Source organism: Paraburkholderia unamae (assembly GCF_003268775.1).
Classification (GTDB): Bacteria; Pseudomonadota; Gammaproteobacteria; order Burkholderiales; family Burkholderiaceae; genus Paraburkholderia; species Paraburkholderia unamae.
The window spans coordinates 1-54,974 of the sequence record NZ_QLSU01000022.1; the positions used below are offsets into that span (position 1 = coordinate 1).

60 protein-coding genes, 3 pseudogenes and 9 riboswitches (1 of these 72 running past the window's edge) are annotated in these 54,974 nt (G+C 62.0%); of the genes and pseudogenes, 49 read left to right on the plus strand and 14 right to left on the minus strand.

Features of this window, described 5'->3' with window-relative positions:
* The first annotated feature begins 2 nt into the window (after positions 1-2).
* The 4 genes and pseudogenes from C7401_RS29465 to C7401_RS29480 form a co-directional block, all read left to right on the plus strand.
* Entirely contained in the window at positions 3-551 is a 549-nt protein-coding gene (locus tag C7401_RS29465; RefSeq protein WP_112174929.1) for a DUF4142 domain-containing protein, read from the plus strand.
* The gene (locus tag C7401_RS29470; RefSeq protein WP_112174930.1) at positions 548-877 is read left to right on the plus strand and encodes a cupredoxin domain-containing protein; all 330 of its coding nucleotides are present in this window, start codon (positions 548-550) and stop codon (positions 875-877) included. The genes C7401_RS29465 and C7401_RS29470 overlap by 4 nt, the downstream gene beginning before the upstream one ends.
* Before the next feature lie 22 nt (positions 878-899).
* Positions 900-1,685, plus strand: a complete 786-nt coding sequence (locus C7401_RS29475) for an RNA polymerase sigma factor (RefSeq protein WP_112175061.1) — start codon at positions 900-902, stop codon at positions 1,683-1,685.
* Positions 1,628-1,927 (plus strand): annotated as a pseudogene (locus C7401_RS29480) (Tn3 family transposase); the annotation flags it as partial. The gene C7401_RS29475 and the pseudogene C7401_RS29480, both read left to right, overlap by 58 nt.
* 403 nt (positions 1,928-2,330) lie before the next feature.
* On the opposite strand, the gene C7401_RS29485 reads toward C7401_RS29480, so the two are convergent.
* Complete coding sequence (locus C7401_RS29485; protein ID WP_112174931.1) at positions 2,331-2,771, minus strand: SET domain-containing protein; 441 nt, start codon at positions 2,769-2,771, stop codon at positions 2,331-2,333.
* A gap of 138 nt (positions 2,772-2,909) precedes the next feature.
* Between C7401_RS29485 and C7401_RS45115 the strand changes: the two genes are divergently transcribed.
* Positions 2,910-3,068: a hypothetical protein gene (locus C7401_RS45115; RefSeq protein WP_208948906.1), complete on the plus strand. Its 159-nt coding sequence runs from the start codon at positions 2,910-2,912 to the stop codon at positions 3,066-3,068.
* Here C7401_RS45115 and C7401_RS46155 read toward each other — a convergent pair.
* The 3 genes from C7401_RS46155 to C7401_RS29500 all read right to left on the minus strand — a co-directional run bounded on the left by C7401_RS46155 (position 3,058) and on the right by C7401_RS29500 (position 4,087).
* Positions 3,058-3,171, minus strand: coding sequence for a hypothetical protein (locus C7401_RS46155; RefSeq protein WP_373864467.1), 114 nt, complete (start codon positions 3,169-3,171; stop codon positions 3,058-3,060). The two genes, C7401_RS45115 and C7401_RS46155, sit on opposite strands and share 11 nt — an antisense overlap.
* A complete protein-coding gene (locus C7401_RS45700; RefSeq protein WP_258397278.1) occupies positions 3,155-3,283 on the minus strand; it encodes a hypothetical protein in 129 nt (42 codons plus the stop codon). Before C7401_RS45700 ends, C7401_RS46155 begins: the two co-directional genes overlap by 17 nt.
* Before the next feature lie 492 nt (positions 3,284-3,775).
* Positions 3,776-4,087, minus strand: a complete 312-nt coding sequence (locus C7401_RS29500; RefSeq protein WP_112174934.1) for a DUF4148 domain-containing protein — start codon at positions 4,085-4,087, stop codon at positions 3,776-3,778.
* A gap of 553 nt (positions 4,088-4,640) precedes the next feature.
* On the opposite strand from C7401_RS29500, the gene C7401_RS29505 reads away from it, so the two are divergent.
* From C7401_RS29505 to C7401_RS46160, 6 genes are all read left to right on the plus strand, one after another.
* The gene (locus tag C7401_RS29505) at positions 4,641-4,934 is read left to right on the plus strand and encodes a DUF2471 family protein (protein WP_224043855.1); all 294 of its coding nucleotides are present in this window, start codon (positions 4,641-4,643) and stop codon (positions 4,932-4,934) included.
* 14 nt (positions 4,935-4,948) lie between these two features.
* Positions 4,949-5,227 (plus strand): hypothetical protein, encoded by a 279-nt coding sequence (locus tag C7401_RS29510; protein WP_112174935.1) that lies wholly within the window; start codon positions 4,949-4,951, stop codon positions 5,225-5,227.
* Positions 5,228-5,326: 99 nt separating this feature from the next.
* On the plus strand, positions 5,327-5,641 hold the full coding sequence (locus C7401_RS29515; RefSeq protein WP_112175063.1) for an H-NS histone family protein: 315 nt from the start codon (positions 5,327-5,329) through the stop codon (positions 5,639-5,641).
* A complete protein-coding gene (locus C7401_RS29520; RefSeq protein WP_112174936.1) occupies positions 5,638-5,982 on the plus strand; it encodes a hypothetical protein in 345 nt (114 codons plus the stop codon). The genes C7401_RS29515 and C7401_RS29520 overlap by 4 nt, the downstream gene beginning before the upstream one ends.
* Positions 5,983-6,422: 440 nt before the next feature.
* Positions 6,423-6,710, plus strand: coding sequence for a hypothetical protein (locus tag C7401_RS29525; RefSeq protein WP_133254425.1), 288 nt, complete (start codon positions 6,423-6,425; stop codon positions 6,708-6,710).
* Positions 6,707-6,928 (plus strand): ClpX C4-type zinc finger protein, encoded by a 222-nt coding sequence (locus C7401_RS46160; RefSeq protein ID WP_112174938.1) that lies wholly within the window; start codon positions 6,707-6,709, stop codon positions 6,926-6,928. The genes C7401_RS29525 and C7401_RS46160 overlap by 4 nt, the downstream gene beginning before the upstream one ends.
* Before the next feature lie 480 nt (positions 6,929-7,408).
* Here C7401_RS46160 and C7401_RS29535 read toward each other — a convergent pair whose 3' ends face one another.
* Positions 7,409-8,326, minus strand: a complete 918-nt coding sequence (locus tag C7401_RS29535; RefSeq protein WP_112174939.1) for a haloalkane dehalogenase — start codon at positions 8,324-8,326, stop codon at positions 7,409-7,411.
* Between the two features lie 346 nt (positions 8,327-8,672).
* On the opposite strand from C7401_RS29535, the gene C7401_RS29540 reads away from it, so the two are divergent.
* From C7401_RS29540 to C7401_RS29600, 13 genes are all read left to right on the plus strand, one after another.
* Positions 8,673-10,106 (plus strand): aldehyde dehydrogenase family protein, encoded by a 1,434-nt coding sequence (locus C7401_RS29540; protein ID WP_112175064.1) that lies wholly within the window; start codon positions 8,673-8,675, stop codon positions 10,104-10,106.
* Positions 10,099-10,827: a GntR family transcriptional regulator gene (locus tag C7401_RS29545; protein WP_112174940.1), complete on the plus strand. Its 729-nt coding sequence runs from the start codon at positions 10,099-10,101 to the stop codon at positions 10,825-10,827. The genes C7401_RS29540 and C7401_RS29545 overlap by 8 nt, the downstream gene beginning before the upstream one ends.
* A gap of 28 nt (positions 10,828-10,855) precedes the next feature.
* A complete protein-coding gene (locus C7401_RS29550; protein WP_112174941.1) occupies positions 10,856-12,088 on the plus strand; it encodes a CaiB/BaiF CoA transferase family protein in 1,233 nt (410 codons plus the stop codon).
* Positions 12,085-13,644, plus strand: a complete 1,560-nt coding sequence (locus C7401_RS29555) for an acyl-CoA carboxylase subunit beta (RefSeq protein ID WP_112174942.1) — start codon at positions 12,085-12,087, stop codon at positions 13,642-13,644. Before C7401_RS29550 ends, C7401_RS29555 begins: the two co-directional genes overlap by 4 nt.
* Complete coding sequence (locus C7401_RS29560) at positions 13,641-14,432, plus strand: ABC transporter permease (protein WP_181565721.1); 792 nt, start codon at positions 13,641-13,643, stop codon at positions 14,430-14,432. Before C7401_RS29555 ends, C7401_RS29560 begins: the two co-directional genes overlap by 4 nt.
* A gap of 2 nt (positions 14,433-14,434) precedes the next feature.
* On the plus strand, positions 14,435-15,289 hold the full coding sequence (locus C7401_RS29565) for an ABC transporter ATP-binding protein (RefSeq protein WP_112174943.1): 855 nt from the start codon (positions 14,435-14,437) through the stop codon (positions 15,287-15,289).
* Between the two features lie 70 nt (positions 15,290-15,359).
* Positions 15,360-16,319, plus strand: a complete 960-nt coding sequence (locus C7401_RS29570; RefSeq protein ID WP_112174944.1) for an aliphatic sulfonate ABC transporter substrate-binding protein — start codon at positions 15,360-15,362, stop codon at positions 16,317-16,319.
* Positions 16,320-16,321: 2 nt separating this feature from the next.
* On the plus strand, positions 16,322-17,089 hold the full coding sequence (locus C7401_RS29575; RefSeq protein WP_112174945.1) for an SDR family NAD(P)-dependent oxidoreductase: 768 nt from the start codon (positions 16,322-16,324) through the stop codon (positions 17,087-17,089).
* Positions 17,067-17,912: an LLM class flavin-dependent oxidoreductase gene (locus C7401_RS29580; RefSeq protein ID WP_112174946.1), complete on the plus strand. Its 846-nt coding sequence runs from the start codon at positions 17,067-17,069 to the stop codon at positions 17,910-17,912. Before C7401_RS29575 ends, C7401_RS29580 begins: the two co-directional genes overlap by 23 nt.
* Positions 17,909-19,162 (plus strand): LLM class flavin-dependent oxidoreductase, encoded by a 1,254-nt coding sequence (locus C7401_RS29585; RefSeq protein ID WP_208948904.1) that lies wholly within the window; start codon positions 17,909-17,911, stop codon positions 19,160-19,162. Before C7401_RS29580 ends, C7401_RS29585 begins: the two co-directional genes overlap by 4 nt.
* A gap of 6 nt (positions 19,163-19,168) precedes the next feature.
* Entirely contained in the window at positions 19,169-19,915 is a 747-nt protein-coding gene (locus C7401_RS29590; RefSeq protein ID WP_112174947.1) for an SDR family oxidoreductase, read from the plus strand.
* 870 nt (positions 19,916-20,785) lie between these two features.
* Positions 20,786-20,853: riboswitch (Fluoride riboswitch) on the plus strand.
* 159 nt (positions 20,854-21,012) lie between these two features.
* Positions 21,013-22,548: a MutS-related protein gene (locus tag C7401_RS29595; RefSeq protein WP_112174948.1), complete on the plus strand. Its 1,536-nt coding sequence runs from the start codon at positions 21,013-21,015 to the stop codon at positions 22,546-22,548.
* Complete coding sequence (locus C7401_RS29600; protein ID WP_112174949.1) at positions 22,545-24,101, plus strand: MutS-related protein; 1,557 nt, start codon at positions 22,545-22,547, stop codon at positions 24,099-24,101. Before C7401_RS29595 ends, C7401_RS29600 begins: the two co-directional genes overlap by 4 nt.
* An 87-nt stretch (positions 24,102-24,188) precedes the next feature.
* Here the strand turns inward: C7401_RS29600 and C7401_RS29605 are convergent, their stop codons facing one another.
* Both C7401_RS29605 and C7401_RS29610 read right to left on the minus strand, forming a co-directional pair.
* Positions 24,189-26,294 carry a dynamin family protein gene (locus C7401_RS29605; RefSeq protein WP_112174950.1) on the minus strand — a complete coding sequence of 702 codons (2,106 nt, stop codon included), beginning with the start codon at positions 26,292-26,294 and terminating at the stop codon, positions 24,189-24,191.
* A 14-nt stretch (positions 26,295-26,308) separates the two neighbouring features.
* Complete coding sequence (locus C7401_RS29610) at positions 26,309-27,034, minus strand: hypothetical protein (RefSeq protein WP_244314765.1); 726 nt, start codon at positions 27,032-27,034, stop codon at positions 26,309-26,311.
* A 76-nt stretch (positions 27,035-27,110) separates the two neighbouring features.
* Positions 27,111-27,179, minus strand: a riboswitch (Fluoride riboswitch).
* 94 nt (positions 27,180-27,273) lie between these two features.
* Between C7401_RS29610 and C7401_RS29615 the strand changes: the two genes are divergently transcribed.
* The gene (locus tag C7401_RS29615) at positions 27,274-27,699 is read left to right on the plus strand and encodes a hypothetical protein (protein WP_133254424.1); all 426 of its coding nucleotides are present in this window, start codon (positions 27,274-27,276) and stop codon (positions 27,697-27,699) included.
* A gap of 48 nt (positions 27,700-27,747) precedes the next feature.
* Here the strand turns inward: C7401_RS29615 and C7401_RS29620 are convergent, their stop codons facing one another.
* Positions 27,748-28,218, minus strand: coding sequence for an HAD family hydrolase (locus C7401_RS29620; protein WP_112174953.1), 471 nt, complete (start codon positions 28,216-28,218; stop codon positions 27,748-27,750).
* A gap of 123 nt (positions 28,219-28,341) precedes the next feature.
* Positions 28,342-28,408: riboswitch (Fluoride riboswitch) on the minus strand.
* 147 nt (positions 28,409-28,555) lie between these two features.
* A riboswitch (Fluoride riboswitch) is annotated at positions 28,556-28,623 on the plus strand.
* Positions 28,624-28,795: 172 nt separating this feature from the next.
* Between C7401_RS29620 and C7401_RS29625 the strand changes: the two genes are divergently transcribed.
* From C7401_RS29625 to C7401_RS46170, 14 genes and pseudogenes are all read left to right on the plus strand, one after another.
* Positions 28,796-29,125: a DUF190 domain-containing protein gene (locus tag C7401_RS29625; protein WP_112174954.1), complete on the plus strand. Its 330-nt coding sequence runs from the start codon at positions 28,796-28,798 to the stop codon at positions 29,123-29,125.
* Positions 29,125-29,661: an inorganic diphosphatase gene (ppa, locus tag C7401_RS29630; RefSeq protein ID WP_112174955.1), complete on the plus strand. Its 537-nt coding sequence runs from the start codon at positions 29,125-29,127 to the stop codon at positions 29,659-29,661. The genes C7401_RS29625 and ppa overlap by 1 nt, the downstream gene beginning before the upstream one ends.
* 79 nt (positions 29,662-29,740) lie before the next feature.
* Complete coding sequence (eno, locus tag C7401_RS29635) at positions 29,741-31,039, plus strand: phosphopyruvate hydratase (protein ID WP_112174956.1); 1,299 nt, start codon at positions 29,741-29,743, stop codon at positions 31,037-31,039.
* Positions 31,040-31,078: 39 nt separating this feature from the next.
* Positions 31,079-32,371, plus strand: coding sequence for a phosphopyruvate hydratase (eno, locus tag C7401_RS29640; protein WP_112174957.1), 1,293 nt, complete (start codon positions 31,079-31,081; stop codon positions 32,369-32,371).
* A gap of 35 nt (positions 32,372-32,406) precedes the next feature.
* Positions 32,407-32,760, plus strand: a complete 354-nt coding sequence (locus C7401_RS29645; RefSeq protein WP_112174958.1) for a hypothetical protein — start codon at positions 32,407-32,409, stop codon at positions 32,758-32,760.
* A 152-nt stretch (positions 32,761-32,912) separates the two neighbouring features.
* Positions 32,913-33,281, plus strand: coding sequence for a DUF190 domain-containing protein (locus C7401_RS29650; RefSeq protein WP_112174959.1), 369 nt, complete (start codon positions 32,913-32,915; stop codon positions 33,279-33,281).
* Between the two features lie 50 nt (positions 33,282-33,331).
* Positions 33,332-33,403, plus strand: a riboswitch (Fluoride riboswitch).
* Between the two features lie 166 nt (positions 33,404-33,569).
* Positions 33,570-34,517, plus strand: coding sequence for a respiratory chain complex I subunit 1 family protein (locus C7401_RS29655; RefSeq protein ID WP_112174960.1), 948 nt, complete (start codon positions 33,570-33,572; stop codon positions 34,515-34,517).
* Positions 34,518-34,521: 4 nt separating this feature from the next.
* The gene (locus C7401_RS29660) at positions 34,522-35,202 is read left to right on the plus strand and encodes a hydrogenase (protein WP_112174961.1); all 681 of its coding nucleotides are present in this window, start codon (positions 34,522-34,524) and stop codon (positions 35,200-35,202) included.
* A 2-nt stretch (positions 35,203-35,204) separates the two neighbouring features.
* A complete protein-coding gene (locus C7401_RS29665; RefSeq protein WP_208948903.1) occupies positions 35,205-36,683 on the plus strand; it encodes a proton-conducting transporter transmembrane domain-containing protein in 1,479 nt (492 codons plus the stop codon).
* Entirely contained in the window at positions 36,680-38,164 is a 1,485-nt protein-coding gene (locus tag C7401_RS29670; RefSeq protein WP_112174962.1) for a hydrogenase large subunit, read from the plus strand. Before C7401_RS29665 ends, C7401_RS29670 begins: the two co-directional genes overlap by 4 nt.
* A 30-nt stretch (positions 38,165-38,194) precedes the next feature.
* A complete protein-coding gene (locus C7401_RS29675) occupies positions 38,195-39,001 on the plus strand; it encodes an NADH-quinone oxidoreductase subunit B family protein (RefSeq protein ID WP_112174963.1) in 807 nt (268 codons plus the stop codon).
* Positions 38,991-40,985: a proton-conducting transporter transmembrane domain-containing protein gene (locus C7401_RS29680; protein ID WP_224043848.1), complete on the plus strand. Its 1,995-nt coding sequence runs from the start codon at positions 38,991-38,993 to the stop codon at positions 40,983-40,985. Before C7401_RS29675 ends, C7401_RS29680 begins: the two co-directional genes overlap by 11 nt.
* Positions 40,986-41,121: 136 nt before the next feature.
* A riboswitch (Fluoride riboswitch) is annotated at positions 41,122-41,187 on the plus strand.
* 77 nt (positions 41,188-41,264) lie between these two features.
* A pseudogene (locus tag C7401_RS29685) lies at positions 41,265-41,594 on the plus strand (voltage-gated chloride channel protein); the annotation flags it as partial.
* A gap of 255 nt (positions 41,595-41,849) precedes the next feature.
* The gene (locus tag C7401_RS46170) at positions 41,850-42,248 is read left to right on the plus strand and encodes an MFS transporter (protein WP_112174964.1); all 399 of its coding nucleotides are present in this window, start codon (positions 41,850-41,852) and stop codon (positions 42,246-42,248) included.
* Here the strand turns inward: C7401_RS46170 and C7401_RS44560 are convergent.
* A complete protein-coding gene (locus C7401_RS44560) occupies positions 42,228-43,382 on the minus strand; it encodes a hypothetical protein (RefSeq protein WP_146758015.1) in 1,155 nt (384 codons plus the stop codon). The two genes, C7401_RS46170 and C7401_RS44560, sit on opposite strands and share 21 nt — an antisense overlap.
* A 247-nt stretch (positions 43,383-43,629) precedes the next feature.
* A riboswitch (Fluoride riboswitch) is annotated at positions 43,630-43,701 on the minus strand.
* Positions 43,702-43,811: 110 nt separating this feature from the next.
* Positions 43,812-43,874, plus strand: a riboswitch (Fluoride riboswitch).
* A gap of 188 nt (positions 43,875-44,062) precedes the next feature.
* Here C7401_RS44560 and C7401_RS29700 point away from each other — a divergent pair.
* Both C7401_RS29700 and C7401_RS29705 read left to right on the plus strand, forming a co-directional pair.
* Positions 44,063-44,485: an ACT domain-containing protein gene (locus tag C7401_RS29700; protein ID WP_112174965.1), complete on the plus strand. Its 423-nt coding sequence runs from the start codon at positions 44,063-44,065 to the stop codon at positions 44,483-44,485.
* Positions 44,486-44,527: 42 nt separating this feature from the next.
* Positions 44,528-46,198, plus strand: a complete 1,671-nt coding sequence (locus C7401_RS29705) for a dynamin family protein (protein WP_181565722.1) — start codon at positions 44,528-44,530, stop codon at positions 46,196-46,198.
* Positions 46,199-46,270: 72 nt separating this feature from the next.
* On the opposite strand, the gene crcB is transcribed toward C7401_RS29705, so the two are convergent.
* Positions 46,271-46,663: a fluoride efflux transporter CrcB gene (crcB, locus tag C7401_RS29710; RefSeq protein WP_112174967.1), complete on the minus strand. Its 393-nt coding sequence runs from the start codon at positions 46,661-46,663 to the stop codon at positions 46,271-46,273.
* A gap of 59 nt (positions 46,664-46,722) precedes the next feature.
* Positions 46,723-46,786, minus strand: a riboswitch (Fluoride riboswitch).
* Positions 46,787-47,298: 512 nt separating this feature from the next.
* On the opposite strand from crcB, the gene C7401_RS29715 reads away from it, so the two are divergent.
* The 5 genes from C7401_RS29715 (at position 47,299) to C7401_RS29735 (ending at position 50,004) form a co-directional block, all read left to right on the plus strand.
* Positions 47,299-47,976 (plus strand): MgtC/SapB family protein, encoded by a 678-nt coding sequence (locus tag C7401_RS29715; RefSeq protein ID WP_112175070.1) that lies wholly within the window; start codon positions 47,299-47,301, stop codon positions 47,974-47,976.
* Positions 47,977-47,991: 15 nt separating this feature from the next.
* Positions 47,992-48,264: a hypothetical protein gene (locus C7401_RS29720; RefSeq protein WP_112174968.1), complete on the plus strand. Its 273-nt coding sequence runs from the start codon at positions 47,992-47,994 to the stop codon at positions 48,262-48,264.
* 259 nt (positions 48,265-48,523) lie between these two features.
* Complete coding sequence (locus C7401_RS29725) at positions 48,524-49,078, plus strand: hypothetical protein (RefSeq protein WP_133254422.1); 555 nt, start codon at positions 48,524-48,526, stop codon at positions 49,076-49,078.
* Between the two features lie 97 nt (positions 49,079-49,175).
* The gene (locus tag C7401_RS29730; protein WP_112174970.1) at positions 49,176-49,373 is read left to right on the plus strand and encodes a hypothetical protein; all 198 of its coding nucleotides are present in this window, start codon (positions 49,176-49,178) and stop codon (positions 49,371-49,373) included.
* 364 nt (positions 49,374-49,737) lie between these two features.
* Complete coding sequence (locus C7401_RS29735; RefSeq protein WP_112174971.1) at positions 49,738-50,004, plus strand: hypothetical protein; 267 nt, start codon at positions 49,738-49,740, stop codon at positions 50,002-50,004.
* A 320-nt stretch (positions 50,005-50,324) separates the two neighbouring features.
* Here the strand turns inward: C7401_RS29735 and C7401_RS29745 are convergent, their stop codons facing one another.
* A complete protein-coding gene (locus tag C7401_RS29745; RefSeq protein ID WP_112174973.1) occupies positions 50,325-50,672 on the minus strand; it encodes a hypothetical protein in 348 nt (115 codons plus the stop codon).
* A 143-nt stretch (positions 50,673-50,815) separates the two neighbouring features.
* Here C7401_RS29745 and C7401_RS29750 point away from each other — a divergent pair, with 143 nt between their 5' ends.
* The gene (locus tag C7401_RS29750; RefSeq protein ID WP_112175071.1) at positions 50,816-51,205 is read left to right on the plus strand and encodes an NUDIX hydrolase; all 390 of its coding nucleotides are present in this window, start codon (positions 50,816-50,818) and stop codon (positions 51,203-51,205) included.
* Between the two features lie 103 nt (positions 51,206-51,308).
* Here the strand turns inward: C7401_RS29750 and C7401_RS45120 are convergent, their stop codons facing one another.
* Positions 51,309-51,944, minus strand: coding sequence for a hypothetical protein (locus C7401_RS45120; RefSeq protein ID WP_181565723.1), 636 nt, complete (start codon positions 51,942-51,944; stop codon positions 51,309-51,311).
* Between the two features lie 340 nt (positions 51,945-52,284).
* Positions 52,285-52,773 carry a hypothetical protein gene (locus C7401_RS29760; RefSeq protein ID WP_112174974.1) on the minus strand — a complete coding sequence of 163 codons (489 nt, stop codon included), beginning with the start codon at positions 52,771-52,773 and terminating at the stop codon, positions 52,285-52,287.
* A 167-nt stretch (positions 52,774-52,940) separates the two neighbouring features.
* On the opposite strand from C7401_RS29760, the gene C7401_RS29765 reads away from it, so the two are divergent.
* The gene (locus C7401_RS29765) at positions 52,941-53,633 is read left to right on the plus strand and encodes a winged helix-turn-helix domain-containing protein (RefSeq protein WP_112175072.1); all 693 of its coding nucleotides are present in this window, start codon (positions 52,941-52,943) and stop codon (positions 53,631-53,633) included.
* A 212-nt stretch (positions 53,634-53,845) separates the two neighbouring features.
* Here C7401_RS29765 and C7401_RS45990 read toward each other — a convergent pair whose 3' ends face one another.
* Positions 53,846-54,073: a hypothetical protein gene (locus C7401_RS45990; protein WP_308012609.1), complete on the minus strand. Its 228-nt coding sequence runs from the start codon at positions 54,071-54,073 to the stop codon at positions 53,846-53,848.
* 264 nt (positions 54,074-54,337) lie between these two features.
* Between C7401_RS45990 and phoU the strand changes: the two are divergent.
* Positions 54,338-54,974: pseudogene (phoU, locus tag C7401_RS29775) on the plus strand (phosphate signaling complex protein PhoU) (it continues 71 nt past the right edge of the window).

Here is a 54,974-nt window from a genome sequence, read left to right on the forward strand (position 1 = left end):
AGATGAAACTCACCTATGTGCCACGGACGTCAAGGCTCGCCGTGTTCGTCCTGCTTGCATGCGCGGGTGGCGCCGCTCCCGCGCAGGACACGTTACCCAGCGACTCCCAGATTGCCGCTATCGTCGTTAGTGCGAATCAGGCGGATATTGATGCGGGCAGACTTGCCGAATCGAAAGCGCAGAAGAAAGACGTCAGGACCTTCGCCCAGCGCATGGTGTCGGACCATACGAGCGTCAATGCGGCCGCCGTTGCGCTCGTCCATAAGCTCGGTGTTGTACCGCAGGACAATCCGGTCAGCGAAAGCCTGAAGCAGGGCGGAGAGACGAACGTCGATCATCTCAAGACCTTGCAGGGAGCGCAGTTCGATCGCGCCTATATCGACCATGAGGTGGTGTACCACGAACAGGTTATCGACGCCCTCGACAAGACATTGATCCCGGGTGCGAAAAACGCCGAGCTTAAGGCATTGCTGGTGAAAGTGCGGCCAGCTTTCGTGGCGCATCTTGATCACGCAAAGAGCGTGCAGGCTGCGCTGGGTGCTGCGCAATGAATCGGTTAGCCCTGGCTGCGCGGGGTGCGGCCGCGACAGCGTGTATTGCCGTTGCCGGACTTGCCGTTGCCGATCCCGCTGTCATCACGATTGAGCAGATGCAGTTCGCGCCGCCGAGCGTGACGATCCATGTCGGTGATACCGTGATGTGGGTGAACCGGGATCTGGTCACCCACAACGTGAGCGAGAAAGCGAAAGGATTCGATTCTGGCAGCATTGCGCCGGCTGGCTCATGGCGATACACGGCCACAAGACCGGGTCACTACTATTACACGTGCAGGTTTCATCCCGCGATGCGGGGGATAGTGATCGTGGAACCGAAATGAATGGGCGATGCGGAGAATGGAAATGTCTGATGTGAAGAACAGCACGACGCGTGATATCGACCTGCAAATTGTGCGACGCGTCGTAGCGGGAGATCTTCGCGCTTTCGAAGAGCTGATGCGACACCACAACCGTCGACTCTACCGGTTGGCGCGCGCCACACTGCGCAACGATGCGGATGCGGAGGACGCGTTGCAGGAGGCCTATTTGCAGGCCTTCAGAACGTTGGGCCAGTTTCGCGGCGATGCCGCGCTCGGCACGTGGCTCGCACGCCTCGTACTCAATGAGTGTCTTGGCAGGTTGCGCCGCGATGCGCGACGGCAAGGCAGGATGCCGATACTATCAGTTTGCCTGGATGAAGATCTGATGTTTGCAGATATGGACGCGACCTGTTTTCACTCGTGCTGCGCACCCGATCAGGAGGCCAGCCGTGCTGAGTTCCGCAGATTGCTCGAACGCAAGCTGGACAGTCTTCCCATAGCCTTCCGAACGGTGTTTGTGCTCAGAACTGTGGAAGAAATGAGCATTGAGGAAACTGCGCAGATGCTCGGCATTGCAGAAGCAACCGTGCGCAGCCGCCATTTTCGGGCGAGAGTCCTGTTGCGGGCGTCACTGGCGGAAGACCTGGAGCAGTCGGGCGCCGGACTATTTGAATTTGGCGGAAAAGGCTGTGATCGCATCGTAGCCGCGGTGCTAGCGCGGTTGGATATTAGCAACAGCGGGATGGATCGGTCGCGTGGTGGCGATCAGGCCTACCTGTCGAACTGGTACGCCGTCACGAATCACTCTCAGCGGTTTCGTCCGCACTGACACTACTCTCAAATATCCTGATGGCGTGGAACACCAACCATAGGCAACGCGTTCTTGAAGAAATACAGGCCGCCACAGGCGAGCCACTGGCGCCTGAACAGTTGAGAAGAATCGCGCCGACACGCCTGGAGGGAATCAACCTGCGCGGGACGTTCAATTTTCCGGTGGCTCGGTATGCGCACCGAATCCTTCCGAGTCTCGACAGTGATCTGCACGCTTCGACCGCAAGTCGCCGAGCCTGAGCTGAAGGCCAAAACACTGAGTCGCTGATGCAGCCAGCGTCTGCAGTTTCGGTCTTTCGTCACGGCGTGCGAATCAAACCGCTGGACTGTTACCGCCATCCACGCAATTGGGAAACCGCAGGGGTAGTCGGCAGGGATTTGATTTAAAACGAAATTTATACAGGGCCACAAGCCAGACCCGCGCCGGGCATAGGTGCGCCTAACCGGAGACCTGCACGAAAATCAAGGGCCCCCTCTATGCCAACGATCTGCGACCGCTCCGCGAAAGTGCTTGATGACCGCTTCTGGCTGACTTCGGTCCTGCCTCCCTCGCGCTATTGCCCCGCCCGTAAGAAGTCGATGGGATGGAGGTGGGGCGCTGACCGATGATCGCACTGCGCGCATTGCACAATCGTACGGCCGGTCAGATATGCGGGTTCAACATCGTGCCTCGGCATCGCCTTGCCCCACAGCGGCACAGATACTCGCGAAGGCTCTTAGCGCTCATGCCCGGTGGAACCTCAAGCGCGTAGTCGATAAACAGCTCCTCGCCGGCCTTGATGCTGCGTCGAGCCTGGATGAAGACGCGGCCAGACGCTTCAATTGCCTCGCAGTTTGCGGCACATGCGTGGTTCAGCCAACGTGCGCTGTTACCGCCGCGGGCGCCATCAATCACGCGGCCGTCTGACAGGCCGAAGAGGAATGTGTGGCCTTCGTGCTCGCGTCGGGCGCAATGGCGAGTAGCTTCGCGCCACGTTGTCACCAGCCCCTTGTATTCGAAAATTCGCTCCCCCGCATCGAGCGCGCGCAAGGCGAAGACTCCTTTGCCGTGGATCGGAGACTGGCGGACAGAGACGCGCTTCATTGCGGTGGAAAGACGTGTGTGGGGAGGTAAGTATACCGCGCGAAAATCTCGTGTCGGCAGAGGCGCGGCGTTTAAGCTTCGCGACAAGGAGGGATGAAGATTGGCGATCCGCGGCCGTTAATCTGTTGCATGGACCACATGACTTCAACCGCCACTGCCGTCGTAGAGTCGACCGTTTATACCATCGAGATCCTTCGCGATCTCTTCGGTATCGAGCTAGAGGAAACGGCAATCGACAAGCTGCTCTGTTGTGCGTACTTCGAGCACGTCACGCGCTGTGCCGACCTCAATCCTTGATGAGAATCCGTTGGCTGCGGTCAGTGTCGATGCGGAACTCGTCGATGCGGCCGGCGCGGACATCGAGAAGTAGCCGGTCCAGGTGATCAAGCTTTGTTGCTATCTCGCTGACCGATTTGAATACGACCGCGCCCGCTCTTCTTCCCGGACGCTGCATCCTGGGCGCGCAGCACGGTGCGAATCGCATCCGCACGCGACATGAAAATCGGGTTCATCCAATGCTCCTTCGTATTGCAGGGACCAGGATATCATGGCCATGGGAAGGGCAACGGGTTTGGCTGCGATTGCTTGAGTTGCAGCAACGATCGGTTCGCTTCCGACACCGCGCGAAACGGGCGATCAGCAAGCTTGTGGTAACCCGATGGTGTCAGGCGGTGCGCTTTTGTCGTTCGACGTGAGCATCGCGTGGTGAGCGATCGGGTGGTCTCGTAGCGACAGCTTCGGCACCGGCGAATTCGCTGATGAAGGACGCGGTTGAGCAGGTCGCACGTTCACGCGCTGCATGCCGCTGGAGAAAGCGCCGGGACCTTGGACAGGATCCCGGCGAAGCCGTCGGGCACAAGTGCGCTCACGACCGCGGAGGTACCCGAAGTGGAACGGACCCGCTCGCAACGGTGCGAGCGGGCGCGTTTCCTGAATGTGGGTGGAGCGCGCAGATTCACCGCGCGCCCGATAGCAGCCCCCGGCCACTCGCCGGGTTGGCGGGGTTACTGACCGAAGTAGACGGGCTTCATGCCGTCGTCGGCAGGGCGAAGGGCAACAGCCGCACCCGACGCGGAAGAACCACCGGCAACGCCGCCGACTGCATTGTTCTGGAGCGCAACCTTGACTTCGGCGGCCTGGATTGCGTCAGGATAGTGCGCCTGGTCGCCGTCCCCGACGTGGTAGCCAACCTTCTCGAGTTGAACGAGCTCGGCACGCACCTGCGCGCGAGTGACGGGCTGGTTCGACTGCGCGAACACAGCAACCGGAGCAGCAAGGGCAGCGGCGACAACAACGGCTTGAATAAGGTTCTTCATGATACTTACCTCCAGATTTTGTCTTGTGCTGGTCCGAACACCTTGTTCGTAACCATGAGGACAGTCTAGGTAAGCGAATGCTTAAGATTAAGTGCCCAGCGTGGAGGGGATTGTTGTCAGATTTGGGTAAACCCTGGTGTGATCCGCCCGACGTGTGCATACTGGAGATTGCGGTCAAAGACGGTCCGCCTCAGTAGGCGGGCGGGTCCATCGCGTGCGGGGCAAAGGCGCACAGGGGACACTCGCGAACGAGGCGGCGTGTCGACACGTCGGTGGGCTGGGCGGTCCGGACCCGCTTTGGCCGTCGGTTCGTGCACCCTCCGGCGGCCCGGGTTGCCGAATCGGGCCGGCGTCTCGCGCGCTGAGCGGGCGGCTGCGTCGCGCAGGCGGCGCGTCGCCGGTCGCGGGCCATAGCGGCTACAGATTACGCGTACGTGGCCGATATGCCGATGTGTGCGCAGAGCGCATGGTTGGGATGTGGCGGAGCGCCTTGGTCTGTTTGCCACCCAGCAAGAGGTCCCCGGAGCGAGTCATCACGGAAACGGTCGGAGAAATGATGGATGTGCTGTTTGCCGCGCACGCGGCCGTCAAGGACGTTGTGCCTGTTGTTGTGATGCGCCATCGCGCCGCTGGAATCTTGACGTGGTCGCTTTTGCACAAGATCGAATCGGAAGTTCTCGCTGAGGTGGCCGTATCGGGAAAACACAGCTCGCGTATTCTCGACATGCTTCGTGCCCCCGAGGGGCTGAACTATCCGAAAAACGACCATCCAGTCTCCTTCGAGGGTAGCGAATTCGTGCCGATCATATACGGCGAGATAGCCGACGCCTGGCGTCGCGTGAATTGACGACGGAGAAACTCATGGACACCCTACGCGCGAAGTTCGGAGAAGGGGCCGAACGGTTCATCGATCAGGCGATCTCTGCCGGCCTGCCACGGGATGAAGCTGTCGCTGTGCTCGGTATAGCCGAAAGGGCATCTGTTCAGGCTGGAATGGCGGCAGGCGAGGGCGTCGAGGCGGACTGCGTGGCGCTCGCCAGAAAGCGATTGGAAGCGATGTTCGGGAAGCAAGTCCACGCACTCGTGGCGAGTGCCGCGGCGGCGAACGATAAAAATCGTGCGTCGAAGTCAATGCACTGAAGAAGTACCTGCGCTGGCACCCGATCCGCTACTGCGGTGGCGGTATGGGGCAACGGTGATGGCGCGACCGCGTTGAACGACAAGGAATTGGAGAACAGAGTGGCAAGCTACCGTGAACTGCTGAAGCAACGTGAAGCGCTGCAACAGGAAATCGATGCGGCAAGAGGGCTGGAGGTCGCCGATGCGATTGAGAAGGTCCGTGCAATAGTCAGGGAATACGCGTTGACCCCAGAGCAGGTGTTTGTGCAATCGAAAGACAAGCACAGGCCCAGGTCAGGGGGCAAACGTGCGAAGTATCGCGACCCTGTGTCCGGTGCGACATGGAGCGGTTTGGGACGTGAGCCGACCTGGATTAAAGGGCAAGACCGGGAGCAGTTTCTCATCGAAGGCCGAGCGATGGAAACACGAAAATGAGCACGCACAAAATGGCGGAAACGATCGTTGCGTGGCTGCGTGAACGCCCCAGCGCGACCGTAAACGACATTGTCGCGTCGGGCCTTATGAGTTCGCGATCTGCATCAGACGCGGTGCAGTACGCTGTTCGATGTGGTGCGCTTGCGCGCGATGTCCGCCGCGGCGCCAGTGTAAAGGACCGCGTGCAATATCGGACAACGGGCATCGCGCTGCCCGCCGTGCGCCTGCGCGGCGCGGAGCCGTGCTTTGATGGCTTGCTACAGGCGTGGGGCATCGTTCTCAACCCTCCACAGCTTCGGGCTGGCGAGTCGCGAAGACACCAGATTGCCGACTACGAATAGGAAAAGACGTGCTCATCGCCAGCGCTATCTTGCCGTGGGCCAGTAATCTTGAAAGCAGTATCCTCGGGCGGGTCGAGCTGGTTCGAGGTCATTGAGATTGGGTCTTGCGCCAATTCTGCGCGAAAATCATCCCGTGAACAGTCGATCAGTATGTCGAAGCAGTTATCGCGGCGACCGCCGATCGGAACAGATCCAAAGTCGCGCAGCTGCGAGCTTCCGGAGATCGCAGCGAGGTCACGAAATCAAACGACAATGTCGGTGTCCGATGTAGCGCCATAGCCGCGCCGGCTAGCCAAATTCAATGGACGACGGGGAACGTGACGGACACTGGATGCCCAATTGTGGCGAGAGCGCGCTGCGCCTGCCTGGTGATCGCGATGGTCGCCGCGGTGGCTTGCGCGTTATACGAGATCCAGCGATCGCGCACAGGCGGAGATCAAGTGAAATCCGCTCGCTCTCAGTGCTCCGACGCGTTCCAGAACGCCGCGATGCGTATAAGCAAAAAGTACCGCGTAAGGATCGCAGTAGGTTCGGTGCACGTCGAGCGGCGCATCGAGCGCGGCGATGGAACAGACACTTTGGACTGCTCCGTGAGCGTTAGCGAAGGTGGCAGTTCACAATCGGATAGATGGACGGCAGAGTGGCGTCCCGGCGAGGCGGTCACGCTGCTGTCGGTCACGTTGCTTGGGGCCGAATTGGTCGATGAAGTGGTGAAGGGTACACAATGAAAAGCGCCAACGACGTATTGCTCTGCGACTTTTGCGGCAACAGTCAGCATGTTGCGAACCTGCTCATTCGGGGGATCTCTGATGCGGCGATATGTGACGAATGCGTCGATATGTGTACCGGGATCATCACGGAGCGTCGAGGCGAGGATAGAGAGCACCTGCCGAGGCTTTCCCGTGTTGCCAGAGCTTGGCTCTCCAGGGCCATCAAGAAGCGGTGAGATTAGGTCGCTTGCGCTGTTAAACAAAGCGCCCCCCTCGGTGTCCGAAAAAAACAGTTTCTGCACTTCGTTTCGCTCTCCCAAAATTCCGGTATTCGGATCGTCCTGTGGATAGCCGACTAGAGTCGGCCGTCTTGCTGATTTCAGGGTTTCAGGGCACGTGGGCCAATACGGCGACGACGAAGTAAGCCGATTTGGTTGAAAACGGACATTAGCTGTGTTTGCTGGCCTGTTTTGCCCACGGGCTCACTGGCAGCTAACGGGCAATAGTGCATTTAACAGAACGAAGGGGAGGTCGCCGGTAAATGCGAGCAGTATCGATTGGCAACCTGTCGTTTATCGCATTCGAAGATCGGCAGCCCGCGAGCTGGAGCCCGGACGCGGATGCACTGCGGAAAGTCGAAATGCTTGGAGTAAACCTCCATGGGATCTGACCAAGATCCAGCCTTATCCTCTGCAGGGCATAAGACTGAATCTTGGTTAGAGGCCCTCTACGGCCCAAACCCGGTCGAGCCAATCCCCCACCAGCCGCGCAATCGCTTCAGGCCGTTCTTCCTGTACGAAGTGAATGCCTTCGCCTGCCTCCACGATCTCGAGATTGCGGATCGTCTCGCGGCTCCAGCGCACGAGCGCATCGGTCATCAGGAAGCCGGGGTTGAAGGTGAGCAGTAGCTTCGGCGTCGGGCTGCTGCCGAGCCATTCCATCGCGAGTTCGAGAAACACAACGCTGGTTGCGGGCTCACCGTCGACAGGAAGATTGCGCGGCCCCGCGAGCACCGCCTTGCGTGAATCGGGCGCCGGAAAGGCCGACTGATATTCCTTGAGTGCATCCGCTCCCAGCGGCTTCAGAAAGAACCACGGAAACAGCTCCGTCATGAACCGGTTCTCTTCCAGAACGAAACGTTCGCCAACGCCTACCTGACGCAACCGCGCACGCGTGGCGATGAACTCGGCGGGCAGCGCGGCCGAATCCACACTGCGGATGACAGGTTCGAAGAAGGCTACCGCCTTCACGCGATCCGGATGACGGCTCGCCCAGTTCAATCCGAAGGCCGCGCCGTAGTCCTGCAGCACGAGCGTGACGTTGCGCAGATCCAGCGCGTCGAACCACGCGTCGACGTAGCGCTGCTGGTTGTCGAGTGTGTAGTCGATGTCGGGTTTGCCGGAGCGTCCGTAGCCAATGAGGTCGGGCGCAAGCAGACGTCCGCGTCCGGTCAGATCGCGAAAGATGTTCCGCCAGAGATAGGAACTCGTCGGATTGCCATGCAGAAACACGACCGGGTCGCCCGTGCCGTGTTCGACGGTGTGGAGGTGCGAGTCCAGTACGGGCACATCATGCCGTTTCACGTCGGGCCCAAAAGACTCTTCTTGCGTGTGTTGCACGGTGCTGGTCGACATATGGATGCTCGATGCAAGGCGGAGTTTTGTCAGACGCAGGCGTCCAGTCCGGCGACGCTGCGCGAGAGGAAAGAGGCGGAAGAGTGCGGTCGATTATTGAGTGCATGCTCGCCGCGCACAACGAACGAAAAGAGGTTTGTTTATGCCGACGCCGCTGCGCGCACCGTCACGTCGCCGTCAAGTGAATCGAAAGTCATTGCAGACAGGATTGTCTGCGATCCTGCTTTAACTTATTCGCTTAAGTTGTTTTCTTATCTGTAGATATTGGTTTGTTCGACGCATGCCGGAACGTACTGTTACGGCCATTGAGACTTCAATGGGCAGTGCATTGCACTGCGCGCAAACCATGCAAACCCTGCTGATAGATGGGCTCTGGTGTACACCGGACAGCGAAACGGCGATCGACGTAATCGATCCCAGCCACGACAAGACCTTTTCGACGATCGGACGAGGTAGTGCCGCCGACGTCGATCGCGCCGTTGCGGCGGCACGTCGCGCATCGCTTGGCGTGTGGCGGAACACCAGCGCGCTCGAGCGTGGACGTCTGCTCGCGCGTGCCGCTTCGCTCATCCTCGAACACGCCGACGAACTGGCGGCCATCGAGGCGCGCGATACCGGCAAGCCGTTGCGTCAGGCGCGAGCGGAGATCGACGTCACCGTGCGTTACTTTGAGTTCTATGGCGGCGCAGCCGACAAGGTCGCCGGCCACGTCATCCCGTTTCTTCAGGGGCATCAGGCGATCGCTGTGCGCGAACCGCATGGCGTGACCGCGCACATCATTCCGTGGAACTACCCGGCGGTGATGTTCGGCCGCTCGATCGCGCCGGCGCTCGCTGCGGGCAACGCGGCCGTGCTCAAACCAGCCGAAGACGCCTGCCTGACGGTGCTGCGCATCGCGCAACTGCTGATCGACGCCGGACTGCCGCCGGGCGTGCTGAACATCGTGACGGGGCTTGGCAGCGAAGCCGGGGCGGCATTGAGCGCCCATCCGGATATCGACTTCATTACCTTCACGGGTTCGCCGCAGGCCGGCACGCTCGTGCAGCAGGCGGCAGCGTTGCATCACACGCCTTGCGTGCTCGAACTGGGCGGCAAGTCGCCCCAAATTGTCTTCGATGACGCTGATTTCGACGCTGCGTTGCCGGCGATCGTCAACGCGATCGTTCAGAACGCCGGGCAGACGTGTTCGGCCGGCAGCCGGGTGCTGATCGCACGCTCGCGCTATGACGAATGGCTGGCGCGACTCGCCGCGACCTTTCGCGAACTGAAGGTCGGCGTGCCCGAAGGCAATCACGCGTGCGGACCGCTCATCAATCGCCGGCAATGGCAGCGCGTGGCGGGGCTGGTCGACGCCGCAATTGGCGAAGGCGTCGAGCGCATCGCTACCAGCAGCATCGCGAGCGACGCGCCGCAGGCGGGCTATTTCTACGCGCCGACGCTGCTTGGCAACGTGCCGCGCACGCACCCCATCGCGATCGAGGAAGTCTTCGGGCCAGTGCTGTGCGCGCTGCCCTTTGACGATGAAGACGATGCCGTCGCGCTCGCCAATGCGACGTCGTATGGGCTCGTTACGGGTGTCTGGACGCGTGACGGCTCGCGTCAGTCGCGTGTCGCGCGGCAGGTGCGCAGCGGTCAGGTCTTCATCAACTGCTATGGCGCGGGCGGCGGGGTTGAACTGCCGTTCGGCGGTGTCGGCAAGAGCGGATACGGCCGCGAAAAGGGCCTCGCCGCGCTGGACGAAATGTCGGTCATCAAAACCGTGGTGCAACGCTATGAGTAAGGCAGCCGCGCTGCTCGACACGTCAGGCGGCGATACGGCCCGCGCGACGGTGCCGGACGAGGCTGGCGCGCCTCGCCGTGCCGCACGGCCGGCCGATCTCGAAACCGAACTGCGCAGACGCATTGCCCGGCAGATCGTGCCGCCGGGCGCGCTGTTGCGTGAGGTGGACATCGCCGACGAATTCGGCGTGTCACGCGCCCAGGTGCGCGAAGCGTTCGTCGGTCTTGCGTTGCGTGGGCTGATCGACCGCATTCCGAACAAGGGGGCGGTGGTGAGCCGGCTCGACTTCGACCAGATCGTCGAGATCTTCACCGTGCGCGAGCCGCTGGAAGGCATGTGTGCGCGCCTCGCTGCGCAGAACTCGACACCCGACACGTGGGCGCCGCTCGTCGAGCTGTTCGACGAAGCCATGCCGCGCTATCTGAAGGAAGGCGATTTCGAATCCTTCACCGAAACCTATCAGCGCTTCCGGCTGCAGATCATCGAAGCGGCCAGCCATCGCACCTTGCGCGACATGCTCGACAGCATCGGCGACAAGATCAGCGTACTCACGCGCCGCATCATCATTTTGCCGGGGCGCGGCGAACAGGCGCTCAAGGAGCATCGCGCGGTGCTCGATGCGCTGCATCGCGGCGATGGAGACGCGGCCGAAGCGCTGCGCAAGGAAAACATGCGTAGCGGACTCGAATGGTTCGTGCGCTATCGCAACTTCGTACTGTGAGACCCGGATGAGCGACCCTACCGACCGGATGCCGCACGACGCGGCGCACGCTATGCCCCTGCCGCTCGCCGGCCTGCAGGTGCTGGAACTCGGCTCGACGGTGGCCGGCCCATTCTGCGGCCGGCTGCTCGCCGATTTCGGCGCGCATGTCATCAAGGTCGAGCCGCCCGAGGGCGACCCGCTGCGCACGATGGGCGAACACTGCAACGGAACCTCGCTGTACGCCGCGAGCATCCTCCGCAACAAGTCGCTCGTGACGATCGATCTGCGTCAGCCAGAAGGCCGCGCGCTCGCCCGTGAACTGGCGCTGAAAAGCGACATCGTCGTGGAGAACTTCAAGCCGGGCAGTCTGGAGAAATGGGGCCTTGGCTACGACGAGCTAAGCGCGATCGACCCGCGGCTCATCATGGTGCGCATCAGCGGATACGGACAGACCGGTCCGTATCGCGAGCGCGCGGGTTACGGCGTGATCAGCGAAGCGATGAGTGGCATCCGCCACATGACGGGCGATCCGGATCGCCCGCCCGCACGTGTTGCCGTGTCGATGACCGACTACCTGACGGGGCTGTATGCCGCGTTCGGTGCGACGCTTGCCGTGCTGTCGCGGCAGCAGACCGGGCGCGGGCAGTGCGTCGATGCCGCGCTGTATGAAAGCGCCTTCAGCATGATGGAGCCGTTCGTGCCGGCGTTCGCGCAACACGGCACGGTGCCGGCGCGCAGCGGCTCGCGTCTGGCGGGCAGCGTGCCCAACAGCCTCTATGAAAGCGCCGACGGCAGCTTCATCGCGATTGCGGCGATGGCGGATGCGGTCTACCGCCGGCTTGCCCATGCGATGGACCGCGCCGATCTCGCTACCGACGCGCGTTACGCGAACGCGGCCGCCCGCATCCGCAATCAGGCGGCGCTGGACGACGAAATCGCGCGCTGGTGCGCGTCTCTCCCGGTTGCGGCACTCGAAACGCGGCTGCATGAACACGAAGTGCCTGCGTCGCGCGTCTTCACGATGGCCGACATCTTCGCGGATCCGCACTTCCAGGTGCGCGGCATGTTGCGACGCGTGCCGCACGACGCACTCGGCGATGTCACGGTGACGGCGCCCTTGCCGCAACTGTCCGGCACGCCAGGGGCGATCCGTCATGCGGGCGGCGCGCCCGGGCGCGACAGCGAACGCATCCTCAAGGACGTGCTCGGAAAATCATCCGAAGAGTACGCGCGGCTGGTCGAAGCGGGCATCGTGCGCGCGTCGCGGAGCACGGCATGAACGCCGGACTCGATCGCGAAGTGGAAGAACTGCAACGGCGCCATGCGTGGGCCGAGCAGATGGGCGGGGTGACGTCGGTGGCGCGCCATCATGCGGCAGGGCGCCTGACCATCCGCGAGCGCATCGCGCACGTGGTGGACGAGCACTCGTTCCAGGAGGTCGGCAAACTGACGGGCCAATCGATCGAGGCCGATGCGGACGGCCGCAAGGTCATGCCTGCCCCTTACGTGATGGGGCTCGCGCAGATCGATGGACGCAACGTCGCGATCGGCGGCGAAGACTTCACCGTGCGTGGCGGCGTGAGCTGGGCGGGCGACCGGCGCAAAGGCGGTCAGGGCGGGTTTGTCGAAGACCTCGCATATGAATACCGGATTCCCCTCGTCAACCTGATCGACGGCAGCGGCGGCTCGGTGACCGGCGCGCTTAAGCGCGGTCACACGGTCTTTCCGGGCGTGCATGGTTTCGAGCGTTCGGTGGCGCTGATGGATCGCGTGCCGGTGGTGAGCGCCGTGCTCGGCGCAGCCGCGGGCGGTCCCGCAGGGCGCGCGGTGCTGTCGCATTTCTCGGTGATGGTGCGCGGCCAGAGTCAGGTGTTCTGCACCGGACCGGCCGTCGTCGGACGCTCGCTGGGCAAGACGCCCGAGCGCGAGGCGCTGGGCGGCAGCCGTGTCGCAGTGGATACGGCCGGCACCATCGATCAGGCCGTCGACACCGAAGAAGAAGCCTTCGAACTCATCCGGCGCTTTCTGAGCTATCTGCCGCAGCATGCGGGGCAAACGCCGCCGGTGCTGCCGCCCAACGATCCACCCGGACGCCGTGAGGAATTCCTGCTCGATATCGTGCCCTCCGACCGGCGCCGCCCGTACGACATGCGGCTGCTCGTGTCGATGGTGGTCGACGACGATTCGTTCTTCGAGCTTCAGCCGACGCATGGCGCGTCGGTGATCTGCGCATTCGCACGCCTCGGCGGGCATGTGGTCGGCGTGATCGCCAACAACCCGCAAAGCGGCGGCGGGGCGCTCGACGTGCATGCCGCGCGCAAGCAGACGCGCTTTATCGGGCTGTGCGACACGTTCCATATCCCGCTGGTCTTCTTCGTCGATATTCCTGGCTTCATGGTGGGTGTGCAGGCCGAACGCGACGGCGTGCTGCGCGCGGGAATGGACGCGGTCGCTGCCGCCGTGCGTGCACGCGTGCCGAAGCTCACCGTCGTCGTGCGCAAGTGCTATGGCATGGGCGGCATGGCGACCACCGAGAAGAACGGGCTCGGTCTGAAGCTCGCGTGGCCGTCGGCGGAGTGGGGTTCGCTGCCGATCGAAGGCGGCGTGGATGTCGCCTTCCGGCGCGAGATCGCCGCCGCCGACGATCCGGCGCAGCGCCGCACGGAACTGGAAGCGCAACTGCGCGAACTGGCCTCGCCGTGGGCGACCGCGCAGGCGTTCGGCGTGGAAGACATCATCGATCCGCGGGATACCCGGCGTTATCTCTGCCGTTTCGTGTCGGCCATGCAGGCCCGGCTCGCGCACGAAGCGCAACATCGTGGAGCCGTATCTTGAAATCCGCTCATGCGTGGCGTCTGCCCGCCTTGCGCCACAAGGCGACCGCCTGGCTGCTGCCGCTCGCCATCGTGCTGCTGTGGCAACTGGGCTCGTCGCTTGGCGTCATTCCCGCGACCCTGCTGCCGTCGCCGCTCTACGTGCTGGGTACGCTCCAGTACCTCGCCACCAACGGCGACCTGTGGCGCGACGTGCGTGCAAGCGGCATCCGCGTGATCGAGGGCTATCTGCTCGCGGCGGTCGTGGCCATCGCGCTCGGCGTTGGGATGGGGCTGTACCGCCCGTTCAACCGCGTGGTCGATTCGCTGATGCAGGTGCTCAAGCCAGTGCCGCCCATCGCGTGGATCCCGCTGTCGATCCTCTGGTTCGGTATCGACGAGGGCGCGAAGATTTTCATCATAGTGCTCGGCGCGTTCTTTCCGATCCTGACCAGCACCGTCGATGCGATCCGCCAGACCGACGCGCGTTATGTCGAACTCGCGAAAGTGCTCGAACTGCCGCGCCGCCTGTTCATCTTCCGGCTGATGATTCCCGGCGCGCTGCCGCAGATCATCAGTGGGCTGCGCCTGGGTCTCGCGATGGCGTGGATGTGCGTGGTCGCGGCGGAACTGATCGCGGCGTCGAGCGGCATCGGCTTTCTCATCATGGATGGACGCGCGATGTCGCAGGCCGATCTCGTCATCGGCGGGATGCTGGTGCTCGGTGTGCTCGGCAAGCTGACCGACGACCTGCTGCGTCTCGTCGAAAAACGTCTGGTGCGCTGGCGCGCCCATTTCGCAGGATTGTGAGCATGAGCAACGCATACGCAGGAGCAGAGGCAGAAGCACAGGCGCTCCGCGCGCCGGCCGCAAGGGTCAGACGCGAAGGCGCGGCGGCCAGCGTGCCGGTTGCGATCGAGAACGTCAGCAAGACATTTACGCGCCCCGACGGCGACGCGGTGCCGGTGCTCGCGGGCATCGACCTGACGGTCGCGGCCGGCGAGGTGTTGTGCGTACTCGGCGCGAGCGGTTGCGGCAAGAGCACGCTGCTGCGCATCGTCGCGGGGCTCGAGCGCGCCGACGCAGGGCGCGTGGTGGTCGGATCGGCGGTGGTCGAAGCGGCGGGTCTCGATCGCGGTTTCGTGTTTCAGGATCACCGGCTCGTGCCGTGGATGAGCGTGCAGCAGAACGTCGAACTCGCGTTGCATCGGCATCCGGAAGCGGAGCGCCGGCGGATCGCCGAAGAAAAGCTGGCGCTGGTCGGGCTGAGTGCGTTTCGCGACGCCTGGCCGGGGCAGCTATCGGGCGGCATGGCGCAGCGCGTGGCGATTGCCCGCACGCTCGCGCAACGCCCGCGCGTGCTGCTGATGGACGAGCCGTTTGGCGCGCTTGACGCGATCACTCGCATGCAGTTGCAGGACGAGTTTCTGAGCCTGCAGGCGAGCGAGGGCATCACCACGATTCTCGTCACACACGACATCGAAGAAGCGGTGTATCTCGGCGATCGCATCGTCGTGCTCTCCGCGCGACCCGGGCGTGTGCGGCATATCGCGCGGGTCGATCTTACGCGTCCGCGCAACCGCGCCGATCCGGCGTTCGGCCAGCAGCGGATCGCGCTCTACGAGCAGTTCTTCGCGCACTCGCAGGATGCGGCAACGCTTGCCTGAGCGCACGCGCGAACGCTTCATTCGTACCTCTTCAAAACCACACGACGCTAATCGCAGAAACGGAGAACCAATGAAACGCTACTTCAACCTGGCCGCCGCAACCGTTGCCGTCTTGCTCGGCATCGGTGCCCACGCCGCGCACGCTGCCGACACGCTGAAACTCGGCTTCATGCCCTTCGTGCCGTATTCGGCCAGCCTCGTCGCCAAACAGAACGGCTGGGTCGAGGAAGAACTGAAGAAGGAAGGGCTCGGCGACGTATCGGTGAAATGGGTTCAGTTCGCAGGCGGCCCACCCGTCAACGAGGCGATGGCGTCGCACAATATCGACATCGCTGCGCTCGGCGATACGCCAGCACTGGTCGGCCGTGCGTCGGGTATCGACGATCGCATGATCGGGCTGTCGTACAAGGGCGGCGCGGCGCAGGCGCTGGTGGTGCGTAGCGACTCGCCCATCAAGTCGATCGACGAACTCAAGGGCAAGAAAGTCGCGACCCTGCGCGGCGGCAATGTGCACGAACTGCTGGTGCTGATCCTGCAAAGTGCAGGGCTCAAGCTGTCGGACGTCGAGTTCGTGAACCTCGGTCTGGACGACATGGGCACGGCGCTTCTGAAAGGCGATATCGACGCGGCGCTCGTCTGGGATCCGGTTTTCGTCCGGCTCGATACGACCCATCAGATTCGCGTGCTGCGCACCGGAGCGGGCCTGAAGAGCAATCTGAATCCGATCATCGCGTCGGCGGACGTGCTCAAGCAGCACCCGAAGTATGTGACGGCCTATCTGCGCGCCATCCAGCGCGGTGCGGACGAACTGCGCCAGCATCCGCAGGCCGCCGCGACGCAGCTCGCGCCGGTGTTCGGTCTGACCCCGCAACAGACGCTCGTCGCGTTCTCGCGCTCGGAATTCGTGCCGCCCGTCGATGCCAGCGCACGTGCCGAACTCAAGCGATCGGTGACGTTCCTCCAGGACAACCGCCTGACGCGTAACGCGGTGGACGTGGATACGTTCATCGACATTCCGGCGGCGCACTGACGATGAGCCACGCATCGCTGTTTGATCTCACCGGACGTCATGCGCTGGTGACAGGCGGCGCGGACGGACTCGGCGCGGGCATCGCGCGGGCGCTGGCTCGCGCGGGTGCGCGGGTCGGCGTCATCGATATCGCGCCGGTGCCCGATGCGGTGCTCGCCAAGTGGTCCGCCGAAGGACAGCCCGTTTTTGCGCGGCAGGCCGACCTTGCGGATCGCGACGCGCTGCACAGCGCCACGCACGACGTGCTGCAACGCTTCGATGGCCGCATCGACATTCTCGTCAACAATGCGGGGCACCAGTTTCGCGCACCGGGGCACACGCATTCGATCGAAGACTGGGATGCCACGCTCGCGCTCAACGTGACCGCGGCGTTCCTGATGAGCCAGATCATCGGCCGCACGATGATCGAACGGCGCGCGGGCAAGATCATCAACCTCGCGTCGATCCGCAGTTTTGCGGGATCGACGGGCGCGCTGGCGTACGGCGTCAGCAAGGGCGGCGTCGCGCAGCTCACGCGTTCGCTCGCGTGCGACTGGGCGCCATTCGGCGTGCAGGTCAACGCAATTGCGCCGGGTTTCATGCGCACCGCGCTCACTGATGCACTAGCAGGCGATGCAGCGGCCGTCGAGAGAACGCTCGAGCGCATTCCGGCACGACGCTGGGGCACGCCCGATGACCTCGCCGGGCTGGCGGTGTTTCTCGCGTCGGCCGCATCGGACTACGTGAACGGCGCCATCATCCCTTGCGATGGAGGTTTCCTTGCCAACTGATCTCGTCGGAGCAGCATCGCTGGGCGACTGGCATCTGTACGCGCGCAATGCGTGCGGGACGCGCTTCGGCGCGCTTCGCGATCTCGTGCTGGCGGCGGAAACGGCGGGCGCGACGGCCTTCGTGGTCGGAACCGAAGAGGGTGGGTTCGAGCCGCTTACGTTGCTGTGTGCGCTGGCGGGTATTACTTCGCGCATCGGGCTGGTCGCCGGAATCGATCCGCGGGTGGTGCCGCCGTACACCGCGGCGCGTCGTCTCGCCGCACTCGATCACGCGAGCAATGGACGTGCAGGCTGGCATCTCGCCCGCACGGTCGACGAAGCGCAACGACGTGAGTACCTGCAGGTGGTGCATGCGTTGTGGGACAGTTGGGCGCCAGATGTGCATCACTGCGACAAGGACTCGGGGGTGTACGTCGATGCGTCCCGCGTGCAGGCCGTGCAGCACGAGGGCGCGCACTACCAGGTGGCGGGGCCGCTCGACATTCCGCGTCCGCAGCAGGGTCACCTGCCGCTTTATGCGATGGACGAAGTAGCGGGCGATGAACCGCACGCCGACGTGCAGCCACTCGCAAGCGAGCGTGTCACGTTCGGGCCATTCACCGTTGCCGTCACGCCGCTAAGTTACCGGCACGCAGTACCAGACGACGCATCGACTCCGGGACGCGATGCGCTCGTCCATCTGCCAGCGGATGCCGCCATGTGGCCGGATTTTGTCGCCGCGCTGGCGCGACATGCACGTGGCATATCGCCGGAACGCATGACGCTGCGTGCGCGCCTGCAACTCGACTCGCCGGGATTGGCTCGCACGAAGGAGGCGCTTTGAGTATCGACCGCAAGTTGATCCTGTTCGTCAATGCGCTAGTCACCGGGCATCACGAGGCGGCCTGGCGACTGCCGGGTGCACAGCCCGGCCGGTTGCGCGACATTGCCTACTACCAGGAAATTGCGCAGATCGCCGAGCGTGGTCAATTTGACGCCATGTTCGTCGCTGATTTCTTCGTGTTCTATCCGGGCGTGCAGCACAGTCCGCGCTGGGAACTCGATGCCGTCACGCTGATGGCGGGCGTGGCCGCGACGACCTCGCATCTCGGCCTCATCGCGACCGGTTCGGTAACCTTCTCCAGTCCGGAAGAAATCGCGCGAACGTTCTCGACGCTTGATCACGTAAGCAATGGACGCGCGGCCTGGAATATCGTCACGACCGGCGAACCGGCCGCGAGCGCGAACTACGGGCAGACCAAACCGGTACCGCACGCGCAGCGTTACGCACGCGGTGCGCAGACCGTCGAGGAAGTCCATGCGTTATGGCGCGCGGGCGAGCACGGCAATGCACGCATTCCAGCGCCGGTTCAGGGGCGGCCACTGCTGGTTCAGGCCGGCTCCTCGCCGGACGGACGCGACTTCGCTGCGCGCTACGCCGACGTGGTGTTTACCGCGCAGAACACGCTGGAAGCCGCGCGTGAATTTCGCACCGACATTCGCGAGCGCGCGCGCTCGAATGGCCGCGATCCGGACAGCATCAAAGTGATTCCGGGCTTCAGTCCGTCGATCGGCACAACCGCGGACGAGGCGTTGCGCCGCAAACGCGAACTCGATGCGTTGATCGCACCCGAGGCTTCGCTCGCGTGGCTGGCGGGCTTCGGTATCGATCTGTCGGGCGTGGCGCTCGATGCGCCATTACCTGCGGAACTCGGCGACATCGAGAAATTCGAGGGTATTCGCAGCCGCTTCAGCGTGATCGCCGGGGTGATCGAACGCGCCCGTCCGCAGACCGTGCGCGAACTGCTGGCACTGCTCGCAGGCAGCCGTGGACATGTGGCGGTCTCGGGCACACCGGCCGATATCGCCGCGCATATCGAAGCGTGGTTTCGCGGCGAGGCGGCCGACGGCTTCATGCTGATGCCGCATGTGCTGACCGAAGACCTCGAAACCTTCGTGGACGAAGTGGTGCCGTTACTGGCGCGCGCCGGTATTCTGCGCGACCCATCGGCGGGCATCGGGCAATCGCAGACGCTGCGCGAGCGCCTGGGGATGAATGAATCAACGATCGACGATCAACATGAGGCGGGGTAAATCGCAATGAGCAGACGGTTTGAAGGAAAGGTGGCATTCGTTTCGGGCGGCGCCCGCGGCTTGGGTGCATCGCACGCGCGGCGCTTCGTTGCCGAAGGCGGGCGCGTCGTGATCGGCGATCTGCTGGATCGCGAAGGTGAGGCGCTGGTCGCCGAACTGGGCGAGGCCGCGCGCTACGTGCATCTGGACGTGATCGACGAAGCCTCGTGGCAGGTGGCGCGCGAGGCGGCGGAAGCGGCCTTCGGGCCGCTTTCGATCCTTGTCAACAATGCGGGTATCCAGAAGCTCGGTAGCACGCTCGATTCGAGCCTCGAGGACTTCGACGCCGTGGTGAAGGTGAATCTGCACGGCACGTTTCTCGGCACGAAGACGATCGCGCCGTCGCTGATCGCTGCGGGCGGTGGCAGCATCATCAACGTCTCGTCGATTGCGGGGATGATCGGCCTGCCGAACACGGTCGGCTATGTGGCCGCGAAATGGGCGGTGCGCGGTTTGACGAAGGCGTCGGCGCTGGAACTCGGGCCGCACAAGATTCGCGTGAACTCGATTCACCCCGGACGTATCGTGACCGAGTTGACGGCGGGGCTGAACAGCCCGATCCGTCCGAACCAGCTGATTCGCGAGCCGGGTCAGCCGCAGGACGTGTCGAACCTCGTTGCGTTCCTTGCGAGCGACGAATCGCGCTTTAGCACCGGGTGCGAATTTATCGTCGATGGCGGGCGATATGTGGGCGAGAACGATCCCGTCGCATAACGGGTGAAAGACGTGCCGTCCGCCAGCATGAGCGGGCGGCGCGTCGCTATCGTTGCGAGCCCTTCAAGCGGCTTCTGCTGTCACGCCCAATACCTCTTCAAATATCTGGGCGAACAAATCGGCCAGATCGAACGCGAACTGGGGGTAGCGGCAAGGTGAGCGTTTATGCTCTGCAGAGTCTAAGTGTTTACCTTGTTCGGCCCCCTCCATCGGTTAGTCTGGTGGTCAAACCGTGTCGCTTACGTCATCGAGCGCAACGGCCTTGCTCTTGAGTTGCCATTCTCGATTGCACTCGAAGTTTCGAAGTTGATCATCGGCGATGAGTCTGCGGATCGTAATCGGCGCGGTTAAGCCGGGACGGTTAGGCCCGCATCCGCTCCGGCCGAGCGCTCGGGGCGTGGGGGAGGCGTCGCACATCCTCGCATTACGACGAGGCGATGGCCAGTGAGCCGGTGCTCGCCAATTGGGGTGCCTTTGATTTTCGTGCATTTTTCCGGTTAGGTGCACCTAAGCCGCTCAAGGCTCAGCCTAGTGACCCCGTATAAATTCACTTTCTAATCAAAGCACTGCTGATTACCCATCACGGCGACCAGCGACAGGCGGTCGAAGGAGCGGGATACCGAACTCCAGTGTGGCGGCGGCTAACCGCTCTCCCGGAAAGGCTCACTTGAGCCACCTAAGCCTCTCGTTGATGCAGTTCATCTCGAGGCTGCATTGCTCTTGGGTTGCGGGAAGTCCTCGGTGTTGATCCCATTGCGCGGTTCGTGGAGGCGTCTCGGGCGCAGAACTTGCGCAACGCAATTGCGCTGTCCATTGTCGGCTTGACGGTCGAGCAGGGCGCACTTGTAAGCCTGGTGACGTCGGCGTAAGCTGCCGATAGGAGATGGCATTCCTCCCCTAGAACCGCCCCCAACGGGGCTAATGATGCCTACAGGCCTGGGAACAGGTGCTGCAGGCGTGCGCGGGAACCGCGCGAGGCCCTCCGTGCCTGACTGCCGCTGCGGCAGATCCCAGATCGTGATCATCCTTTTCGGCTAGCCGATCGAGCCGAAGGATTCCGTGCGCGCTGATGAAGCCCGCGAGCGGTGGGGGTATCGATGGGATTCCATAGCATTCTCTTTGAAAGGCCAAAAGACGGCCCGCCGTCCGGCGATGTTGACGAACCGGACTTCTTCGGCGACCTCAATCTCGACCAGTTCGTGACCGATGTGACGCGCGGGCTCGACGAATACAACCTCACTCCGTTTTTTCGCACCGAACTGAACGGGGAGAGCGCAGTCAGGTACCGGCACGAGGTCATGCGAGACCTCGACAATCCTGATGTACTGCTTCCCGTGCAGGCGTTCGCACTCGTCATGCGAAAAGTGCGCGCCTGTCTTGGAGACGTCCAGAAGTTCTACTACAAGCCGCAGAAGCAATGGTGGTTCCTTGAAGCGGCTTCGCGTTACTGTCAGGGAATGTTAGCGTTCTCCAGCCAGCTGACAGATGCACGGCCACCGTCCAGAGGATTGAAAGCGTTTAGCGTCTGGCTCAAGGAACATGTGGATTCCGAAGCATTTATTAGCCTGTCGCGTGATATCGACGAAACACGGTCGGCGCTGGCCGGGGTGCGCTACAGCATTCATCTCCACGGAAGTGCTGTCACGGTCCTGAACTACAACGAGGAGGGGGACTACAGCACGTACGTTCTTCATCTCTTCGAGCGCTTCAAGCAAGGTGAAGCCAGGGACCATCGCGTGGCGCAGAAAGACTGGCCCGAGATGAACCACGTAGAGGCCCAGATCCTGGACTGTGTGGCCGAACTCAATCCTCAACCGTTTCTTTTGCTCGAAGCGTTCTGCGGCAACCATGCAGATTTTCTCGACCCAACCATTGCCGCCTTCGACCGGGAGATCCAGTTCTACATCGCGTATCGCAGCTATATCCAGTTGTGTCGCGATGCGGGACTGACGTTCAGCTATCCGATCGTATCGGCTGAATCAAAGGCCGTTCGCTGCAACGGTACTTTCGATCTCGTGCTGGCCCACAAGCTCTGCACCGATAAGGTGTATGTCGTCTGCAACGATTTCTGTCTTGACGACCCCGAGCGGATATTTGTGGTCTCCGGGCCGAACAACGGAGGAAAAACGACATTCGCTCGAACCTTCGGGCAGCTGCACTTTCTGGCGAGGCTGGGCCTGCCTGTCCCGGGGCGCGACTCGCATCTCTTTCTCTACGATCGGCTCTTTGCACACTTCGAACGCGAGGAAAACACCCTGGACATGCGCGGCAAGCTTCAGGATGACCTCATGCGAATGCATGGCATCCTCAAAGCGTCCACTGCCAGCAGCATCATCCTCATGAACGAGATTTTCAGCTCGACGACGCTCGCGGACGCGCTGTTTCTCTGCCGGCAAATCATCGGCGAGATCATGGAGCGAGACGCGCTCTGCGTCTGTGTGACGTTCATCGAAGAACTCGCGCGACTGGGCCCACAGACCGTGAGCATGGTAAGCGAGATCAACCCCGACCGACCCTCGGTCCGTACGTTTCGTGTCCGCAGGCGTCCGGCCGATGGCCGCGCATACGCGCTGTCCATCGCCGAGCAATATGGTCTCACCTATGAACGTATCAGGGAGCGCCTGGCATCATGAAAGCCTATCTGCTCCATGAAGCGAATGACTTCCCATGGGGGCGCGACGATTTCTGGAACGAACGTACCCTCAACCAGGACCTGGAGCTGAACACGCTTTACAGGGCCATGTCCGCAAACGACGACTATCTATATGACACGGTCAGAAAGGTTCTTCCCCTGAGCCTCAGTGATCTCGATGCCATCCTTTACCGGCAGGCTGTCCTCAGGGACTGTGTCGAACACGAAGAGACAGTCAGACAGCTTTACGCCATGGCGGTCGAAGCGCTTGAGGTTGAACGCAAGACGTTCTATTGGGCCTTGTCAGCGTCGCCCAGCAGTGTGCTGCACAGTGCGCGAGATCTGATTCAGGCGATGCTCGGTGTGTTGGGCAAGCTTCGCCGGGTCGCTGACGACAACGTCGGGAAGTTCGTGTCGGCCGGCTTCCGGCGCTTTTATGCGATGGTGATGGAAGAGTTGACGGACGACTATTTCGTCAGCATCACGCGGTGCCTGAAGGAGCTGAAGTTCAGCAGTGGCGTCCTCATCAGCGCGCGTCCCGGGCGTGGGAACAAGGGCGAAGACTACGTGCTCCGCAAGCCTCACGAAAAGGACCTGAATCTTTTCAAGCGACTGCTCGCAAAAGGGCCGCCATCCCGGACTTTTCATATCGCGGAGCGGGATGAAAACGGCGCGCGGGCTGTCTCGGAGCTCGAGGCAAGAGGCCTCAATTACGTGGCGAACGCGCTGGCGCAATCGGCCGATCACATCAAGAGTTTCTTCTTCATGCTCCGGGCCGAGCTTGGCTTTTATCTTGGCTGCCTCAACCTGCGTCACGAGCTTTCAAGCCGCGGGATGCCGGTCTGCTTTCCCGCGGTGCACCCACCAGGTGAGCGTCACCACCGTTTCCAGAAGCTGTATGACGTCAGTCTCGCATTGCGTATGCAGCAGCCACCCGTTGCGAACGACGTCGATGCAACAGGTAAAGACCTCATCGTGGTGACCGGCGCAAACCAGGGTGGCAAGTCGACGTTTCTGCGCAGTATTGGCATCGCCCAGATGCTGTTACAGGCTGGCATGTTTGTGGGTGCCGCGGAATTTGAGGCGAATGTGGCGCAGGCGATCTTCACGCACTACAAGCGCGAAGAGGACGCCACGATGCACGGCGGCAAATTCGACGAGGAACTGAAACGCATGAGCGAGGTGGTCGATCATCTGGTGGAAAACGACCTGTTCCTTTCGAACGAGTCGTTCGCGTCGACCAACGAGCGGGAAGGCTCGGAGATTGGTCGGCAGATCGTGGATGCGCTGCTGTCCCATCACGTAAAGGTTGTTCTCGTGACGCATCTGTTTACCCTGGCGAAGGGCCTCTACGATGACGATCCGTATCCGGGGACGTTTCTGCGGGCCGAACGCCGGGACGACGGCGTCCGCACTTTCAGGCTCGTGGAGGACGAGCCGCTGCAGACAAGCTTCGGCCAGGATCTTTATCAGGAGATATTCGGCACAGGTCAGGCCGCGCCGGACGACAGCGCCAAGTCCGAGGGTACCTTGTCTGGGGTCGACGAGTCTTGACACGCTGGCGATCCTCGCGCCGATCGAGGCTGTCCGGCGTCGGGGCAGTTACCCATGCAAAGCCGGTGCGTCTCGACGACGGCGGCTTTATTTGCCGGAAAGATCATCGTGCTCGGTAGCGCGAAGGATCGTCAGATCATCCTTCAAGCGCTGTACGTTCTGCCGCCCCCCTTCGCCACCATGGTCGCGGACATGGTCGAACCGCTCGATGTGGTCCGCGAGCGCCTGAGCCAGCGAGGTCAGGCTTCGTTGTTTCGACGTCTCGAGCAGGTGGAGGTAGGTGTCGAGTGCCCGGCTCACGACTTGCACCGACGGACTGGAGCGCAGTGCAACGCGCGCACCGAGGTAGAAGCCCCACCGCCCGAAGACTCGGCCCCATGACCTCGCCAGCAACGTCGTCGGCAAATCGTCCTGAAGAGCGAAAGCCGGAGCAACGAAAGAGACCGGAAGCGCGGGGACCGCGCCGGTTAGCCCAGACACGTCATCGAGTCCGCGGAGCGCGATACGAGCGCTCGCATGGTGGATCTCGACGGCTCGCATCGCCGCGCTGGCAAACGACAGGGCGCGCGCGTTCGTTGCGAGTTCGAGTAGCCGCGTTGCGTCGAACGACAGCTCGTGAGTTTCGGACCACAGCGAGGAGGCGTTGTGGGCAACCTCGTCGATGAGCCGGTTGATTGTCCGGTCGATCGCTTTTGCGGGGTCTGCCTCGTAGCCGATTGCAGCGTGAACGGCATCGCGGCGCGCGGCAAGGGTTCGCAATGCGTCATCAAACTGCGCTCTCGTACTGGCGGTAGGCGCGTGCAACCTGAGCCGGGTCTGTAGAGCGTCAAGCACGTCGCGCCGTAGTGTCGCGAGTTGACGCCGACGTATTTCCGCTCGCTGCAACCGACACTGTGCCAGTGCTTCGGCAAACGGGCCATCGATCCACGCACGGCGCCATGGTGGGTCTTCTTCCCGTGTGCTGACCAGATAGACGGGAATTTCCAGCTGTGTGCTTTGCCAGAGCCCGCGAACGACGTGTTCGTAGATGCGCCAACGGTCCTCAGCACCGACAAGGTCGACCTTCGTAACGAGTACAACAACCCGTGCGCCATGGCCGGCAAGCTGTCGAACGAGGGCGGCCTCGTGAAGGGTGAGGGGGGCCGCGGCCGAGATGAGTACGACTGCGATGTCGCACCATGGCGCGGTAGTTGCGCCTGGCTGTGCAATGTCCCAATCCTTCCCGTTGTCCCAGGAGATGCCAGGGGTGTCGATGACGGTAGTGCCACCGGAGAGCAGCGCCGCGGGCGTTTCAAACGTGATCCGCGTCACGCCGCGGAAGTTCCGGACATTCGAATGCTCGTCGACAAATTCGGCTATGCGGGCGCGGTCAATCAGCTCAGCCTTCGACACGGCAAACTCAACGATCCCGCGCTCCACTTTCCCGTAACGGATCTCGACCGGTACGGCAGTGGTTGGCAGCGCTGCGACGGGTAACAGGGCGTTGCCTATCAGGCTGTTAAGCAACGACGACTTTCCGGCACTCACGGCACCGAAGAACCCGACGACGACGTCCGGCGACGTCAGATGTCGTGCGAAGTCGATGCAACGGCGGTGAAGGTCACCGAGCCCGTGCGACGCGGTGATCCTTTCCAGCTCGCCTGCGAGCGGTTGAGCGGGCCGACTGACCGGGACGGGTTGTGGGCCGGGCGACCCGGGACCGTCGAGCGTCTCTCCCGTCCGTGTCGTCATATCGAAGTCCTGCGCGAGTGCATTTTCCAGCCCGTCGAGCAAGGTCATCAAATGACCGACGAGTCGGCAGGCGTCTTCCTCTTGCGCCTCGGTCAACACACAGCCTTCCCTGACGTCGGCTCCATTCGCAGCGCGTGGATCAAGTTCGGCGAGCGCGAGCATCGCTTCACTGACACGGAGCCTGCAGGATTCGATGGAGCTTCTGTGCGGCGCGGGCAGGGAAAACTCATGGCGAGCGGTGATCGTCTGCATGGCCTTGCGGATCAACTCGAGTTCACTGAGCATCATCTGGTGCTGGACCGGAACGGCGTCAGCGACGCGGGAGGAAAAGGGCGAGCGTTGCATGACCGGATCGAGATAGTGCAGCGCATCAGTGAGACACGCATCGATGCGAACGAAGACATCTCCGACGCGCCGGGCATACGCCGCGGGGAATGTGTGTGTCCTGTCGCTTCGCTGCATGGTGGTCTCTCTGTTCAGGTGGCCGCCAGTGTCTGCAGGATCTCGCTCCAGCCGGCGCACCACCCGATGGCAGCGATCAGTGCACCCCGATCCACCGCGGTATCTGTTCCGCGGCTGTCCCAACGAAAGGAATGCTCGAAGCGCGCGAGATGCTCTGCAATGTGGGATACCGCCACACCGTGGTGCTGCAGCACAGTCGAACCATCGTGCTCCATTGCTTCAATCAGATGAGCGCGGCAAAGAACGTCGTCGCCACCGGCTCCGGCGCATTGACCGCAGACGTAGGGCAGCCATCCTTCGCGATTCTCGACTGCGAATGCGCGCGCATTGGTGAGATCCCGACCCTGAGCAAGGCGTTCCTGCGGAGCGTTCCCCGCAGATTCGGGGCCGTAGCCCAGCGTGCACATATGACATGGCCCAGAAGGACGCAGTCGATGCCGCGTCACGCCCGGCGGCGCCAGACTGTACACGCCATGCCCGGCAAGCAGGTGCGCGGCACGCCGCATCAGTTCGTTGTACAGAATTGTGCTGCCGTGGATCAGATGCGGGCGAAAGGCCGCCTCGACGCAGAAAAAGGAAAGGGCATGCCGCGCGCACATTCCCCAATGGGCATAGAGGCGCGCTCTCACGGCCGCATCCATGATGCTGCCCTGGATAAACCACCAGAGAAAGTCGATCTCGCCGTCAGACAACGCCAACGGCAGCGACGAGTGCGAAGCGCAATGGGAAGGGGCAGGCATGAGGCGCTGTCCGGTAAGCCAAACGGAAAACAAAACCTGGACAGGGGCATTGAGATGACCCGACAGCTCCCGACCAGGAACCGTAGGCATCATCAGCCGGGCGAAAACCGGCGGTTTGAGGAGGTATGCCATCTCCCGCAACTTCATTCTAGTGACGCCGCCTCGAATTGGCAACGGATCACCCCTGCGGGCATGAGCGTTGTCCTACACTGTCGCTAAGGGGGCAGGGAGGCTCGAAAATGGCGGCACTATCCGGGAACACGAGACGTGCACTGCGGGGGCATCTTTGGCGTTTGCTGGACCTCCTCGAAAAGGTGCGGGAGACGAGTGGCGCCCAGGCGAGCAGCAGCGCTCACATCAGCTATGTGCGTCGTCCCGCTGGCGACGAGCTCGACCATGTCCAGCGCTTCCTCGAAGACTTCGACAAAGAGGTCGACCGGGCGGCGTTTCAGTGGGGGATCGACATCGAGGGGGAGCCGATTGATGCGAGGCACGCGCTGTCTGTCACGTTGCAGTTCGTCGGGATTGCGATCGATGAGATGTCGCCGGCGCGCCTGTCCGGCTTCGGGGCGCTGGATCCGGTGTTCGAGACAGATTACGCCGCGTTTATCGAGAGACTTCGCGCGCATCTTGACGCCGTGCAGCGTTCGCTTGACCTACGGTAGACCGATATACGATCCGCCGATGCCGTAGTAGTCCATAACGGTCCCCCCTTAGCTACGCAGCGTTGCCACAAGCCGCTTCGTGCGCAGCAGCAGTCCCAGACCGTCGACCGCGTGACGAACCACGACATCGGCAACGTCCATTGCATCAATGGCGAGTCCCTCGGTGCCGAGCACGGCGATCGCAAGCGCCGACTGCTTGAGCATGAGTGCGTCGTTGCGCCCATTACCGATTGCCACGACGCGATCCGGGCCAAGGCGACGAACATAGTCGCTTTTGGCGAGCGCCTGTCCCGCAGCGGGCAGGCAGACGATTTCCACCGGACAATTGCGTAGATGCTCGCGCGCGTCGCCGTAGGTATTGCCCGTGACCACGTGAAGATCGAGCTCATTGGCGAGCGCCGCCAGACGTGACTCGACGCCATCGAGCAAACGCCCATCGGCGGCAAGCGTGCCGTTGAAGTCAAGCACAAGATGCTCGAGGTTGAGGGTACGAAACCCCGGGATGTCGATGACGATCATCCGTCTCTCCTTGCTCGCCTTGCGGGACACCGGGCCCCTGCCGTGGCGCGACCAGGCGATTCGCCCGCGCCATCCTGGAGCTTGGGGAGACAGACATGCGCAACAGCGCGGCCCGACGTCCGGACGGCTGCAGGCATCATTAGCCGGGCCAAGCCGGCGGTTGGTGGAGAATGCCATCTCCGTAAGATTCATGATTCAACTCTAGACAATGCCGGGAAGCTGCGCAATCCGGTTTTTGACTGGCGCAGATGGTGCTTTAGCCTGGTTTCGGGAACAACATGCCTTTGGAAGTGCTACGGGCCTGACAGTGGCGAGTGCAAAACATGCGTGTTACACTGGTTCGAAAGGAGATGGCATTCCTCCTCAAACCGCCGGCTTGGCCCGGCTAATGATGCCTACGGTCCCTGGGTCAGGAGGTCGTGGGCATTGCCAAAGCGTCCTGCTACCCGGATTTGTTCAATCTACGAATCTGGTATTTCATGCGATCTGTTCCTTTTCCGTGCCTTGCGAGGCGTGGTGCACACACGCGTTCGTTTTCTCTCAATGTGGCAGCCAGCTTGTCCGTTTGGAGGCGCCCATGAAGGGGAGTCAGCTGACTATCTACGCTGCGAACCAGAGCCACCGTGTGAAACACATGACCGTGGTTGAATGGTTGCTCCATGAAGCCAAAGAGGCCGGTATCGTCGGCGCGACGGTCGTCGAGGTGGCAGAGGGCGTGGACGCGAAGGGCCGATACCACGCGGCGCGTTTCTTCGAACTCACGGATCAACCGGTCGCTGTGACGTTGATTGGCGAGGACGAAAGGATAGATGGAATGCTGGCTCGACTGCGGGCCGGCGGCATTCGCCTTTTCTATACCCGCACACCGATCGAGTACGAGACCCTGGGAACGGTGGGAGGCCAGTGATGGATTTCAACACTATTCCACCCGGCGATAACGTTCCGCTGGAAGTCAATGCCATCATCGAGATTCCCGCCCAGAGCGAACCGGTGAAATACGAGGCAGATAAACACCTCGGACTCCTGAGGGTTGACCGGATCATGAGCGCCGGTATGCGCTACCCCGGCAATTATGGCTTCATTCCGCAGACACTTGCCCGGGACGGCGATCCGCTGGACATCATCGTAATCGCGCCATTTCCGCTCGAGCGGCTGTCGCTCATTCCCTGTCGGCCGGTGGGACTACTGAACATGACCGATCAGGCCGGCCCTGACGAGAAGGTGATCGCGGTGCCGACGGACGGTGTCTGCCCGGCGACCCGCAACATCACGGACCTGGGTGGCGTTGGCGAGTACACGTTGAACCAGATCCAGTTTTTCTTTGAAAACTACAAGAAGCTCGAGCCGGGCAAGTGGGTGCAGTTCGAGGGGTGGGCGGATATCGACGCGGCGTATCAGGCAATCCGCGGCGCGGTGGCGGCGTTTCACGACGCGCATCCCTGAATCCGTCTTCCTCTGATTGCGAGGTGGCCACGCGTAAGCCCGGCTACCGTATTTAGGTGCCGAGTCGACAGGAGCCGCGATGAGCAACCACGCAGTGATTGACAGGATAGAGGCCGACGAAATCCTCGATTCGCGCGGCAATCCAACGGTCGAGGTGACCGTCACGCTGGGCAATGGAATCAGCGCCAGCGCGGCAGTGCCTTCCGGGGCATCGACGGGCGAGTTTGAAGCGGTCGAACTTCGTGACAGGGATCCCGGGCGATATGGGGGCAAGGGCGTACTGCGCGCGGTCAAACACGTGAACGAAGAGATCGCGTGGGCGCTGACGGGCATGAGAGCGGACGATCAGCGACTGATTGACGAGAAGCTCATCGAGGTGGACGGCTCCGAGACGAAAGCGGTGCTCGGTGCGAATGCGATTTTGGGCGCTTCACTTGCCTGCGCGAAAGTCGGGGCAGTGGAGAGCGGCTTGCCGCTGTTCCGGTATCTAGGGGGAACAAACGCCCACGTGCTGCCTGTCCCGATGTTCAATGTACTGAACGGCGGCAAACACGCGCACCGTGGCCCGGATGTCCAGGAGTACAAGCTGGTGCCGCTGGGTGCGCCGACGTTTCGCGAGGCCCTGCGGTATGGCGCGGAAACGTACCACGCGCTCGGCGCCGTGCTGGCCGAGGGAGGCGCGTCCACGAATGTGGGTGACGAAGGCGGCTATGTTCCCCAGTTGCCCTCGAACGCGGTTGCCGTGGAACTCATCCTGCGGGCGATAGAGCGCGCAGGGTACCGGGCCGGAGAGGATATCGCGATTGGTATCGATCCGGCGGCAAGCTCGTTCTACGAGGATGGACGCTATCACCTAAACCGGGATGACAGGGTCTTGACGTCCGCGGAAATGATCGCGTACTGGGCGGACTGGGTGGGCCGCTATCCGCTGATATCGCTTGAGGATCCCCTTGCGGACAGTGACTGGGAAGGGTTCGCCGCATTGACGCGTGAGCTGGGTAGCCGCGTCCAGATCGTGGGCGATGACCTGTTCGTGACGAACCGGAAGTTCCTGCAGCGAGGCATCGATGAGCACTGCTGCAACAGCATCCTCATCAAGCTCAACCAGATCGGCACCGTGACGGAAACGCTGGATACCGCGCAGCTCGCATTCTCCGCTGGATATACCTGCCTTGTCTCGCACCGGTCCGGTGAAACGGAAGATACGAGTATTGCCGATCTCGCGGTCGCGCTGGGTTGTGGCCAGATCAAGTCCGGCGCCCCGGCGCGCGGAGAAAGGGTGGCGAAGTACAACCGTCTGCTCGCCATCGAGAGAATGCTCGGTGACGACGCGCGGTTTGCAGGGCGCTCCGCGTTCCGGCAATCCCGTCATAGCTAGGCCGGCAACGGCAGTCGCTGGCACCTGGAGAAAGTGCAGATGGCAACGTCCGCGTCGATCGCTCGCGTCATCGGAGAAGAAGTCCTGGATTCCCGGGGCAATCCGACCGTGCAGGTTACCGTCGTGCTCGACGACGATTCTCTCGCGCACGCAACGGTGCCATCGGGCGCGTCGACCGGAGAATCGGAAGCCATCGAGTTGCGTGATGGCGACCGTCAGCGGTATGGAGGCAAGGGCGTCCTGAACGCAGTCAGGCACGTCAACGAACTGATTGGCCCCGCGCTGATGGGCCTGCTCGCCGATGACCAGTGGCGTATCGACGCCGTGTTGATCGAACTCGACGGGACCGATTTCAAGTCCCGTCTTGGCGCCAATGCAACACTGGGCGCGTCCCTCGCATGCGCGCGCGCTGCCGCGCAGGCCTGCCGCCTGCCGCTTTTCCGGTATCTCGGTGGGGACGAGGCGCGGGTTCTGCCCACGCCAATGCTCACGGTGATGGACGGTGGCATCCATGGGAACGACGGGCCCGACCTTCAGGAATTCATGCTGGTGCCCGTCGGCGCACCGACGTTCAGGGAGGCACTCCGGTTTGGGGTGGAAACGTACCACGCATTGCGTGATCTGCTGGTCGAACGTCACACCTCGACGAACGTCGGCGACGAGGGGGGATTTGTGCCGGCGCTTTCGTCCAATCGTGCGGCGCTCGACCTGGTGATGCAGGCAATCGAGCGCGCTGGATACAGGCCAGGGGAAGACATCTCGCTGGCCATTGACTTCGCCGCGACCGGCCTTTGGCGTGACGGTCGATACCGGCTGTCGCGTGAGGGGCGTGACTATTCGGCAGACGAGATGGTGGGACTATGCCGGGAATGGGGCGAGCAATACCCGCTGGTGTCTGTCGAGGACCCACTCAGGGACAATGACTGGGGCGGCTATGCCCAGTTGACGCGCGAGCTCGGCGACCGGATGCAGATAGCGGGCGATGATCTGTTCGTGAGCAACCGTCCGTTTCTCGTAAAGGGAATCGCTCAGGGTTGCTGCAACTGCGTCGTCATCAAGCCCAATCAGGTTGGAACGGTCACCGAGACCCTGAACACTGCGCGTATGGCACTCGCTGCAGGATATTCGTGCATGGTCGCCCATCGTTCAGGGGAAACAGAAGACACAAGCATTGCTGATCTGGCAGTGGCGCTGAATTGCGGCCAGATCAAGGCCGGGGCGCCGGCGAGAGGGGAGCGCGTCGCGAAGTACAACAGGCTTTTGACCATCGAGGCGAGGCTTGGCGAACGCGCACAGTATGCTGGGCGCGCGGCGTTCCAGCGCAGGCGTTGATCGCTGGTGCACCGTGAGCCGGGAGGGAGGAGATCGTGGATGGCGTGCCGAGGCTACTTCATGACCGGGAGCTATTTGAAGCATTGTTGACACACGTACGGACACTCGATGATGCGATTCGCGAAGGCGCCGTCTTTGGCTATCCGGCAATTTTTATCGACGATCGCGTCGCGTGCTACGTGTACGGCAGCGGAATCGGTATCAGGTTGCCCGCAGGTTTCGCGCAGCGCCTGGTCTATCGTGGAAGTGCATTTTATTTTCAGCCCTATGGGCGCTCCGTCATGCTGCAATGGGTGGAGATGCGCGTTTCCCGCGACCAGCTGGATGAAATCACTGATGTGCAGAGCGTATCAATCCGCTTCATGAGGGCGCTTGGAGAGAGTGCCTGACCGGATCTCGCGCACCGGGTCGGCGGCCGCGCGTTCGCGGCGTCGCAGCATGCGTGACGCCCTTAGTCATGCACTAGAATTCGTTGTGGGGCCTTGCGCCCTGGGGCTGCCGACTTCGTGACGGCATCCTGGTGTCGTTGAAGGAGGCAGACATGAACGGCTACCAGCTCACTTTCTATACCGAAAAGAATCGCCGCCACGGCCACCAAACCGTCGCGGACTGGCTGCTTCATGAAGCGAAGCAACTTGGTATTCATGGTGCGACGGTCATCAATTGCGCAGAGGGAACGGGGCATGCGGGGGCGCACCATGCCGCACACGTGCTCAGCCTCACCGATCAACCTGTCCAGGTCATCCTTGCCGTTACGGAAGACGAGGCCGACCGGATGATGGATGTGGTGAAAACCGAACACGTGCACGTGTTTTATACCCGCTCGCCTGTCGAATTTGGATTGGTCGGCGATGACGAACACGAAAGCGCCGGGAAGCATTTCTCTCTCTTCCACCGGCGGCCGCACTAGAAGAAGGTTGCAGGCTTGCATGTATCGAGGCGTCTCCTATACTCGATACTGTTGTTTGCGGAGATGGCATCCTCCCTTAACCGCCGCGTCGTCTCCATGTGGCTAATGATGCCTACCAGTCCCCGGTAGCCGGGGCCGGTAGGTATTTTTGGCCGGCTCGCATTCACGAGCATCCCGGGCATATTGATGCCAGAAAAAAGTGAAGAACATGGGATGCACCGGCGAGCGTTCATGGCAAATCCCCTGCTGCGTTGACCTTTGCTCGCCCGCATGGGCAGGAGCACGGCCATGAGCGCACGCGACATCCTGCTTCAGATCGCCCAGGTGGTGACCGTGCTCGCCCTCTCGCCGCTGCTGCAGGGCGTGATCCTGCAGTGGGAGGAGCGCATCCAGCGTGGGCGGGGGCCGGGCATCTTCCAACCCTATCGCGACCTGCGCAAGCTTTTCCGCAAGCAGATTGTTGTGCCCGAGACGGCGTCGTGGATCTTCTGGTGCGCGCCGGTCGTGGCGTTCACATGCATGATGACGGTGCCGATCCTGATCCCGGTTCTCACCGATTTTCCGCTGCCACTCTCCGACATGGGCGACATACTGGGTGGCGGCCTCATTCTCACCCTGGGTTCCTTCGCCATTGTCCTGGCGGGCCTCGACTCGGGCAGCGCCTATGGCGGCATCGGCTCGAGTCGTTCCGTCATGCTCGGCATACTGGCTGAGCCAACGTTGATTCTCGTGCTCGTAGGTATTACGTTGCTCGCCAAGGCGATGTTGCCGTTCGTGGTGAATCACCTGCTCGTTCAGCAGCCCGCTGTGTACTGGAGCCCGGCGCATCTCTTTCTCGTCTTCGCTTTCTTCGTGCTGCTGCTCGTGGAAACGGACCGGCTGCCGATTCATTCGAGCACGCATATCGAGGTATACATGATCGAGGAGGCACGTATCCTCGAATATTCCGGCCCACTCCTGGCACTCCTGAAGTGGGCATCGATGATGAAGCAGTTCATCCTTTTCACGATCTTCTGCAACGTGCTCACCCTGCCATGGGGGCTTTCGCAGCGCGGTACCGCGATCGGTGCGATCGGTGCGGCGGCAGGGCTATTTGCTCGGATGCTCGTCGTGGCGCTCGTGATCGTCCTCGTTGAAACGGCCCAGTCCCGACTGCGCTTTTTCCGCTATCAGGAGCCGCTTGCGGCGTCTTTCATGCTCGCCGTACTCGCGATCGCTGCAAACCAGTTGCGGTGACGCCATGCTACTTGCCCACCTGAATCCTCTGGCGGCGTCCCTGTTCAGCCTGCTGGCGATCGGTAGCCTCCTGCTGGCGTTCGTCATGCTCGGCTCGCGCTGGCTCAAGGACTACCTGCTCGCCTTCATGGCGGAGTCATGGTTGATCGCGATCCTGTCGGGCGCTGTCGGCTATTTCGGTAACTACCACGAACTCTATCTGGTGGCCGTGCTCACGGCACTCTTCAGAGGTCTCGTGCTGCCATACCTGATCTGGAGGATTATTGCGCGCCTGTCTGTCGAACGCGAGCTGCACGTCACGTTGCAGCCGAGTTCGAGTCTCGTGCTCGGTGCGTTACTCGTGCTCTTTGCCTTCGTCGTCTCGAATCATCTGGGCAACTCGCTGGGGCTGGGCGGCACGGTGGTCGTGCTTGCATTGACGGTGATGCTGTCGATGAAACTCATCGGTTTTCTGATGCTTGCCGTGCGGCAGGAAGCGATCAGCCAGGTGCTTGGGCTGCTGGTTCTCGAAAACGGAATCTTTCTCGGCTCACAGATTCTGGTCCCGGGTATGCCGCTTCTCATCGAACTTGTCCTCCTGTTCGATCTTCTCGTCATCGTGGTGAGCTTTGGTGTGCTTGTGCGCTACCTGGTCGCGCACGTGGGCAGCACGAGCAGCCATGAACTCAGGCGTCTGGTGGGGTGATCATGATCGAAGCATGGCTGGCGATCGTCGTCCTCGCACCGGTGCTGGCCGCCCTGCTGGCTGGCGTCAGCCAGCACGTGAGAATGGCCGAGTATGCCAACCTCGCGGCCGCAGTCCTTTGTCTCATTGCGTCGTTTTGGCTGGTCGTCCATGTTGACGGATCGAGGACGTTCATCAATGGTTACGTTCTCTTCGACGGCCTCGGCGCGTGGACACTCGTTTGTACCTGCGTCGTCTATTTCCTGGCCTCCGTCTACGCTGTCGGCTACATGCGTCTTCTCAAGGAGGAGGAGGGGCGCTTGCCCAGCTTCTACGCATTGTTCGCGTTGTTTGCCGCGACGATGATCTGCGGCCCGTTGATGAACAACATCGGCGTCTACTGGATCGCCATCGAACTGACGACGCTGGTGAGCACGTTTCTGGTGGGCTTCGAGCGCGGGCAGGAAGCCATCGAGGCGGCGTGGAAATACATCATCGTCGTGTCCGCTGGCATCAGCCTCGCGCTGCTCGGGACAGTGCTGTTTTACTGGGCGGGCAGTCTTGTCCTCGGCCCGACCTATGACATGACGTGGGATACCTTGCGTCGGGCCGCGCCGCGCATGAGTCCGGCGCTTACGCAGATGGGCTTTCTTCTGGTGCTTGTCGGTTACGGGACAAAAGCGGGGCTCGCGCCCATGCACACGTGGTTGCCTGACGCCCATAGCGAGGGGCCGGCGCCCGTATCGGCCATGCTGTCAGGGGCGCTGCTGAACACGGCGATGCTCGGCGTCGCGCGCTTTCTGACCATTACGGATGCGGCGAGCGGATCGATGCTCCCGCGGACTGTTCTCGTCGCCTTCGGCGCTTTCTCGCTGTTCGTCGCTGCGCTCTTCATCGTGCGGCAGCAGGGCATAAAGCGGCTCATGGCGTATTCGAGCGTCGAGCATATGGGTGTGCTGGCACTTGGCTTTGGGTTCGGCGGCTCACTTGCCATTGCCGCGGTGCTGTATCACATGCTCAACCATTCGCTGAACAAGTCGCTGATGTTCTTCGGCGCAGGGAACGTGATGCGTGTCTACGGGACGAAGGACATGGATGCCATACGGGGCGTCTGGTCACGCTTTCCGGTGAGCGGCGCATTGTGGATCGCAGGGGCGGTCGCGATCACGGGGGCGCCGCCCTTCGGTCTTTTTCTGAGCGAGCTGGCGTTGATGCGCGCGGGGTTCGCAACCCCTAATGCGTGGGCAGTTATCGTGCTCCTGCTGCTCCTGATCGTCATTTTCATCGGATTCCTGAATCACTTTCGGTCCATGTATTTCGACAACCGGACTCCGGATGCCGCCGTCGCATCTGTCGCCAACGGCGTCGAGGTCAGCCTATGGATGACGCTGCCAATGTGGATGGCGCTTGTACCCGTATTCGTGCTCGGGATCTGGTGGCCGCAGGAGCTGTGGCGCTATTTCGGTATCGTCGCGGCAGATCTGGGGGGAGGCGCGCGATGACGAACTGCGAGTACGTGACGCTGTCGATAGACGAGCTTGTGGGGCGTGCGCAGGCGCTGGTCGCCGCAGGTGGCCGCTTTCAGGGCGTGTATGCGTGGTTCCCACCCGCATTGGACGCAGAACTGCGATACGTCGCCACCTTGCCGGGTCAGGAAACGTTCGCTGGCTGGCGCGTTCCGGTGAGCGGGCACGCCGTGCCTAGCCTCGCTGCGATCAGTCCACTTCTTGGCTGGCACGAGCGAGAAGTCATGGAAATGAGCGGTGTCGCGTTCTCGGGACACCCGGAACCCGAGAGACTGGTGACGGCGTTCCTGCCGCGCACCGAAAGCGGTCCCCTGGAGCCCGGCAATGCACACGGCGGCATGGCCGGAAAGCTGCCAGCACCGCTACTGCCAGCGGTATCGGGCAAGCACGTGCAGCTGCTTCCCTTCGGACCGGTGCGGGCGGACGTAGTAGAGTCCGCCCAGTTCATCTTCTACTACCTTGGCGAAGGCATCCTGCACTATCACCCAAACCTGTTTCTCAAGCATCGCGGGATGGAGAAGCAGTTCGAGGGCATGGATGCTGGCTCTGCCACGTTGCTCGCCGAACGGGTGGTGGGCATTGACAGCGTGGCGCACGCGATCGCCTTCGTTGAAGCCATCGAGGATGCGGCGGACTGCGAAGTACCCGCAAGGGCCCAATGGTTCCGGCTTGTTGCTGCCGAGCTTGAGCGCATCTACAACCATCTTCATTACCTTGGGCACCTGTGCCACACAACGACCCTGAAGGTCGGCGAAGCGCAGGGAAAGCTGCTTGAGGAGCGGGCCAAGCAGATCAACGGCCGAGCCAGCGGCAGCCGCTTTCTGCGCAGCCTTGTGTGGCCCGGCGGCGTGCGGCGTGAGCTGGATCTCCAGCCCATCAGCGAAGGGCTGAGGGTATTGAAACCGCAGATTGACGAATACATCGGGCTGATTGAAAGAACGACCAGTCATCTCGACCGTTTGATTTCCACGGCACCCTTGAGCCAGCAGCTCGCCTTCGACCAGGGCGCGACCGGTCCGATTGAGCGGGCCTCCGGTGTGGATCGCGATCTGAGACGCGACCATCCGTATGCAGCTTATCGCACGCTGCAACCGGAGGTTGCCGTGGCACAGGAGGGGGATGCCGCGGCGCGGATGCGGGTTCGCATCGCGGAACTGCGCGCGAGTATCGCACTCGTCGACAAGGCCATCGCCGATGGTTTGCCGCAAGGCCCAATATCTGCGGGATGCGTACCGCCGGCGGGCACCGAGGGGCTCGGATGGGCGGAGTCCCCGCGCGGGACGGTCCTGTATGCCGTGCATATTGGCACCGACGGGCGGCTGCTACGCGTGAAGATCAAGTCGCCGTCGTTCGCAAACTGGCGTGTGTTTCCGTCGACCGTGCACGACAGCAACATGATGGACTACGCGATCAATGAGGCAAGCTTCGGGCTGACGATCTCGGGCTGCGCCCGGTAGCGTATGCAGACGTTTTGAGGAACGCACGCCATGTCACTCTGGACCTGGTTTGGACTCAAGGAAGGTAGCGCGAGCACCGACTGGCCGTTGAAGGGCGGCGAGGACGGACAGCAGGGCGTGCTCGGCATGCCGTGCTACGACCCGTCAAAATGCAGGCCAAACTGCGACGAGTGTGCACAGGCCTGTGTGACTCACGCGATCAGCTTCAGGTCGCAGGAGGAGGCAGTGACACCGGAGGTTGACTGGGGACGCTGCATCGTGTGCCAGCGCTGTACGGAAGTCTGCCCGGCTGCCGCCTTTACTCCGTCAACGGACTGGGCACTGGGTGTCAGCGAGCGACTCGACCTCAAATGGGACACGGCATTTAGCGAGCGCATCTCTCGTGACGTCGTAGAACATGGGTGTCGCGCGTTTGGACGCAGCCTGCATATCCGGCACGTCGACGCGGGGTCGTGCAACGGCTGCGAGTCCGAGCTGCAGGCGTTGAACAATCCCTTCTATAACCTGCACAGGCTGGGGATTTTCTTCACGCCATCGCCTCGCTTCGCCGACGTGCTGCTGGTCACAGGGCCCGTCACGAAGGCAATGCACGGACCGCTTCTCGAAACCTGGGAAGCGATGCCCGCGCCACGATGGGTGATTGCAACCGGCACCTGCGCGGTCTCGGGCGGCGTGACGGGCGGCAACTACGCATCGGGCACCGGGCTTGACGGTGTCGTGCCCGTCGATATCTATCTGCCAGGCTGCCCGCCCAACCCCGCAGCGTTGATTCACGCGCTGTTGATGATCGTCGGGCGGGCGGAGCAGCGAATGAGGGGAGGCCGGATTGAACGCTAACCAGTTGCTGGGCATTGCCGCTGCGGCCTGGGTGCTGGCCGCCATCCTGTCCCCACTGCGGGTCATGCATCGCGCGATCCGCGCGCTGCTTGGCGCAGGCTGTGCGCTCGGGATGCTCGCCTGTCTCGCAGCGTTGCCACTGGGCACGTCGCCAGCGGCGCTGGGCGTCTCCCTGGCGTCCCAGCCCGTTTCATTCGCGGTCGAACCGTCGGGTCTGTGGTTGCTGGGTTTCGGGCTTGTGCCGGCCATCTTCGCCTGCTGGCTCGGGTCTCCGCTTGCGGGGCGCTCGGGCCGCTGGTACGCGGGCGCGGCATTCAGCCTGCTCGGTGCGCTCGGCGTAATTGGCCTGCAGGACGGGATCTCCCTGCTGGTGGCGTGGGAGGTGATGAGCCTCGGAGGCGCGCTGATGCTTGCGGGGGAACGTGCTGAGGAAAATGAAGCAAAGCCGGTGTTGCTGATGCTTTCCCTTCTGGAGGTGGGCGCGGTCGCCCTCGTTTTTGCGATCATTGTGCTCGACCACGGCACGGGTGGCATCGGATTCGGGAATTTCGTTGCGAATGCGACGACGTCCAGCAATGTCGTGTCATGGTTTGCGGGCATCGCGCTTCTCGTCGGGTTCGGCGCGAAGCTTGGCTTGTTACCCTTCTATGAATGGTTTCCGCGGGCGTATTCAAGTGGCAGCGGGGCGACGGGCGCACTCTTTTCGGGTGTCGTGCTCAATGCCGCGTATTTCGCCTTGAGCCGCGGGTGGAACACGTGGCTCAACGTGGCTGTCGGGCCTGATACGGCGTTCGGCCTGGGCGTGATCGCCATCGCGGTCGGCGTCGTGAGCGCGATCCTCGCCGTGCTCTTTGCGTTCCAGCAGGACGACTGGCGCGCACTGTTGAGCTATTCGTCTGCGGAGAATGCGTCGATCGCCGTGGTCATGCTTGGCGTGACGCAGCTCTTTCGGGCCGACCATCTTGCGGACCTCGCCGGGCTGGCCTGGACGGTGACGATGCTGCATCTCGCCGGTCACGCGCTGGCGAAAGGCGCGCTCTTTCTGACCGCGGACGGCATTTATCTGGCCTCCGGAAGTTACGACATCATCCCGCGCGGCTGGCTGAAGCGCAGCGGCTTTCTGCTCGGGCTCGGGGCGGTGTTTGCCGTGATGAGCCTCGCGTCGGTCCCGCCGCAGGCGGGCTTCGTCAGCGAGTGGTATGTATTCCAGTCCGTTTTCCAGGGCTTCCACCTTTCGTCGTTTGTCGGCCGGCTTGCGCTGGTGCTTGCCGGCGCGGGACTTGCACTTGCAGCGGCTGTCGCGCTGGCGACGTTCGTCAAGGTCTTCGGTCTGGGGTTGCTCGGGTTGCCGGACGTCGACGTAACGCCGCTCGTGCCTCGCACAAATGCCGTGGCAGTGGGCATCCTTGGCCTTTGCGTCCTTGCAGTGGCAGTCGGCGCACCCCTCTGGCTGAACGCGCTGGCCGCAGACGCGCAGGCGCTTTTCAACGCCAACAGTCCGCAGGCCATGGTCGTTGGCTGGGTGCTCGTTCCCCTGACCAACAAGTTCGCCTTTATCTCGCCGTCGAAGCTGATTATTGTGATGCCGCTGCTGGCAATCCTGCCGCTCGCGCTGTTGTGGCTTACGAAGCGTCGCGCAGTCAGGCGCGTTCCGGTCTGGTTTGGCGGCATGACAACGAATGATCGGGACGCGATGACCACGGCACTGACATTCTCGAACGCGATGCGCACGTTCTACAGCTTTGTGTACCAGCCCACGATCAGTACTACGCGCGAGCACGAACAGCGCGAGTACTTCATCAAGCGCCTGGTGTTTTCGGCAGGTGTGACCGACCTGTTCGAGCGACACCTGTTCGATCCTGCGGTCCGGATTGTGAACCGGTGCGCGGAGAAGTTGCGCGCGCTGCAGTCGGGCAACCTGAATTTTTATCTTGCCTTGATCGGAGGGTTGCTGATCGCGATCCTTTTCCTCACGCTCCTGTAGCGCTCGTCCTGCCAGCCACGCCAAGCCCTGACGGGGCCGGGTTCGCCGCCTGCCTGGTGACTCGGCCGGTAGTGGGGTGGTGCGTCCTTTTTGCGACAGCCCGGTTGCAGCGGGAAACGTCGTCCCTTAAAATCGCACGGCTTTCGGAGATGGCATACCTCCCGTAACCGCCGCGTCAGCGGCTGATGATGCCTACGAGTTCCTGGGTGAAGGAGGTCGTAGGTCGTCCGTGCGGGGCCCCCGTCGCCCGGGTTTGATGAAGCTTCAAACCTGGAAAACATGAAAAACCTGAAGTCTCTCGAGCAGGTGGCCATGGTGCCTTACATGGCGCGCTGGCTGCTCCTGTCCTCCATTCTCGGCACCCTTGCCGGCACTGCATCCGCTGTCTTCCTCTACGCGCTTGATCGCGCAACCGATATCCGCCTCGACAATCCGTGGCTGCTGTGGCTTCTGCCATTGGCGGGCTTCGCCATGGGCTGGGTCTATCATCGCGTGGGGCAGTCCGTCGAAGGCGGCAACAACCTCCTGATCGACGAGGTGCACGACCCGAAAAAGATCGTGCCCAAGCGCATGGCGCCCCTCGTGTTGATCGCGACCGTCGTGACCCATCCCTGTCCTTGCCGGCCTCGGCTTCGTCGCCGTGTTTGCCGGTGCGGCGAATACGCCGATCGCATCGACCATCATGGCCATCGAGCTGTTCGGTTCGGACATCGCCGTCTATGCAGCGCTCGCGTGCGTTGTGGCCTATCTGGGGCGCTCACGGCAAAGGCCTTCATAACGTGCGCGCTGTCTTCCTTCCCTGCGAAGGGGCCGTTGTCGAGAGTTAAATCCGTTACGGGCCTCAGGGAGACGCCATGACGTGGGATGCAAAACAGGAGCGGTTACGGGTTTCGCGTCCTGATCGTTTTGACCATCGTTGCGGCGGCTTTCGCACCACTTGTGTTCCTTGCCGGTCGCATGGAATACGTCGTTCTTGGCGCCGCGCTTTGGGGCATGGGCATGGGGGTTCACGAGTCCATCATTCCCGCAGCCGTAGCACCGATGGTAAGTCGGTCGCGGCGAGCGTCGGCGTTCGGGGTGTTCACAGCCGCCTATGGGGTCTGCTGGTTTGCCGGTAGCGCATTGATTGGGTGGATCTACGACAGGTCGATTACAGGCGCAGTCTTCTTCTGCGTCATTTCGCAGCTGCTGGCACTTCCGGCATTCGTGTGGATCAGTCGTCGCAATACTCCGAGACGGCATTCAGGCGTCGCCGGAGAGTAGTGCTTTTGTTTGGATATCAGCGCTTCCCGGGAATCCAGGTGGGGGCAGGGCATGCTGATCCCGTCTCAGGGTGTGGCATAGGGCGGTGTTGAGCCGGTGTTCGATCAACGGATCCGATGCGTAGATAAGCGCCTCCGCGAAGTGCTTGATGCAGACCCCGGAAGTGAGCCGCGCAGCATGATCGTCATCCTGCGCTCGGGACACTTCCCGGATCAACCGGGCAATGGCTCTACGCGCCGCAATCTCTTCGGTGTCACAGCCAGGGCACGATTCGCGCGGAACGACTTCAGGCGCGTGCGACGTAGCATTCGCGCGGGCTGCGCTGCCGGCCGCATTGAACCAACGGAGCCGGCTACGCGGACGCCGTTTCGGAGCGTAGCTGGAGCCCGACGCGGGGGTGACTGGGCGAGCGGGTAGCGCGGTCTCGAGATAGCGCTGAAGCGCCGCGCGTTGCAGTTCCCTGTCTGGCTGGGCGAGGCAGAGGAACAGATGATTTCGGCAGGTCGGGAGCGTGATCCAGCCAGGTTGTTCAAGACGCACGTTCTCCGCGGCAGACGTCAGCCATTGGGTGCGCCCTGCGTGAATCGCCTCGCAGACCGGACACTCGCAAGGCGTCTGCCACCGGGGCGTTGCGTCGCGAGCCAGTGGGTAAAGAATATGTCGTACGGCGATGACGCATTCAGTGGAACTGGCGATCAACGGTGCGTCGAGTACTTCGATTGCCGTTCGTGCCATGTTGCGTAACTGGCGAATGAAACGCCCTCGCAGGGGTGGTTCCGTGCGTTGGACAAGAAGCTGGATGTGGATAAAGCACAGCGGCGGCACGCGAGCATGCCTGCCGGTATTTTCCAGCCCTTTTAAGACGCGGGCCAATGCACGTCCTTCGCTACGGTGAAAATACGCGCACGCGGGACAGCGCCCCCGGGCATTGAACAGGATGTCCTGAAGCAACTCGTCCTGCAGGGCCGCGCGCTCAAGCAATGAGCCGAGATGACGGGCTGCCTCGCAAATGGGGGCGTCAAGCGCGCGTGCTGTTTTGCGAGCGGATGCCAGGACGGTCGCATGGTCCGCGCAGAAACCCATGCTCGTCGCCACGGTCTGCGCAAGTAACGTTCGTGCGCGTGCATCGCGCATCAGACGTCCGAAGTATCTCGCGTCCGCTCCCGCAAGCTGCGCACAGACAACGCATTCTGGCCCCGCAGCCGAAACGGCATGGACCGGTGATTCTGACGGGCGCTTGCCTGCAGCGAAAAGATGTGTGGCGAAATGGTTGGTGTCTCCGGACAGGGGGGCTTGTGAAGAGGGCATGGCAGTCACGCTCTGGTTTCGCTTACGTGATCTGGGGGTGGCTCCGGTAGACGGCCCACGGCGCCCCCCGCAGGGGTCCGTAGGCATCATTAGCCGCACAGGGGAAGCGCGACGGTTGAGGGAGAATGCCATCTCCGCGAACTCAGTCCATCGCATATCGAATCGCTTCGGCAACGCAACAAACTGGGGAAGTTTGACGCATGCAGGGAGCCGCAAACACGTTGCGACGTGTGGGAACCGGCGATAAGATTGAGGCGTACTGGTGGAGATGGCATTCTCCCTGACCGCCCGCCCTGGGCTGATGATGCCTGCTGGCTTGATTGAAGGCAGCACTGGCACGACCACCAGTTCCCTTCATCCTGTTTGTGCCCGTCGCACGTCGACACACCGACGCTCGCCTGGGGCGAGAGCGATCGTGCTCGCCCTGGACACACGCAGACGCCTGTTGGTCCCGTTTCCAGTTGTTTACTTGCGATGGTCGCGCAAAACCGTGCGAGGCAAGGCCTATGGAACTCGACATCCAGCGCATCGAAATCTGGGAAGCCAACATTGCCGATCAGCCAGGCGGACTGGCGCACGCGCTTGATGCGCTGGATGACGCCGGCGTCGATATACAGTTCGTCGTCGCGCGGCGCGGTCCGACTGGCTCAAGACGCGGGCAAGTGCTCATTACGCCGCTTCGCGGAGATCATCAGGTCGCGGCGGCAGCGCGCGCAGGTTTCCATATGCCCGAGCATATCCACGCGATCCGCGTCTGCGGGGACAACCGCGCGGGACTCGCTACGGGCTTGCCAGGCATGATTGCGGAACTCGGCATCAATCTCCCCGGCTTCACGGCCTCGACGTTCGGTCGCGAGTTTGTCGCGTACATTGCTGCGGACTCGCAGCCCGATGTTGACAGGATCGTGCAGGCATTGCGCCAGCTTTGAGGGATTAGTTTTGTTGTTGAGATGGGCGAGCGGAGGTGTCCGATGGATCTTCGTGAGTACGAAAACGCAAAGTTTGAGCTCGCGGGAATGCTGCGTACCTTGTCGGATGCGACAAGGGAGATGGGTGAGCCGGTCGAGGCGCAGATTCGGGATCTGTTCGTTCGTCTCGCCGAGGACCGGTTCAACCTCGCGGTGGTAGGGCGCTTCGGGCGTGGGAAGAGTTCACTGATGAATGCTCTGATCGGCGTTGAGCGGCTGCCCACGGGGATTTTGCCGCTGACGGCAGTGATTACAGCCGTTGTCTATGGCAGCACCGAAAAGGTCATCATCCACTACGAAGGACGGCGCCTTTCAACGGAAATTGCGCTCGAAGAGCTTCCACATTTCATTACGCAACGGGCCAACCCGGGTAACGTCCGGGGCGTGAAGACCGCGGAGGTGCAACTGCCGGCCGAGCTGTTGCGTCGAGGTTTCCATTTCGTTGATACACCGGGACTGGGCTCAGCCATCGCGGAGAACACGCGAACGACAGAATCGTTCCTTCCTGAAGCCGATGCAATGCTCGTGGTGACGAGCTACGACAGCCCGATGTCTGAGGAGGAGTTTGCCGTATTACGTCTGGCTGCCAGATACGATCGCCGCGTGTTCATGGTGTTGAACAAGCAGGATACAGTGACGCAGGCACAACGGGAGGAAGGGCTCGCCTATGTGAATGAGCAACTGCAACGTGTGCTTGGACCTCGCGCGTCGCCACCGTTCTCGGTTTCTGCGCAGGATGGTCTTGCCGCAAAGTCTCGAGGTGATCGGGACGCACTGTGCAATAGCGGCGTGGCTGGCCTCGAAGAAGCCCTCGTCGCCTTCCTTCTGGAAGGCAAGCGGCGTGCATTTCTGGCCAGCTTTTGCGAGCGTGTCCTGGACGTTGCGAGGCAGGTGCCAACGGACGCGAAACTTGCCGCGGTGGCTCTCGATATCCAGAACTTCCGGAATCGGCTCGAAGCCGATCGCGCGATAGCGATCGGTTCCCGCACTGTACTTTCGATTGACGTCGAGCTTGGCTCACTGCAGAACCTCCAGCCCTGCGAAATCTGCGAGCGTATCCAGTCGGTGAGTTTCGACTTTTTGTGCCACTACCAGTACGAATTGAGCGTCAGCACGCAGTCGCAGGACCGTCATGCCCAGGCAAGAGGGCTGTGTATCACTCACACACGGCAACTCGCGGCGCTCGCGTCACCACGGGGCGTCGCGATTGGCTATCCTGCACTTCTCGGGACACTCTCCGCCACGCTCGAGCGCGCGGCACGCGCGGCTCAGGGCGGTAGTCAGGATGTCCTTGATCAAAAGGACGTGCTGCCCGATACGCACGAGTGCGAGTTGTGCAGATTGTGTATGGATACCTTGCATGCCACGATTGCAGAGATTGCCGGGCGCCTCGCGCAGGATCCGGCACACGCAGTGGATGCGTTGTCGGGGATCTGCATGCTTCACCTTCCAGCCCTGGTCGCCGGTCTGGGCGACACCGGACTGATGCGCGGCGTTCTCGCGCGCGAAGCCGCGATACTGTCGAGGCTTGCAGACGATCTCAGGCGCTATGCGACCAAGCACGATGCGATCCGCAGGCAGCTCGCCAGCGCAGAGGAGACACAGGCTGCGGAGAAGACCCTCAAGCTGATTGCTGGGCTTGTCAACGTCCATGTGCCATGGCCCGATGGGTGAGGAGGGTGCAGTTGGCCGAACTCCTTTGCTGAGCGCATGATCGGAAAGTTTCCCCGCGTAGTAGGCCGACAGTCAAGCAATCGCGAGGCGGGAGACTGCTCCGACGGTAGCGAAACCCAGTATGGTCATGACGAGAGAAGCCGAAAGATGAATGACAATTTCGCCGGCCGCCCAGCCAAACCGACCTTGCTGAAGATTGGTTGCGACTTCGGCAGAAAACGTTGAAAAGGTCGACAGGCCGCCCATTAATCCAGTCGTGACAAACAGGCGCCATTCTGGCGGAATCTGGGGTAAGCGCGCAAAAAAAGCGATGGCTACGCCGATGATGTAACCGGCAATGACGTTTGCCGCGAGCGTGCCTAACGGGAGATCTGGATACAATCCGTTCAGACGGACTCCAAGGAACCAGCGAAACAACGAGCCGAGCGCTCCACCGATGGCGACTGCGAGAACCGATTGAAACATATTCGATGCCCCCGTTTTGCTTTGACCTCGACGAACGCGAATACATGCCATTCGTCTGGCGGGTTGTAGGCATCATCGGCTCACAATGAGCGGTTAAAGGAGAATGCCATCTCCTGCGGACAGTCTAGCAGCTCGAAATTCAGCGTCAAGGCGCCTGCCTGGACGATGGCCGTAGACACGAGACCGCGAAAAAATTCGGCGGCCGCCATGATTGTCGCGCCGCTGGGAGTCCAGGAGGGCACTCCGCGAATGCCTCGGAGTGGCCAATTGTCCGCAAATCATATGTTTCCTGAACCCACACGGCCAGATATATCGCATTCCTAACCATAAATTATGCCGCCCGTTGCACTTTCGGTTGCAGGTGAAAATCCTGCTTTAATAGAAGCGAGATGAGCGTCGGACGCAGCTTTCGAGGTGGGCCTAGCCAAAGGAGTACGCAGGCGAGGGTGCGCGGCTGGCCCCTGGTTTGACTCGAGAAGCTTCGGCTTAACTGCGACAGGACCGCAAGCCTTGTCGCTGGAACGCTCATCGAGTCGTTAATCCACCTGGCGCTGCTTGCGGCGAAATAGATGGCACAAAAATGTCACAATGCGACGCCTGCGGACCTTGTCCGGCGATAACCACGGAGTTTGATCTTGATCAGCGACCTTGAACTGCTCTCGCGCCTGCTCATGGCAGCCCTCCTCGGCAGCGTGATCGGCTTTGAGCGTGAGCGTCTGAACTGGGCGGCCGGTCTGCGTACACACATGCTGGTCTGCGTTGGCGCCGCGCTGATGATGCTGGTTTCGGCGTTCGGTTTCGCTGACGTGCTCGGCGAAAAGAACGTCGTGCTCGACCCCTCCCGGGTTGCTGCCCAGGTTGTCTCGGGGATCGGCTTTCTGGGCGCAGGATCCATCCTGCTTCGTGGCGAAGTCGTGCGTGGTTTGACCACGGCTGCAAGCCTCTGGTCAGTGGCCGGTATCGGTCTCGCGGTGGGTGGCGGCATGTACACCGCGGCAATCGGCGCCACGCTCATTATCCTGATCATTCTCGTCGGCGTGAAACCGCTGGAGCGGCGCTTTATCTCCGTGCGTCAGCAGCGCAACATACAGCTGCTGGTCGAACATGGTAGCGTCACGCTCGACTCCGTCCATCGGGCCCTTGGCTCGGGTAGCGTGCGAGTCAAGCAGTTCATCGTGCAGCAGTCCGAGGATGACGCCGATCTCGATGACGTCCAGATCGCATTGTCGCGGATGAGTACCAGTGAATTCTCGGCGATCTGCTCACGGCTCGAAGCCATGTCGGGTGTCCGCGAGTGTCGACGCGACAAATAAGGTGGGGAGACAGTCATGACGCGAAGCTACGACTACGAAGGCTTTACGCTTGAGATCTCCGTTGAGTCCGATATCAGTATCGGACCGAAGAGACTTGAGCCAGCACGGCCGGGTTACGTCGCCATCGTAAGGATCTTTCAGGCAACCAGCACGCTTGCCGTATTTTCTCCGCTGCGCTTCGGCGAAGCGGGCGGTCGTCCATTCGCGAACGAGGCCGACGCGCTCATGGGCGGATACAGTGCGGCACGCAAGATCGTCGACGACCTGTTTTGCCACGACCGGCATTGAGCCCAGCTGGAACGCGTCGGCGTCCCTTGCAGCCCGTCCGTCGAGCCGGAACGCCCCCCTCACCATGCACGCTAAATCCCACATATTGGGGAAAATCCTGAACAACATCGATTTATGATCCAGATTTAACAAAGTTAGAATAAATGCTCTAGATTGTTCGGCGGCGTGCTCCCGGTGAGGGTTTGCGGGAGCCGGGCATTCCGTCGAACCGCCGCAGTGGCAGCGGCAACGCCTGTTGGTGAGCACCTGGAGCCAATTCGTGAATCATTCTGAACAGAATTCATTCGCCACAACTACCGCCTGCACGGCTGCATTCCCGTTCCCGGCAATGCATCTGGCTACCGCCTTCGGTGACCTCGCCCGGTTGAACCTCTCGATGTATGGAGTGGTCCTTGCCGGGGCGCCGGAGACCGGGGAAAACATCGCCTCGTCGAGGGCGGCGGACCCGTTTGCCTGGCACCAGGCGGCGGCGCTGCCGTCGCTTGCTGTTCCGCTGGGCGCGTACGCCGTCGCCCTGATCGACATGGCGCTGCAGACTTCGGCAACGCTGAACCGGCTCGCCTTTGCGGGCTGCGTCGAGATGGCCCGGCAGGCGTCGGTTGCGATCACGGCAATCGGCAGTGGCGCGTGGATCGCGGATGCCATGACAACCGCGGCAAGCGAGGTTCCTGAGCGTTCTTCTTCCGTAGCTGTAGAAGCGCCCACTGTCGCGCGGAATATCGCGCGCGAGGTGGTGGACTCTGCTCCGGCAGACGTGCTGCCAGTCAGCAGGCGACGACGAAGTCCTTCTCCCCGCAGCCGCGCGTCGTCCTGACAGGCCTCATCGGCCGGGACTGCGCTACCTGACCCGTCGTTTCCGGGGGCTTTTGCCGCCGGATGTCGCTTTCATTTCCCCACCTCAAGGCAATGCCATGCTGAGTCCCCACGAACTTGCCACGTTGATGCTGGTGAAGGATGCGCCGGAGCGGATGGAAGCGAACCGCGAAGAGCTGGGCGCGCTTCGCGAGCTGCAGCTGATCGCGATCGAGCCACCCGAAACGGGCATACCCATGCCTCGCGTCACTCCGCGGGGCTATGCCTTCCTGCGTGCGATTGCCAGAGCGTGCTAAGGCGCGACAGGCTATCGTTGCACTGTCGTCGGGACGATATAGATGCACCGTGCTCTGCGCACCGGGAAGCGGCGAGCAGGGCTTAACCGGGGAGGCTGGCATGGACCAATCTTGGCTGGGTATGGGTATGGGTGTGGGCGCAATCGCGCTCGTCATCGCGGCAGCCGGTGTCGCGGCTCACTGTCGGCGTGAACGGCGCCGGGCCGATCTGCTGCGCAATCTTGATCACCATGAATGGTGGCAACGGACCCGGTCGCGACACTAGGACGCCCCCGGGCGGACCGTCTCGCTGCGCGATCTGCAGGGGGGCAGAAAAAGCGGGAATAATGATTAATACTACTAATTAAAATCAGGGGAATCCACCATGAGCTACGATTTTGCCGAGCAGGATCTGGTGCACATCAGAAGCGTCGTCAGCCATTTTGAACACGCGGTAGACAGGGCGCGTGACATAGAACCCGGATCGGTAGCCAGTCTAAACTACTGGCGCGCCAGGGTAACGACCATTCTGGCCACGCCCACGCTGCCCATGCACGTCGAAAAGCAGGCGAGGGACGTCCTTGGTCTCCTGGACCGTCTGGACGACGCGTGCCGTTGCGATCGCTCCGGTGACGCCCGCGCTCCATTCTGATTGCACTGTGCGACGCGGGAGATGCAGGACATGCCATACGTGCCACAGCATGAGATCGCGCCACCCGTCCTTGTGACGGGTTCGCTCAAGGATGCGGCCCGGTTCCTGCTCTGCACGCTTTGTCGCGAGCCCGTCAATCCGGTCCCCGTGCCCCACGTGCTTTGCTGGGTCAAGCTGCTGCAGGCGCGCGGCGCCGACTTTGCGTCTCACGTTGTGACGTGCGAGTGCTGGCTTCAGGAGCACCACCGCGGCTACCGGCCCAGGCCGCAGGAAGCGGACTGACTGCGCAGGGCCTTCGCAGGACTTCAGGCCTGCGATGTTCAGTGGTGCTTCCCGTTGGCATCGTGATCAGCGCGCGCGCCGCGATTACGCGAGCGTTTGCCAGAAGTGAACCTCTGGCTGTGCCTGGCGAACGCACGCAGGTCATGACGCATGTACCACGGCCACCCTGCAAGATGATAGAAAAGGAGGCAGCCGCCGCGCATCCCGTGGCGCCACCGGTGCGGCACGCCGTCAGTCGGGAAGTCCGCAAGTGTCCGGTAGCCCAGACAGCAGACGCCGAGCGTCATCCAGGCCATCGCGATGACGAGCGTCGGAATGGAAAGTGCGCAGGCAATGACGAAAATGCCGAATGGCGCACAGATTTCGAACGGCGAGCGGGTTCTCATGGTCTTATCTTCCCGGCAGCATAGGATGCTCGATATCTCAGCTTTCTGCCGGCGTTATCTGCGAGGGCGTGACTCCGCCGGCGTTCCCCGGTAACGTTTCGATTCGTCTAAGAAATATTGCACCTGCAGTGAAAACCGGAATCATGAAAGAACGAGCCACCGTCGTGTGCTGGCAACGCGGAAGAGTCCTTCTCGTCGAACGCGGAAGGGCAAGATGGGCGCTGCCCGGCGGCACGATCCGGCCGGGCGAGTCTGCGGTGGATGCGGCAATTCGGGAACTCAGTGAAGAGACAACAATCGAGGGCTGCGAACTGGGCTATCTGTTCCAGTTCGGAGGCCTGAGCAAACGCCATCACGTCTTTTTCACGCTGTTGCCCGATGCGGCGAGGCCTGTGCCGGGCAATGAAATCCAGCGATGCCGGTGGTTTCGCCCCGGGAAGGTGGCCACGCTCATCACCAGCGTGCCGACGCGCGAGATCATCAAGCTGCTGTTCAGTCATGAAGTGGCGGCGTCCGGGCTCGTTTCCGCGTAGCCAGCGCCCCCGGGTCGCGCTTCCGGTAGGGTCGGGCCGTGGGCCGGGCGAAACGCGGGCGATTGCCACCCGGTAGCGCGCGTTCCAGCTGGCTCGACTGCGCCTAATCAGACTGGATCAGGGGCGTAAGGAGCTTTCGACCGTTCGTGATATTGCCCTGAATGTCACGGACCAGCCCGTTAAAGTTTGTGCCCCGGCGGCCGAAAATACATGCATGGCGCATGAGCAACCAGACTCTCCCGAAAACAATCCCGTCTGGGCGGAGGCACGGGCGCTTGAGACCAGTATCCGTGCAATCAGACGGGCACAGGGAAAGAGGAATCCTGAAGACTTTTCCCCAGAAAGCCCGGAATGTCTTGCGGTCATGGAGGAGTTCGCGCGCGAAGTCGGCCGTGTGCTTGCACTCGATGTCCGCGACCTTGAAAAGGATGACGACAGCAATCCGCACGGCGCCGGGGCGGCTGGCTAGCCCCTGCCGGGAGCCGGTGCAATCTGACGTGTCGGCTTTGCGGCTTATCTGGCGCGATGCCTTGTCATCGAATTTTGTCCCGGAGAGAATCTGACCAACGGGGAGTTCTCCAGTGGCAATCAGCGTGGTCGAGCCACGCGCCACAGGCTCCTCCCTCATTCCGGTGAAGCCAGCATCGATGCTGGCTCGTGGCAGCCAGAGGCGCTGCCCCAGACCGGTTCGATATTTCTCCTGGACAACGGCGTCCGGTTCGGTGGTCGTCCGGGTCACAGCACGTGCTACGACGTAGCATGGTTGAACTGGCTGGCGTTTTCGAGCTAGCTGGGCGAAAGACTGTATTTCTTCCTCTGGAGCACGACCCGTGCGTCGGCGTGCTGCCCGAAACCGGCGACGAACCTGACGTTGCAGGCAAGCATGACCTCTCGCAATCGCGTGACTCAGCCGGCACACGGCTGGCGCGTTCGTCACGCCGCGGCTGGACACGGCGCGACCTGCGCCGGACATCGCGTAACCATTGAGGATTGGACCATTTGCCGGGTAACGGTATGGCCGTGTCCTGTCGTCAGCCTGAACCTCGGCGCAGTGGCGGCGAATGTTCAACGGGCAGGCATCACGCGGCCCCCGCATGGGCAGGGCCGCCATCCATCGCACCACCGGGCTGCCGCGCGGCCTGCACCATGCGCCTTTCGAGGTGCTCGCTCGCCCGCGCAACGATCTCGACGCGGGTGGTGGCGAGCTGCCGATCGTACTCGTTCACCACCGTCGTCAGTTCGCGGATCAACGAATCCGGTAGTCTCCATTCGCCTGTCCGGCCAGCGTTGAGAAGTACCTCGTCGAGAGTTCGCTCGATGCGATCAATATCGTCGACATCGAGCCTGCCGAATCCTGTGCGGGTGATGTAGCCAGTGATGAAGACGATCTGGGACATGTGACTGATCAGTGCGCGGCCGGCCTCGCCGTTGCGCCGCCGCTCGTGCGCGATTCGCGTGCGCAGCGCAAGACTGGGTGCTTTGCTACGGGACATCGGAAGGAGCAGTGCTTTCGAGAGCGCCCTTGAGGTGGGCTGACGAAGGGAGCGGGGTTTGTTCCTGCTGGACATGTCCAGGTCTCCTGCGCGTGAAGTTTGAGCCCCCCACATTCCTGGCATTCTCCGCGAGGAACCACAATGGTGGCTCGAATGGATGGCCGGGCTCAGTATTCCGGCGGATTGTCGGTAGCAGGAGCTTAAGGGAAACTTAAGCATGCGTTATGCGATGCGCGCCGACAATGATAGCGTGTCAGGAGGGCTGCACCACGCGCCTGCTGCTGGTTGAACACGACGGGATGCTTGCCGCGCCGGTGGTGGAAACGATGCGGTGCGCGGGCCATATGATCAACTGGGCACGCGACCGGCGCGAAGCGGAGTCGTCCCTTTGCGACGGAACAACGTATGACCTGATCATGCTGGGCCTGGGTCTGCCAGGAGATGAAGGGCTCGACCTGCTGAACCATTACCGCAGGCTCGGCGGCCGCGCCCCGGTGATCATCCTGACAGCCCTGGATGCAGTAGAAAGCCGTATTGGGGCGCTCAACGCAGGCGTGGACGATTACCTGATCAAGCCTTTTGACCTCGATGAACTCACGGCACGTATCAGCGTGCTGATGCGTCGTCGTACGGGGCAGGCGGCGGGAGTGTACGCACACGATGGTCTTTTGCTGAACCACGTTTCCCACGAGGCGACCCTGCATGGAGCGGCGCTCGACCTTCTACCGCGTGAGTTCACTCTGCTCGGGCCGCTTATCGAAGAACCGGAGCGGGTTTTTACCCATCATGACCTTCTGAGGAAGGTGTACGGCCTGGACGACGAAATCGACAGCAATGCGATCGAAGTTCATGTGCATCGTCTGCGGCAGAAGATCGGTGCGCAAAGGATCGTGACGGTGCGCGGCGTGGGTTATCGTCTCAGAAAGATCGCATGAGTGCGCGAGCCGCATCAACGACGGCGATGCCACTGCAACCTGGAACGACGGCACGATCCGTGTCGCGCGTTGCGCGCGTACCCACACAGGAGCGGGGCCCGTTAGCATTCCTGCTTTTTCTCCGCAGCCCCGGGCAAGCCGGTTGCTACGTCCGCGTGCCAGTTCCTGATCGTTGCAATGACTCGGTGCGATGGTCGGGAGTCGAACACGGCTCATTTGGTTTTCGGTGGCCGGCCCGTCTTGACCGGCTCGACTGCCTTGACGGCCGCAAGAAGGTGTTTCGTTGGCACAGATGCCAGCAGAAGCAGTCCTGCACGCACAAGCTCGCTCTTTTTTACGGCAACGCCCGCGCCGAGGCACCGCTGCTTGAGCACCGCGAGCTGCTCGTAATCCTCCCTTGGCATTGTGAAGGTGTCGCGTACGACCTTTTCCGGTTTCACATGCTCCTTGTGGTGCCGGACAGCGCGCGCAGGCGTCGCCTGAACAGGCGTTGCCGTTCGGGTCTGTGGCCTGGACGCCACACCCCCGGTCCTCGCAGGCTCGACTGACTTCCCGCCGCCCGCGGCCTCGCGGCCACCGCCGTCAGGGGATGCATGTGCCCGTCTGGCGTTTGCGTTCCTGGTAGCTTTTGGCTTCATGGTTTTTTTCGCGTTTGACAAACCGTACAAACAGTTTATCGTCTTTCTGGAATGCGGGAGTTTTTCATGCCAGACAAGCATATTTCCAGCCAGTTTGATGCTGACCTTGAACACCTGTCGTCCAGGTTTTTCGCGATGGGGGGACTGGTTGAGTCACAGTTGACCGATGCAATGAACGCCCTCAGCCGCTTCGACATGCGACTGGTCGAGAAGGTGATTGATGAGGAGCATCGACTCAACTCGATGGAAATCGAGATCGATGCGGAGTGAAACAATATCATCGCGCGGCGCCAACCCATCGCATCCGACCTGCGGAGGCTTATGGCCTTCTCCAAAGGCATTACCAATCTTGAGCGCGCAGGCGATGAAGCGCGCAAGATCGCAAAACGGACGAGGAAGATTTCGAATGATCCTGCGGGTAGGAATCTGGATATCGCCGAAATCCGGACATCTGGCCAGATGGCAGGAACCATCTTCCACGACGCGCTCGCGGCATTTGCCCGACTCGATACGGTCGAGGCTGCCAGGATCATGCGCGACGATGAGGCAATCGATGAGCAGTACCGGGCATTCGTGCGCAGGCTGCCGGCATACATGGCCGGGAATCCTCGCGTTATTTCTTCCGCGCTCGACTATGTGTCCATTGCGTCGGCCATCGAACGGATTGGCGACCATGCAAAAAACCTGGCGGAGCTTGTCATCT

Coding starts and splice junctions, on each gene's coding strand:
- C7401_RS29465 (WP_112174929.1), top strand. CDS start 3: ATGAAACTCACCTATGTGCCACGGACGTCAAGGCTCGCCGTGTTCGTC.
- C7401_RS29470 (WP_112174930.1), top strand. CDS start 548: ATGAATCGGTTAGCCCTGGCTGCGCGGGGTGCGGCCGCGACAGCGTGT.
- C7401_RS29475 (WP_112175061.1), top strand. CDS start 900: ATGTCTGATGTGAAGAACAGCACGACGCGTGATATCGACCTGCAAATT.
- C7401_RS29485 (WP_112174931.1), bottom strand. CDS start 2,771: ATGAAGCGCGTCTCTGTCCGCCAGTCTCCGATCCACGGCAAAGGAGTC.
- C7401_RS45115 (WP_208948906.1), top strand. CDS start 2,910: ATGACTTCAACCGCCACTGCCGTCGTAGAGTCGACCGTTTATACCATC.
- C7401_RS45700 (WP_258397278.1), bottom strand. CDS start 3,283: ATGAACCCGATTTTCATGTCGCGTGCGGATGCGATTCGCACCGTGCTG.
- C7401_RS29500 (WP_112174934.1), bottom strand. CDS start 4,087: ATGAAGAACCTTATTCAAGCCGTTGTTGTCGCCGCTGCCCTTGCTGCT.
- C7401_RS29505 (WP_224043855.1), top strand. CDS start 4,641: ATGATGGATGTGCTGTTTGCCGCGCACGCGGCCGTCAAGGACGTTGTG.
- C7401_RS29510 (WP_112174935.1), top strand. CDS start 4,949: ATGGACACCCTACGCGCGAAGTTCGGAGAAGGGGCCGAACGGTTCATC.
- C7401_RS29520 (WP_112174936.1), top strand. CDS start 5,638: ATGAGCACGCACAAAATGGCGGAAACGATCGTTGCGTGGCTGCGTGAA.
- C7401_RS46160 (WP_112174938.1), top strand. CDS start 6,707: ATGAAAAGCGCCAACGACGTATTGCTCTGCGACTTTTGCGGCAACAGT.
- C7401_RS29535 (WP_112174939.1), bottom strand. CDS start 8,326: ATGTCGACCAGCACCGTGCAACACACGCAAGAAGAGTCTTTTGGGCCC.
- C7401_RS29540 (WP_112175064.1), top strand. CDS start 8,673: ATGCAAACCCTGCTGATAGATGGGCTCTGGTGTACACCGGACAGCGAA.
- C7401_RS29545 (WP_112174940.1), top strand. CDS start 10,099: ATGAGTAAGGCAGCCGCGCTGCTCGACACGTCAGGCGGCGATACGGCC.
- C7401_RS29550 (WP_112174941.1), top strand. CDS start 10,856: ATGCCGCACGACGCGGCGCACGCTATGCCCCTGCCGCTCGCCGGCCTG.
- C7401_RS29555 (WP_112174942.1), top strand. CDS start 12,085: ATGAACGCCGGACTCGATCGCGAAGTGGAAGAACTGCAACGGCGCCAT.
- C7401_RS29565 (WP_112174943.1), top strand. CDS start 14,435: ATGAGCAACGCATACGCAGGAGCAGAGGCAGAAGCACAGGCGCTCCGC.
- C7401_RS29570 (WP_112174944.1), top strand. CDS start 15,360: ATGAAACGCTACTTCAACCTGGCCGCCGCAACCGTTGCCGTCTTGCTC.
- C7401_RS29575 (WP_112174945.1), top strand. CDS start 16,322: ATGAGCCACGCATCGCTGTTTGATCTCACCGGACGTCATGCGCTGGTG.
- C7401_RS29580 (WP_112174946.1), top strand. CDS start 17,067: ATGGAGGTTTCCTTGCCAACTGATCTCGTCGGAGCAGCATCGCTGGGC.
- C7401_RS29590 (WP_112174947.1), top strand. CDS start 19,169: ATGAGCAGACGGTTTGAAGGAAAGGTGGCATTCGTTTCGGGCGGCGCC.
- C7401_RS29595 (WP_112174948.1), top strand. CDS start 21,013: ATGGGATTCCATAGCATTCTCTTTGAAAGGCCAAAAGACGGCCCGCCG.
- C7401_RS29600 (WP_112174949.1), top strand. CDS start 22,545: ATGAAAGCCTATCTGCTCCATGAAGCGAATGACTTCCCATGGGGGCGC.
- C7401_RS29605 (WP_112174950.1), bottom strand. CDS start 26,294: ATGCAGCGAAGCGACAGGACACACACATTCCCCGCGGCGTATGCCCGG.
- C7401_RS29610 (WP_244314765.1), bottom strand. CDS start 27,034: ATGCCTGCCCCTTCCCATTGCGCTTCGCACTCGTCGCTGCCGTTGGCG.
- C7401_RS29615 (WP_133254424.1), top strand. CDS start 27,274: ATGGCGGCACTATCCGGGAACACGAGACGTGCACTGCGGGGGCATCTT.
- C7401_RS29620 (WP_112174953.1), bottom strand. CDS start 28,218: ATGATCGTCATCGACATCCCGGGGTTTCGTACCCTCAACCTCGAGCAT.
- C7401_RS29625 (WP_112174954.1), top strand. CDS start 28,796: ATGAAGGGGAGTCAGCTGACTATCTACGCTGCGAACCAGAGCCACCGT.
- ppa (WP_112174955.1), top strand. CDS start 29,125: ATGGATTTCAACACTATTCCACCCGGCGATAACGTTCCGCTGGAAGTC.
- eno (WP_112174956.1), top strand. CDS start 29,741: ATGAGCAACCACGCAGTGATTGACAGGATAGAGGCCGACGAAATCCTC.
- eno (WP_112174957.1), top strand. CDS start 31,079: ATGGCAACGTCCGCGTCGATCGCTCGCGTCATCGGAGAAGAAGTCCTG.
- C7401_RS29650 (WP_112174959.1), top strand. CDS start 32,913: ATGAACGGCTACCAGCTCACTTTCTATACCGAAAAGAATCGCCGCCAC.
- C7401_RS29655 (WP_112174960.1), top strand. CDS start 33,570: ATGAGCGCACGCGACATCCTGCTTCAGATCGCCCAGGTGGTGACCGTG.
- C7401_RS29660 (WP_112174961.1), top strand. CDS start 34,522: ATGCTACTTGCCCACCTGAATCCTCTGGCGGCGTCCCTGTTCAGCCTG.
- C7401_RS29665 (WP_208948903.1), top strand. CDS start 35,205: ATGATCGAAGCATGGCTGGCGATCGTCGTCCTCGCACCGGTGCTGGCC.
- C7401_RS29670 (WP_112174962.1), top strand. CDS start 36,680: ATGACGAACTGCGAGTACGTGACGCTGTCGATAGACGAGCTTGTGGGG.
- C7401_RS29675 (WP_112174963.1), top strand. CDS start 38,195: ATGTCACTCTGGACCTGGTTTGGACTCAAGGAAGGTAGCGCGAGCACC.
- C7401_RS46170 (WP_112174964.1), top strand. CDS start 41,850: ATGCAAAACAGGAGCGGTTACGGGTTTCGCGTCCTGATCGTTTTGACC.
- C7401_RS44560 (WP_146758015.1), bottom strand. CDS start 43,382: ATGCGCGATGCACGCGCACGAACGTTACTTGCGCAGACCGTGGCGACG.
- C7401_RS29700 (WP_112174965.1), top strand. CDS start 44,063: ATGGAACTCGACATCCAGCGCATCGAAATCTGGGAAGCCAACATTGCC.
- C7401_RS29705 (WP_181565722.1), top strand. CDS start 44,528: ATGGATCTTCGTGAGTACGAAAACGCAAAGTTTGAGCTCGCGGGAATG.
- crcB (WP_112174967.1), bottom strand. CDS start 46,663: ATGTTTCAATCGGTTCTCGCAGTCGCCATCGGTGGAGCGCTCGGCTCG.
- C7401_RS29720 (WP_112174968.1), top strand. CDS start 47,992: ATGACGCGAAGCTACGACTACGAAGGCTTTACGCTTGAGATCTCCGTT.
- C7401_RS29730 (WP_112174970.1), top strand. CDS start 49,176: ATGCTGAGTCCCCACGAACTTGCCACGTTGATGCTGGTGAAGGATGCG.
- C7401_RS29735 (WP_112174971.1), top strand. CDS start 49,738: ATGAGCTACGATTTTGCCGAGCAGGATCTGGTGCACATCAGAAGCGTC.
- C7401_RS29745 (WP_112174973.1), bottom strand. CDS start 50,672: ATGAGAACCCGCTCGCCGTTCGAAATCTGTGCGCCATTCGGCATTTTC.
- C7401_RS29750 (WP_112175071.1), top strand. CDS start 50,816: ATGAAAGAACGAGCCACCGTCGTGTGCTGGCAACGCGGAAGAGTCCTT.
- C7401_RS29760 (WP_112174974.1), bottom strand. CDS start 52,773: ATGTCCAGCAGGAACAAACCCCGCTCCCTTCGTCAGCCCACCTCAAGG.
- C7401_RS29765 (WP_112175072.1), top strand. CDS start 52,941: ATGATAGCGTGTCAGGAGGGCTGCACCACGCGCCTGCTGCTGGTTGAA.